This is a genomic window from Staphylococcus sp. HMSC055A09, from assembly GCF_001809655.1.
Lineage (GTDB): Bacteria > Bacillota > Bacilli > Staphylococcales > Staphylococcaceae > Staphylococcus > Staphylococcus capitis.
This window is the reverse complement of sequence record NZ_KV798369.1, coordinates 1,082,056-1,139,726: the sequence shown is the minus strand read 5'-3', so window position 1 is coordinate 1,139,726 and position 57,671 is coordinate 1,082,056. Positions and strand designations below refer to the sequence as shown.

Genomic DNA, 57,671 nt, shown 5'->3' with positions numbered 1-57,671 from the left:
TGAGTGAGTAAGTGTGATTTAATACGATACTTTTTCGCTTTAATGTATTGTTTTTTTGAAATTTTGCCCTCCACAAGCATACGCTTTAAAACATAACGCTGACGGTGAATACTATAATGTAATATCCGATTACTTTTTAAATTACCTTGGTTATCATACGGAGTATAACCATAAGGACTTTGTAAGAGTCCTACTAAATAAGCGGACTGAGCAATGTTTAAATCTTTGGCAGCTACACCAAATAAGCTATATGAAGCTGATGCTATACCAGTAATATTGGCCCCATTATAATCATGACCAAACGGAACAATATTCAGATAAGTATATATGATTTCGTTTTTAGATAGAAGTTTCTCAAGTCTCATAGCCAAAATAATTTCATTTGCTTTTCTTCTATATGTCTTTTTATCTGTTAAAACTTGGTTTTTAATTAGTTGTTGTGTAATCGTACTACCACCTGATGTTTCATTTGCATCAATAATATCTTGAAACATTGCTCTCATTAATGCTTTAGGTAAGATACCATTATGTTTATAGAAGAGAGTATCTTCAGATGAGGTAAGTGCTTTTATCACATTCGGATTTACAGATTTAGGTCCCACAATCAGAGTATTAAGAGAATGATCATATTCTTCTAAAATATGTTTGTTACTATGATTTATTAGTTCATCGCCTGGAAGGTGTAACACTTTCTGCTTTAACTCTTTATCACTAATAGAGGACGCTTCCTTAGTTAAATGATGGAAGTATATCACTAATGCTAAAATCAATGCGATTCCAATTATGGAGAATACAACAAAAATGCCTACACAAATATGTTTGATTTTCTTATAAATACGTTCGAATTGCACATATCTATCCGTAGATTGTGAAATATTCTTATTGTTGTGCATCGTATACCTCCTAAATTTAGGTATAGTATACCATATTCATGAAGTTGACTTTTAAAATAATGTTATCTATAATTAAATTCAATTCAATATGTTTTGGATACGAGGAGAAGTAGCATTTAAGGAAGATTACAGAGAGTTAGTGGTCGCTGCGAACTAGCATTTGCTTATATGTGAATACACCTCTATAAAGTTATTCAACGTTTCATTAATGAACGTCTCATTAATAAAGTTTTTCAAGAGTACATAAACTCTTGTTAAAGTATGGTGGTACCGTGCATAAGCGCCCTTACATGTTAAGATGTAAGGGCTTTTTTATTTGATTTATATTAAAAATTTATTTTTGAAAAATAAATTAAATGCAATATCAAATACTTTTTATTAAATTACACACTCACGAGTAACCATTTTCAAAACAAAATAATAACTATAAAAATATTAAGGGAGGATGTTAGCAATGGCTAATGCATTAATTGAAGATTTAAAATGGAGAGGTTTAATATATCAACAAACTGACGAACAAGGTATTGAAGATTTATTAAATAAAGAACAAGTTACTTTATATTGTGGTGCTGACCCTACTGCAGATAGTTTACACATTGGACATTTACTACCATTCCTAACATTAAGACGTTTCCAAGAACATGGTCATCGTCCAATCATGCTTATCGGTGGCGGTACAGGTATGATTGGTGATCCATCTGGTAAATCTGAAGAACGTGTTTTACAAACTGAAGAACAAGTGGAAGCTAACGTACAAGGGTTATCAAAGCAAATGCATCGCTTATTTGAATTTGGTACTGATAAAGGTGCGGTTTTAGTCAACAATAAAGATTGGCTTGGACAAATATCTTTAATTAGCTTTTTACGTGATTATGGTAAACATGTAGGCGTCAACTACATGTTAGGTAAAGATTCCATTCAAACACGTTTAGAACACGGTATTTCTTATACTGAATTCACTTATACTATTTTACAAGCTATCGATTTCGGTCATTTAAATCGTGAATTAAATTGTAAAATTCAAGTTGGTGGCTCAGATCAATGGGGTAACATTACAAGTGGTATCGAATTAATGCGCCGTATGTACGGTCAAACTGAAGCGTTTGGTCTTACAATCCCATTAGTAACTAAATCTGACGGTAAGAAATTTGGTAAATCAGAGTCAGGCGCGGTGTGGCTAGACCCTGAAAAGACAAGTCCATATGAATTCTATCAATTCTGGATTAACCAATCTGATGAAGATGTGATTAAATTCTTAAAATACTTTACTTTCTTAGATAAAGAAGAGATTGATCGTTTAGAACAATCTAAAGAAGAGGCGCCACATCTTCGTGAAGCTCAAAAAGCATTAGCAGAAAACGTAACTAAATTTATTCATGGTGAGGAAGCGCTAAATGATGCAATTAGAATTTCTAAAGCTTTATTTAGCGGTGACTTGAAATCATTAACTGGTAAAGAATTAAAAGAAGGTTTCAAAGATGTACCTCAAGTTTCATTATCTTCTGAAACAACAAATATTATTGAAGCGTTAATTGAAACAGGTATTGCTACATCTAAACGACAAGCACGTGAAGATGTTAATAATGGTGCTATCTATATTAATGGCGAACGTCAACAGTCAGTTGATTATGAATTAAGCAATGACGATAAAATTGATAATGAGTTTACAATTATTCGTCGTGGTAAGAAAAAATATTTCATGGTTAATTATCAATAAGTGATGTGTAAAAAATGACCTCCTAATCATCTCATTGGTTGGGAGGTTTATTTTCAATAATAGGAGGTGCGTAGTGTGAATAAAGAACAATTGATGATGAAAAATTTTCGGGATATCTTTAATAAAATTGCTTGGCTAAACAAAGGAAAAATGGAAGAAGCGCTTAAAGGAAATAAACCAAGTGAAGTGCATTGTATTGAAGCAATTGAAGAGCTTAACGAACCTAATGTAAGGCGATTAACAGAAGCATTATTTATGACACGAGGCGCGATAAGTAAACTTACGAAACGTCTTGAGCAAAGAGGCTTAATAGAGAGTTATAAAAATCCTAATAATAAAAAGGAAGTTTATTTTCGGTTGACCGAAGCGGGTCAGCAAATTTACCAAACCCATGAAGAACTTCATAAAGAATTTCAACGTAGGGATCAAGAGGTGTTTGATAATATCACCGAAGACGAATTTAAATCAATGATGCGTTTTGCCGAAAAATATAATGCGCACCTTGATCATGAAATAAAAAAGCAAGGATTATTACATTAAATATGGGGATATTGTAATTTCTTAAATACAATGAAATTGCAGTATCCTAAATTTTTACCGAATTATTGTTGACAAAGAAACAAAACGAGTGTATATTTTGTTGACGAAGAAACAATTTGAACGAAGGAGAATTCAAATGGCAACATCTCATTCTCAATCCAATGGTGTCACTAAAGAGGTAATGACTGCAGCTTGGGCAATTGCTTTAGGCGCCATCGCTCCAATGTTAGATTCAACAATGATAAATATTGCTATTAAACAACTTAATCATACATTTAATAGTTCTCTAGATATTGTTCAGTGGGGAATTACAGGTTACGTATTAGCGCTCGCCATTGCTGTACCATTGTCCGGTTGGTTTATGAATCAATTTAATGGAAAGAAGGTTTTTATTTTAGCAATGGCCGCTTTTGGCTTAACTTCAATATTAGCTGGAGTGAGTTGGAATATTATCGTATTTAATATCTTTAGAATTTTACAAGGATTTAGTGCGGGAGTTATCACAACTTTAATGTTTACATTACTTGTGAAAACAGCAGGGCAAGACCATATTGGTAAGGTTATGGCAGTGGTTAGTACGCCCATGATCTTCGGTCCTATATTGGGCCCTGTTCTTGGAGGATTTATTATCCATTTTGCGAGCTGGCGTTGGATATTTTTTATTAATATCTTTATCGTTATCATTGCAATACCATTGATGAATAAATATGTACCTCAATTTGAACCATTTAATAAAGACAGTAAATTAGATGTAATTGGAATATTATTATTATCATTTATGAGTATCAGCATAATCTATGGTGTGACGAAAGCTTCTGATGATGGTACATTCTTTACTTTGAAACCAATGATATATATTATCATGGGAATACTTTTAACGATTACTTATTGTATTTATAATCGTCTAAGACATTATCATACAGTTCTGCCAATCAATTTATTTACACAAAAGAACTATGCTGCGTCATCTATTGGATTGTTACTTGCCAATATAGGAATTATGGGACCAATGTTAATTATTCCATTATTCTTCCAGAACTTTAAACATTATACTGCTATTGAAGCTTCTTTAGCTTTAATACCACAAGGTCTAGGTATGTTAATTACAAGACCTTATATTGGGAAAATGATTGACCAAATCGGTGCGAAATATGTTGTCATAGTGAGCATTATTATAGCCATGTTTGGTACAATGCCATTGATGTTCGTTTCAAATCACACGCATATTGTATGGTTGTCTTTGATACTTTTTATAAGAGGATGTAGCGTAGGCGGGATAAATCTTGGTCTTACAAGCGATGCTTATCAAGGCATTGACGATAAACAAATTGCCGAAGCGGGTGTAGGGATTAATATGATTGAAAATATTGGTTCTAGTCTAGGTACAGCCATTATCGCAACTGTAGTAGCATCTATGTTAGCACTAAATCATCCATCAATTTTTCAAAGTTTAAGAGCTTATCATGCAGGTTTCTTAGTCTCAACTATAGCATTGTTACTTATCGTTTTACCTGCGTTATTTCTTACGCATAAATCCAATGAAATTGAATTATAAATACAGAAAAGCCAAGAGACACTATTATTAATGTCTCTTGGCTTATTTGATTATTAAGGTCAAACAATTATTGCGCAAATTGACTTTGAGATTGTGATGATGAAGTTCGTGTCTGTTCTTTCAATTTCACTTCAATATCTTTAGTCTTGCCATCTCTAATGACTGTTAAGGTAATCGTTTCACCAGGTTTTTTATGTTCGTAAAGATATGATCTTAAATCAGTATCTTCCTTGACTTTCTTACCATCTACTTGAGTAATAATGTCTCCTTTTTTAACATTATTACTATTATCCGCTTTAGCAACATAAACCCCAGAATCCTTTGTTGTATGCAACTCTTTACGATAAGATTCAGGTATTTCACTAAGGTTGATTAATCCTATTCCTATAGAAGGGCGTTCAATTTTACCATGTTTAACGAGTTGTTCAATCGTGACTTTAACCTCATTACTTGGTATAGCAAACCCTATACCTTCTACTTGCTCGGAAGCAATTTTCATAGAATTAATACCCACTAAATTACCGTTGATATCAACTAACGCACCACCAGAGTTACCAGGGTTAATAGCCGCATCAGTTTGTAAAACATTAACTTTAGTATTACCTGCAGATGTATTGGCACCAATAGTTCGTTCACTCGCTGAAATAATTCCCGAAGTAACTGAATTGGCGAACTCTAAACCAAGTGGGTTACCCATTGCGAAGACGCTATCTCCAGTCTGTACTTTAGATGAGTTAGCGAATTTGATAGACTTAATACCTTTAGTGTCCTCAATCTTAAGAACTGCAATATCAGTAAGAGCGTCTTTACCAATTAACTTCGCTTTTACCTGCTTGGAGTTATGTAACTGTACTTTAATTTCGGATGCACCATCGACGACATGATTATTTGTAACGATGTAAGCTGAACCATTGCTGATTTGATAGATAACACCAGAACCAATACCTGCTTCTTCAGGTTTTGATGATTTGCCTTTTAGTAAATCATCTAAGCTTGAAGATTTTTGCATATTAATAACTCCAACTATGGCCGGTGACACATCCTTAATCATATCGTGAACCGACTTGTATTTATCACTTTTACCATCAAGTTGGTTACCGCCCTTACTATTTGATACCTCTTGAACAGATGCACCATCATGATTGAGAACAGTATGATTAAGAACCTTTCCTATACCTAATACAAGTAGTGCACCAATAATTCCCGCAATAAGCGCAACTATAATTGTCTTAAACCAAGGAAATTTGGGCTTTTTATTGTATGAAGGACGTTGGTAATTGTCGTGTGACTGATGTTGTTGTGTTTGATCTGACATATGTAACCTCCAAATAATATTCTCTTCTATCTAATTATGTAATTTTTTTAAGAATTTGGCTAGTAAACGGCTATCAGACTTTAGACGTATTTTGAAAGGTAGTTCAATTTTAAAAATGATAACTTTAATCACGTAAGAGGGACGTCTATTGTTCTCGATTAAGGGAAATGATAAAATTTATATGTTAAAAAACAAAATCAAGAAGCGGGTGACATAATGTACAGCATTATAAGTAAAATTTTAGACGTCATTTTAGTCAAAATGGCTAAATCGTTATATGTAATTGGAAAAGAAAATATTCCTAAAGATAGTAAATATGTAGTGACTTGTACACATGAAAGCTATAATGAAGTGATTATGTTAGGTATGGCATTACTACCAAATCAAATTCATTATATGGCTAAAAAAGAATTATTTAGTAATAAATGGGGCGGTAAATTCTTAAGCTCTTTAAATGCCTTCCCTGTAGATAGAGAGAATCCAGGTCCAAGCACATTAAAAAGACCTATCAATCTACTTAAAGAACATAAAACAGTTGGTATCTTCCCAACAGGTCACCGTACATCTATGGAAGGTGCACCATTAAAACGTGGTGCTGCAACTATAGCAATGTTAGGTAAAGCACCAATTTTACCGGCTGCATATGTAGGTCCTAAAAAAATTCATGGCTTAATTACAGGACAAGCGATGATAAAAATTGGTGAACCAATTGATACAACTGATATTCCAAAAGATTTAAAACGAAATGAAAAAGTAGAATATCTTACTAAAGAAATAGAAAAACGCACAAATCAATTACAAAAAGAACTCAATGAGATTGCTAAACGTTTAGAGGACTAATTTAAGTAAGTTATAAACGCTTTGTATATGAGAACGTCAATTAACCTAGATTTGAAAATTGACGTTCTTAAATTTTTGATGATAAATAAAACGTTTACATGTAAAAGGCATAAACTCACGAAATAGTTATAATTAATTAAAAATAGTGCATCTCTAAAGTCTTATTTTATGGTAAATTAATTAAGTAAAATTAATTATTAATATATGAAAAGCATTTCAATGTTTAATGTAATTTGAAATTTTATTAGAGGGATGATGTTCATGTACAAATTTTTTCAAAACTTAGGTAGGTCGTTAATGCTACCTGTTGCAGTATTACCTGCTGCAGCAATTATTGTAGGGATAGGTCACGTGCTAGACGCGCTATCAATTTTGCCACAAGTTGCAATGTTCTTTACAAGTGTAGGGGAAACGATACTCGAACAACTAGGAATATTATTTGCGATTGGTGTTGCGATAGGTATGGCTAAGAAAAATGATGGTGCAGTTGCATTAGCTGCGACTTTAGGATTTTTCATAGTCACAGTCGTGCTATCGCCTAAAAAACTAGCACCTCTATTACAAGTAAAAACGACAGATGTTAATAGTGCTTTTGAGCAAATGACAAATGGGAATGTCTTTGTAGGAATTTTAATTGGTTTAATTGCAGCATTTTGCTATAACAAATTTAGTGAAACTGAATTGCCTGTGGCACTGTCATTCTTTAGTGGTAAACGTTTAGTACCTATCATGACCGCTTTTTTCTGTACATTTTTAGCTATTGTTTTACTTTTTGTATGGCCACCAGTATTTAACGCAATTGTTACTTTTGGTAAATGGATAGTAGGTATGGGACCATTTGGTGCATTGTTATATGGTTTCTTTAACCGTTTGCTTATACCAACTGGATTACATCATGCATTAAATAATGTATTCTGGTTTGATACTGCCGGAATCAATGACATAGGTAAATTCCAAAGTGGTAAAGATGCAGTTAAAGGTATTACTGGTCGTTATCAAGCAGGGTTCTTTCCTGTAATGATGTTTGGTATACCAGCGGCCGCGCTTGCGATGTATCATACAGCGAAATCTAGTCAGAAAAAACAAGTCTACGCTTGGTTCTTAGCAAGTTCTATTTCTGCTTTCTTTGTTGGAGTAACTGAACCAATTGAATTTGCTTTTATGTTTGTTGCACCAGTTTTATTTGTCATTCATGCTGCGTTAACAGGGTTATCGCTATTTATAGCGGCTATCTTTCACTGGACAGCTGGTTTCTCATTTAGCGCTGGGTTGATTGACTTTGTCTTGTCACTCGTTAACCCAGTGTCAAATAAGCCATGGATGTTACTAGTTCAAGGTATCATATTCTTTATTTTATATTACGCTATTTTTAGATTTGTCATCCAAGTGTTTAACTTGAATACAATTGGTCGAGGGGATAATGAACTTGCGGATCCAACGGCTAACGCTACGTCTGAAAATAATTCTGCTACATATTCAGAATCTAAAGGCAAATACTATCATACAGCCTCACAAATTTTAGATGGACTAGGCGGCAGTGATAATATTTCAAGTTTAACAAACTGTGCTACGCGTTTAAGAATGGAATTAAATGATAATTCTATTATAGATGAACAGAAAATTAAAAATGCAGGTGCAGTAGGGGTTACTAAAAGTGGTAAACACTCAACACAAGTGATTATTGGTACACATGTTCAACAAGTTGCAGATGAAATAGAGAAACAAATGTAATAGTTATCAGAATATCTGATGGAAGGGCAAATCTATTGAAGGTTTGCCCTTTTAACATTAAACATGTAATATAAGTTGTATCAGAATTTTCTGAAAGGCCAGGTGTAAGTAGTGAAGTCCATATTATTTGATGTTGATGGTGTATTTTTGAGTGAAGAACGCTGTTTTGATGTTTCAGCAATTACTGTAGAAGAACTTATGACGAGTGAAGGTATTTTTTTAGGTTGTGGAACATACATAGATTTTGAAAATGATTTAAATGATAAAAAGATTCAGGAAATACGAGAACGTGTATTTCAACATGATAAAATATTGAATCAATTAAAATCATTAGGATTAAATTCTAATTGGGATATGCTTTTTATCGTATTTAGTATTCATTTAATTGATCTTGCTAAGCAACTTGATCAATCACATAGATATGAGTTTTTAAATTCTAGTACTTTTAATGAAAAAACTTTATTCGAAATGAATAAACATTTATTACATAAAGAGATAGATTACGAGAAACCTTTAGAAGTTATTGATTCCTTCAGAAATGGGAAAGATGCTATATATGAAGATTTAGAATCATATGCTAAAGATCAATTAGAAATTGATGATACAGAATTATTTAAATTAAAAAGTAATCTATGGCAACTCGCTAAAGATACATATCAAGAATGGTATTTAGGTAAGGATTTATTCAATAAAGTAGAAGAGGGTATCGCATTATTAGATTTCAAAAAGGGGTTCATCTATGAAGAAGTGATACTTAAACCTCAAGAAGAAATTCAATTATTATTGCAACATTTAAAGGAAGCGGGTTATCATCTAGCGATTGCTACAGGTCGTCCTAGAACAGAAACAATCATTCCTTTCGAATCATTAGGACTTAAATCATATTTTGATGATGAACACATTGTTACTGCCAGTGAGGTGTTAGATGCTGAGAGTGATTACCCAGAGTATCAACCTTTAGGTAAACCTAACCCATTTAGTTATATAGCTACCTTGAATGGTAATGACAGAAATAGATACAAGGAGTATGCTACTCATCAGGAAAATATAGTGAATAAAGACGAGGTTTATATAGTTGGTGATTCACTTGCTGACTTATTAAGTGCGAAAAAAATTGGCGCTACATTTATAGGGACGTTAACAGGTCTAAAAGGTGATAAAGCGCAGCCAGAACTCGAAGTATATGGGGCTGATTACATCGTTGAGGATGTTACTAAAATAAGGAATATTCTACTATAAAAAATAGGCTACAGAACGAGATTAAAATGTTCTGTAGCCTTAAAAATTATATTGTAAGTTTTGTACTAATAATTCTATTAAATCCGCCAGTTTCACGTAAAATATTGATAACATCTAAAGAGGCTTGTTGATCAATTGATAGAATCATAAGTGCGTCGCCACCTTCATTATTTCTACCTAATGTCATAGAGGCGATATTAATACCATGACTACCTAAAAGGTTACCAGTTTGGCCAACAATGCCAGGTTTATCTTTATGACAAGTTACTATTTGATACTCATTTGGCTTGAAATCAAGTGAGAAGTCATTAATTCGAACGATTCTTGGACCAAACCCTGCTAGAACTGTAGCTCCGATTTTAATTTGGTCTTTATCATTAGTTAACTCAAGCTCAACATAACTACTAAAATCAGAATGTTTTTTCTGCTTTTCAATATTATATGTTACACCTTGCTGGTTCAATAGAGCTAAAGCATTAATAATATTAACTTCCTCACCTAAATCCTCTTTAAGTATATTGGTCACAATTGTTCTAGTTATTAAACTTGTATCATTCGTGGCTAAGTCTCCAGCAAAGGTAATTTTAATTTTACTTGGCGCTCCCTGTAATAATTGAATTGCAAATTCACCTATAGTTGTACCTAAATCAACAAATGATTTGACTGCTTCATCAACATTACTTAAATCCATTTTTGGAGCATTTACTGCATGTTCAACCGTTCCATTTGTTAATATATCTATAATTTCCTCTGAAACTGAAACAGCTACTTTTTCTTGGGCTTCAACTGTAGAAGCGCCTAAATGTGGAGTAACTATTATTTTATCATGAGAAATTAATGGAGAGTCTGTAGGTGGCTCATGTTCAAAGACATCAATGGCAGCACGATCTATCAAATTATTGTCTAGAGCATGAATAAGTGCTTCTTCATCAATAATTCCACCTCTTGCAACATTAATAATTTGGAGATTTGGTTTAGCTTTGTTGAAAAATGACTCCCCAACAATGCCACGTGTTTTAGGTGTTAAAGGCGTATGAACTGTAACGAAGTCAGCTTGTTCAGCAATTTCATCAACATTTGCATTTTGAATATCTAGAGATTTCGCTTTGTCTTCAGTTAAATAAGGATCGAATGCTAAAATTTTCATGCCAAAACTTTGAGCACGTTTTGCAACACCTAGACCAATACGTCCAGCTCCGATGATACCTAATGTTTTACCATATAGTTCTACTCCGCGAAACGCTTTGCGATTCCATTCTTTATTACGTAATGATTGATGCGCTTGAGGGATATTGCGAGCCATTGCTAAAATCATTGCAATTGAATGTTCTGTTGCAGAAATTGTATTACCATCAGGGGCATTAATCACTAAGATACCCTTTAACGTTGCAGCTTCAATATCAATATTATCAACCCCAACACCCGCTCGAGCGATAACTTTGAGACGTGAAGCTGAGTTGATAATTTTATCAGTGACTTGAGTCTGACTACGTACAATTAATCCTTCATAATTGCCGATGATATTGATTAACTCTTCTTCTGATAAATCAGTTTGAATATCCACTTCAAATTCATTGTTATCTAATAAACTTTTTAAACCTTCTTCAGAAATAGGGTCTGATACTAAAATTTTATGACTCATGTTTGATAACCTCCATAAATTGAGCAATACCTTTGCCGATATAATTTTTATTTCTAGATTCAGTTAAAAGAATTTCTATTGCTGAAACAACAGAGAGGATATCAAATGGAGACACTTTCCCCATATGACCAATGCGTAATATATGACCTTTCAAATGTCCTTGACCACCAGCAATTGTAATATTGAAACGTGATTTAAGTTGATCTTTTAAATAAGTTAATTCTTCTTTGTCTTTAGGTACGAAAGACGTTACAGTAGGAGAGGCATATGAATCATCTTTAACTAATAACTCTAAATCAAGAGATTTTAAAGCAGTACGTAAAGCGTTACGTATGCTATAATGGCGCTTTATAACATGATTTAATCCCTCATGTTTAACCAATTCTACATATGCATTAACTCCTCTAAATAAAGCAACATTAGGAGTGAAAGGTGTAGAATTCTGTTCTTGAGAGCTAAGATATTTATTTAAATCTAAATAAAATCGAGGTGTAGTTACTTCAGCAAAACGATCTATAGCTCTGTCACTATAAGCAACAAAAGCAACACCAGGAGGTAACATGATGGCTTTTTGGCTACCTGAAACAAGAACGTCAATTTTATCTTTAATTAAATCAACTTCAACTGCACCAATACAACTTACACCATCTACGACAAAGTACAGTGAATCGTCATAATTTTTAAGAGCGTGACCTAATTCATGTACAGGATGTAATACGCCAGTAGAAGTTTCACAAAACTGAGAGAATACCGCTGTAACACGATGATTTAATTGTTTTAAAAATTTAATGAAATCATTAACGTCAACAGCTTCTCCCCATGTTACATCGTAAACGTGCACATTTTTATAGTATGTCTCAGCGATTTGTTTAAATCTATTTCCAAATGCACCTGAGACAATAATAACGATGTGATCATCTGGATTTGCGATATTCAGCATACTTGCTTCAAGAACACTTGTACCACTAGAAGTTAATATAAGTACTTCATTCTTTGTACCGAAAATAGGTTTCAAACCTTTAAATGCTTCATCAGCTATGTCTTCAAAATCTTTTGATCTATGTCCGACCATAGGTAATTGAATCGCACTCATAATTGAATTTGGAACTGGCGTTGGACCTGGAGTTAATAATAAAGGTTGGTAATACTGCATAAACATTCCTCCCACTGTAAGATTTTTCTATTTTAGCAAATATTCTGAATATTTAAAACCCTAAATATTGAGCTATCACATTTATAAAACGTTTACATGTTTCCAATTTGTGATAGCTTTTGCAATTTAAACTAAAGTTGGTTCAATACGCACTTCAACATTATTTTTTATAGCATTTGAAATCATACAATTATTATCCGCAATTTTTAAGAGTTTTAGTAGTCTCTTCTTTAGATTATCTTTATGATTGTTGTCGACATTAATTTTAGGATAGTGTGTAATACACTCCATTTTGAATTTTCCATTTTCAAAGGAGGCAGTGCCAACAGATTGTTGATTAATGCGTATATCTTTATATCCAGCTCTTTCTAAAGTTGCAGCGAGTGAAATAATATAGCATGAGGAAGCTGCTGATACTAACATTTCATCAGGATTTGTCCCTATGCCTTGACCGCCTAAAGAATAGGGGATTGAAATCTGTTCGTTAATCAAATCTCCTTGAACAGTGCCTATCTCATTCCGTCCACCTTTCCATTGAGTAACTACTTTGAAATCATGCTTTACCATTTAGATTGACCTCCTGTGTCATTGTGGTAATTTAAGTTTAGAGTAATTTAAAAAAGATTAAAAGAAAGGTGACTTTCATGAAAATTGCACGTCCAAATCAAACTTTTCAAATCGTAGCACATAGAGGTTTGCCTGATGATTATCCTGAAAATACACTTATTGCATATAAACATGCACTTATGCTTCATATAGATATGTTAGAAATTGATGTACATTATACTAAGGATAAACAACTTGTTATTATTCATGATGATACTATTGATCGTACATCTAATGGGAAAGGTAAAGTTAAAGACTATACTTTAGAAGAGTTAAGAGAATTTGATTTTGGTGTAAAAAGAGGTGATGCGTTCAAAGGTGAACGTATACCTACATTTGATGAGGTGCTTGATTTAGTTAATAATTTTTCAAAAAAGCTACTTATAGAAATCAAGACACCATCTCAATATCCAGGTATTGAAGAGATGATTGTAGATAAGTTAAAAGAAAAAGATATGCCTTCTCACAAAGTGATATTACAATCATTTGATTTTGATTGTGTGAAGAAGTTAGCAAATATGAATTTAGAATACGAATTAGGCGTATTATTGAGTAAAAAGAAATATTGGTATAAATTACCAGACTTTAAAGAAATTGCGAAGATTGCAGATTATGCGAATCCAAATTATAAGTTAGTTACTAAAAGATTTATGAAACATGCCCATGAAGAAATGTTAAAAGTATTACCTTACACAGTTAATAAACCTAAGGCGGCTAAGAAACTTTTACATTATGGAGCAGATGGAATTATTTCAGACATACCTGAAGAAATGTTTAAGTTGTAGGGGAAACAAGGAACCGCCTAAGCTAAAGCATATGCAAAAATGCCACTAACCTCAAAATTATAAAGGAATACATGAGCTAAAGCTCATGCACTAAGAACCAGTAATTTCATAACTGGTTAAAGAAAGGAACGCTTAAGCTAAAGCTTATGCATAAATGCCACTAACCTTCATTGATGAGGAAGTGGCATTAAAAAAACCCCAATTCCGGAAAGGAATTGGGGTAAAATTTGAAGAAATCGATTATCTTGAGTAGTACTCAACGATTAATTGTTCATTGATTTCAGCTGGTAACTCGCTACGTTCTGGGAAGCGAACGAAAGTACCTTTTAAGCTGTCAGCATCGAAGTCTAAATATTCTGGTACGAAGTTGTTGATTTCAACAGACTCTTTAATGATGTTTAAGTTTTGTGATTTCTCACGTACTGTAATCACTTGACCAGGTTTTAGTGAATAAGATGGGATGTCTACGCGTCCACCATCTACTTCAATGTGACCATGGTTAACTAATTGACGTGCTTGACGACGTGTACGAGCTAAACCTAATGAGTAAACTACTGCGTCTAAACGACTAGCAAGTAAAATCATGAAGTTTTCACCGTGTACACCATATTGCTTACCAGCAATTTCGAATGTGTTACGGAATTGTCTTTCAGTCATTCCATATAAGTAACGTAATTTTTGTTTTTCACGTAATTGTAAACCATATTCTGATAATTTTTTACGTTGGTTAGGACCATGTTGTCCTGGTGCGTAAGGGCGTTTTTCTAATTCTTTACCAGTACCGCTTAAAGAGATACCTAAACGACGAGATTTTTTCCAGTTTGAACCTCTGAATCGAGCCATGTGAGACTCCTCCTTTTTCTTTTTTGTTGTTATGAAAAAACAAAAAAGAGTGTTATATGCTTATCGAGATATATTGTTTTATGTGTCTTCACCTTATAGCGTCAGTTACGTGACACGTCCGCGTCGGGAACAACATAGAGCTTGATAATATACAACTGCTATTTTCGTTAATTCACACAAAATTCATTGTACCAGTTTATTGAGAACTGTCAACACTTATTTATGATTGATTTAATTGTTTTTCTAGAATTTGAACGACTTGCTCTAAGCCTTCTTGATCATCCCAAGTAAATCTATCTTTTATCGGTGCATCAATGTCTAGGACACCAATAATTTTATCATTAACATGAATAGGTATTACTATTTCTGATTTACTATTCGCATCACATGCGATATGCCCAGGGAATTGGTGAACATCACTTACACGTTGTGTAGCATCTTCAGAAACAGCAGTACCACAAACACCTTTACCTATTTCGATATGCACACAAGCCGGATGACCTTGAAATGGACCTAAGATAAGTTCATTATCTTCTATTAAATAGAATCCGACCCAATTAACTTGATCTAAATGATCATTGATTAGGGCAGAAGTGTTGCTTAAAATTGCAATTAAATGATGTTCATCCTCGATTAAACTCTTTAATTGCTTGGTAAGCATCAAGTAATTTGTTTCTTTTACGTTAGTCATAACTATACCCCTTCATACGAAAGTTTTTAATAAGTATAAAGTTTTGAAAATAATCTAGCAATTAATACATTTTCTATTTTAATGAAAAGAGAATTTACGTTATAATGAAAGATGATAAAATAGGAGGAGAAGTATATGGTGTTATTTATCATATTAGCAATACTCGTAATTATATTAATTGCGATAGGCGTAATGTTCTACATGCGCTCGAATAAGAGAAATTCAATTGAAAAAGCTGAAGAGCGTAAAAATGAAATTGAAAAACTACCTTTTGATGACAACTTGAAAAAATTACAAAATTTAAACTTAAAAGGTGAAACTAAGACTAAGTATGATGCAATGAAAAAAGACAACACAGAAAGTACAAATAAATACTTAGCTCCCGTTGAAGAAAAAATTCATAATGCTGAGGAATACCTTGATAAATTTAAGTTTTCTGCAGCGCAAACTGAAATTGATGATGCGCATGAACTTATGGATCAATATGAAAACAATTATAATCAACAAGTATCTCAAGTAGATGAAGTTTTAGCTTTACATAAAGACAATGAAGCATTATACGATAAATGTAAGGTCGATCATCGTGAAATGAAACGTGATGTATTGGCTAATCGTCATCAATTTGGAGAAGCTGCTCAGCCTTTAGAGAAAGAAATTGAGAAATTTGAACCGAAATTAAATGAGTATGAAACACTTAAATCAGAAGGGAATTATGTTCAAGCTCATAATCATATAGCCGCTCTACACGAAGAGATGAATAGTCTTAAAGCTTATATGGAAGAGATACCTGATTTAATTCGAGAAACTCAAAAAGAATTACCAGGTCAATTCCAAGATTTAAAATATGGTTGTAGAGACTTGAAAGTTGAAGGATACGATTTAGATCATGTTAAAGTTGATGGAAACTTACAAAGTTTAAAAACCGAATTAAGTTTTGTAGAACCTATGATAAGTCGGCTAGAATTAGATCAAGCTAATGATAAGCTTGAAAGTATTAATGATAAGTTAGATGAGATGTATGATCTAATAGAGCATGAAGTAAAAGCTAAAAATGAAGTCGAAGAAACGAAAGATGTCATTACAGACGATTTATTCAAAGCTAAAGACATGAACTATACACTTCAAACTGAAATCGAATATGTGCGTGAAAATTATTATATTAATGAATCTGATGCACAAAGTGTCCGTCAATTTGAAAATGAAATTCAAAATCTCATTGCGGTTTATGATGACATCTTAAAAGAAATGTCTAAGTCGGCAGTTAGATATAGTGAAGTTCAAGATAATTTACAATATCTTGAAGATCACGTTTCAGTTATCAATGAGAAACAAGATAAACTTCAAAACCATCTTATTAAATTGCGTGAAGATGAAGCAGAAGCAGAAGACAATTTATTAAGAGTTCAATCTAAGAAAGAAGAAGTATATAGACGTTTATTAGCTTCAAACTTAACAAGCGTTCCGGAACGTTTCATCATTATGAAAAATGAAATTGATAATGAAGTGCGTGAAGTTAATAATCAATTTAGCGAACGCCCAATACATGTTAAACAGCTAAAAGATAAAGTTGCTAAAATCGTTATTCAAATGAATACGTTTGAAGATGAAGCGAATGATGTATTAGTCAATGCAGTATACGCTGAAAAATTAATTCAATATGGTAATAGATATCGTAAAGATCATAATAATGTTGATAAGAGTCTTAACGAAGCGGAGCGTTTATTCAAAAATAATCGCTACAAACGTTCTATCGAAATTTCAGAACAAGCACTTGAAAGTGTAGAACCTGGAATTACTAAACATGTTGAAGAACAAGTTATTAAAGAATAGGTCATATTTTATAAGAGCAAGACAGAATTTTTATTCTTAGTGAATCATTTCTGTCTTGCTCTCTTTTAATTTTGCTAGAAAATAGTATAATGCTTGAGTATCCAAATTTATAAAATGATTAGCGTTCGGGGTAATCATTTTCCGATTAAAGAATTTATTAAAGTGAAAGAGAAGTGTTATCAGTGATTTATTTAGACAATGCAGCCACTACAAAAGCTGATCAAGATGTTATTGATTCCTTCGTTAAAGTGAATCAATCATTGTACTTCAATCCTAATAGCCCTCATCAAGCTGGCTTACAAGCTGAACAAGTACTGAAGCAAGCTAAAGAAGAAATAGACATTGCTTTAAATTTAAATCACCTGTATCATATCGTATTTACAAGTGGTGCTACAGAATCTAACAATATGGCTCTTAAAGGAATCGCTTATAGGAAAAGGGAAACAGCTAATGAAATTATAACCTCTGTTCTAGAACATCCCTCTGTTTTAGAAGTGATGAGATATTTAGAGGAGAAACAAGGTTTTAAACTTAAATATGTTGATGTTAAGAGTGATGGTAAAATTGATACTGAACATTTAAAATCTTTAATGTCAGATAAAGTTGGGTTGGTCACATGTATGTACGTGAATAATATTATGGGCCAAATTCAACCAATTCAAGATATTGTTAATATCTTAAAAGACTATCCACGAGCACATTTACATGTGGATGCTGTACAAGCACTTGGGAAAGTGTCTATGGATTTAAATGGTGTTGATAGCTTGAGTTTAAGCGGACATAAATTTAATGGTTTAAAAGGACAAGGACTTTTAATTATTAAAAATATACAAAATATTGAGCCAGTTGTGCATGGTGGCGGTCAAGAGTATGGTTTGAGAAGTGGCACTGTTAATTTGCCAATGGCTGTTTCAATGGTGAAATCAATCAAACTTACCATGGGTCGTTTAGATGAAGCCCGTCGTAAATTAAATAAAATGAATCAGTCAGTTAGAACATTTTTAGAAGAATTTAGAGGCGTTTACATTAATTCCCCTAAGGATAGTGCACCCCAAATTATTAATGTTAGCTTTCCAGGTGTTAAAGGTGAAGTGCTTGTTAATGCTTTTTCAAAACATGGTGTAATGATATCAACAACAAGTGCTTGCTCATCTAAACGTGGGAAACTTAACGAAGTGCTATTAGCAATGGGAGTTCCTGATGCAAGAATAGAAGGTAGTATAAGAATATCTATGGGAGTTCATACAACTGAAGAGGATATTCAAAGATTTAAAGAAGTATTTGAACAAGTATATGAAGAAGTTAAGGAGTTGTTAAAATAATGCACTACGATCATTTGCTCGTAAGATATGGTGAATTGACGTTAAAAGGTACAAATCGTAAAATGTTCGTTAATCAATTAAAGGATAACGTAAAACGCGCGTTAATTCCCTTACAAGGGTACCATGTAAAAGGTAAACGCGATCGCATGTACGTCGATATGGATCAAGATGCGGATATGAATGAAATTATTCATCGTTTAACTAAAGTTTATGGAATTAAATCCATAAGTCCTGTGATTAAGACCGATAAAACAGAAGAAGCAATATATGAGGCAGCAATTCAGCTAGCTCGTGATTTTGATGAAGGCTCTACTTTTAAAATAGATGTAAAACGTGTAGATAAATCCTTTCATTTAGATACCTATGCTTTACAACGTGAAGTTGGTGGCGCAATACTCAAGAATGTTGAAGGTGTTTCGGTTAATGTTAAACAACCTGACCATGAAGTGAGAGTTGAAATACGTTTGGATGCGGTGTATATCTTCGAAAAAATTATTCAAGGTTCAGGAGGCTTACCTGTAGGAACTGGTGGCAAGACGTTACTTATGTTAAGTGGCGGTATCGATTCACCGGTGGCAGGTATGGAAGTAATGAAACGTGGGGTTACAATTGAGGCAATTCACTTTCATAGTCCACCATTTACTAGTGAAAAAGCTAAAGATAAAGTGATTGAACTCACACGTATTTTATCAGAGCGTGTAGGACCTATTAAATTACACATTGTTCCTTTTACTGAACTACAGAAGCAAATTAATAAGGTTGTTCACCCTCGATATACAATGACTTCAACACGACGCATGATGATGCGTGTTTCCGATGCGTTAGTTCATAAAATTGGTGCAAATGCCATCGTTAATGGGGAAAATTTAGGTCAAGTTGCAAGTCAAACACTAAAAAGTATGTATGCCATTAATCATGTAACTTCCACACCAGTTTTAAGGCCATTATTAACACTCGATAAAGAAGACATTATTAAAAAGGCTCGAGATATTGGTACTTATGAAACATCTATCCAGCCATTTGAAGATTGCTGTACAATCTTTACACCTAAAAATCCTGTAACCGAACCTGACTTTGATAAAGTTGAGAAATATGAAGGGGTATTCAATTTTGATGATATGGTTCAAACAGCAGTGGATAATATTGAAACGATGACTATCGATCAAAATTATAAAAGTGAGAAAGAACAATCAACTGATGCTTTAATTGAAGATTTATTTTAAAAATTAAGTATTGGCGAGCGAACCATCAAATAATAAAGGGGAGAATGAAGTAAGTGGATTGGCATCTATCTGTAATCGTTACTATTATGTTTTTTGGGTTTATCGCCTCGTTTATTGATTCAGTAGTTGGTGGTGGTGGATTAATTTCTACTCCTGCACTTTTAGCAGTAGGTTTACCACCCTCAATGGCATTAGGAACCAATAAATTTGCAAGTTCATTTAGTACATTAACAAGTGCTTTTAAATTTATACGTTCTGGAAAAGTAGATTTAAAAGTAGTCGGGAAGCTTTTCCCATTTGTATTTATTGCATCAGGAGCTGGAGCAATCTTAGCAACTTATTTACCCGCGAATATATTAAAGCCACTCATTATTGTCGTTTTAACGATAGTTATTGTATACACTATTGTAAAAAAAGATTGGGGTAGTGTCAGAAGCTTCACTTCATTTACATTTATTAAGGCATTCATTTTTTCAATCATGTTTATCATTTTAGGATTTTATGATGGCTTTTTAGGTGGAGGTACGGGCTCATTCATGTTATTTACTTTACTCATGTTTGGGTTTGACTTTTTAAGTGCAGCTGGTAATGCAAAAGTTCTGAACTTTGCATCAAATATTGGTGGGTTATTACTTTTTATCATGCTAGGTCAGGTCAATTTTACTTATGGATTCATTATGGCATTAAGTATGATTGTAGGTTCTTATTTTGGTGCTCATTTTGCTTTGAAAAAGGGCGTTGGATACGTTAAAAATTTATTTATTTTAGTAACTGCAGTCCTTATATTAAAAAATATATATGATTATGTAATGCAGTTGATGCACTAATCTTTAGTAACTGACGTTAAGATTATTCGTTTAATCTAGATGTCAGTTTTTTTGGATGTATATGTAATTAATGATACGTATAAGAGTTTAATGCTCATTTGAAAATTAAATTGTTTACATTAAAAAATTGAATTACTACTAAAATTTGTCGTATGATAATATTAAATACTTAAAATATAGGAGGTCATCATAATGACTGAAATTACTTTTAAAAATGATCCTATTACATTGTCAGGTCAACAGGTAAAAGAAGGTGACATTGCACCCGACTTTACTGTATTAGACAATAGTTTAAATCAAATAACATTAGAAGATTATAAAGGGAAAAAGAAATTAATTAGTGTAGTTCCTTCTATTGATACAGGAGTATGTGACCAACAAACACGTAAATTTAATGAAGAAGCATCTCAAGAAGATGGTGTAGTATTAACAATTTCTGTTGATTTACCATTCGCTCAGAAAAGATGGTGTGCGTCTAATGGTTTAGAAAATGTTGTTACATTAAGTGATCACAGAGACCTATCTTTCGGTGAAAACTTTGGGGTAGTTATGGAAGAATTAAGATTATTAGCACGCTCAGTTTTTGTATTAGATGAAAGTAACAAAATTGTTTATAAAGAAATTGTTAGTGAAGGTACTAACTTCCCAGATTTTGATGCTGCTTTAGAAGCGTATCGCAACATTTAAGTTGAATTCGTATCATTGACAGTGATTAACTAAGTGTCCATACTTGTTTAAGAAATTGAAAGTTAGATAAAGTGTTTAATTTCTATAAATTATGAATGGGCACTTTTGGTTAGAGAGGGTTTTTTATGACTGAAGAAAATACAATTATGGAACGCTTATTCCATGCATTAGATGAAAAAGCTAAATCCTTAAATGAAGAGAATGGACAAAGCTTCATTGAAAATTTAGGGTTAGCTATGGAGGAAATTTACACCAATAAAAGAGATTTACTCGAACAAGCTACACTTCAAGATAGAAGAAAAGCATTTCAATTTGCATATTTAAGTTTAATGCAAGAAGAGAATATTCAAGCAAACCACCAAATTACTCCTGATTCAATAGGTTTAATACTTGGTTTCTTAGTTGAACGATTCATGCAAGATAAAGAGGAGATGCATGTTGTTGATATCGCTAGTGGTGCTGGACACCTAAGTGCTTCTGTTAAGGAGGTACTTTCGGATAAAACAACGATGCATCATCTCATTGAAGTAGATCCAGTGTTATCTAGAGTAAGTGTACATTTAGCTAACTTCTTAGAAATTCCATTTGATGTATACCCTCAAGATGCTATTATGCCACTGCCTTTAGAAGAAGCAGATGTGGTAATTGGAGACTTCCCAATTGGCTATTATCCAGTAGATGAGCGTAGTAAAGAAATGAAACTTGGCTTTGATGAGGGGCACAGTTACTCTCATTATTTATTAATTGAACAAGCTATAAATGCATTAAAAGGGGCAGGTTATGCGTTTTTAGTCGTTCCAAGTAACATTTTTACTGGAGATAAAGTGAAACAGTTAGAAAAATTTATTGCTACAGATACTGAAATGCAAGCATTTTTAAATCTACCAACAACGTTATTTAAAAATGAAAAAGCACGAAAATCTATACTTATTTTACAGAAAAAACAACCTCAAGAGACTAAACCTGTTGAAGTTTTATTAGCTAATATTCCTGATTTTAAAAATCCACAGCAATTTCAAGGATTTATTAGTGAATTAAATCAATGGATGGACACAAATCATACAAAAAAATAATCTGTAACAATATAGTATTCAAACTGTAATAATGATAAAATGAACTGTGTGAAAAATATAACTAAACAAATGATGGAGGACAATGACCTATGTCAAAATTAATTTTGGCGGTAAATGCTGGTAGTTCATCTTTGAAATTCCAGTTAATCAGAATGCCGGAAGAAAAGTTAGTAACCAAAGGCGTCATCGAGCGTATTGGTTTAAGCGATTCTATTTTCACGATTGTAGTTGAAGGGGAAAAGCTTACTGACGTTAGAGATATAAATGATCATGAAGAAGCAGTTAATATTATGTTAGAAAGCTTTAAAGAACATCACATGATTGAAGATATCAATGAAATTGAAGGAACAGGTCACCGTGTAGTGCATGGGGGAGAGAAATTTCCAAAATCAGTAGTTGTAACGGATGAGGTAGAGACTCAAATTGAGGAGTTAAGTGAGTTAGCTCCACTGCATAACCCAGCTAATTTAATGGGAATAAGAGCTTTTAAAAAGTTATTACCAAATATTCCTCATGTAGCTGTATTTGATACATCTTTCCACCAAACAATGCCTGAACAAGCTTATTTATACAGTTTACCTTATCATTATTATGAAGATTATGGCATTCGTAAATATGGCTTCCATGGTACAAGTCATAAGTATGTATCAAGAAGAGCGGCAGACATTTTAGGAAGACCGATCGAAGATTTAAGAATTATTTCTTGTCACATTGGTAATGGTGCGTCAATAGCTGCGATTGATGGCGGAGAATCAATTGATACATCTATGGGTTTCACTCCATTAGCAGGTGTTACAATGGGTACACGTTCAGGTAATCTAGACCCAGCGTTGATTCCGTTTATTATGGAAAAGACTGGTAAAAATGCAGACGAAGTATTAAATATTTTGAATAAAGAATCCGGTTTACTAGGTTTAACTGGTACGTCAAGTGATTTACGAGACTTAACTGAAGAAGCTAAACACGGACGTCATCGTGCACGTGTAGCACTTGATTTATTTGCATCGAAGATTCATAAATACATTGGCTCTTATGCGGCTAGAATGCATGGCGTTGATGTAATTGTATTCACAGCTGGTATAGGAGAAAATTCTCATATTATTCGAGGTAAAGTTCTAGAGGGACTTGAATTTATGGGTGTATATTGGGATCCGAAGAAAAATGAGAGTCTTCACGGAGATGAAGGGTATATTAACTATCCTCATTCCCCAGTAAAAGTATTGGTTGTACCAACTGACGAGGAAGTTATGATTTCTCGTGACGTTATCAAATATGGTGGACTAAAAGAGGAATCATCCGAAGAACAAAGTGTTAACACTGAAACTAATAATTGATTAATAGGTAAAAGTATAACTTGTGATCGCATAACCATATGAATGGTTATGCGATTTTTAATTTTTAACTAGAGAGAGAAATAAAATTAAGAAAGCCTATCAACGACTTTTATAATGACGTTGATAGGCTATTAAATGAATATATTCTTACTTTTAAATATTAAATTTAATCTTGATATCTTTCACGTAATCTAGGCGTAGCTACTTGTGGTTGGAAATCTTCAGGAATTTCTTCTGTACGTACAACTAAAACATCACATGGCGCGTGGCGTACGATTGCTTCTGATACTGAACCTACAATAAAACGTTCTACAGCATTTAAACCTGAAGTACCACTCATGATTAAATCAGCACCTACTTCATGTGCTAATTTTTTAGGGATAATCGCTTTAGGTGAGCCAAATTCTAAACGTGTTTCTACATTTTTTACTCCTGCATTTGAAGCTACTTCTTTATAACCTTTAAGTAACTCCTCAGAAAAATGTTTAGATTTCTCAGTGAACTGAGCATCATAGACTTCATAAGAAGAGTATGTTCTTGAATCGATTACATTTACAATTGTTAATTTTGCATCGTTACGTTTAGCAACTCCTACAGCTTTATTAAAAGCCCATTCTGCTTCGTGTGAACCGTCGACTGCGATTAAAATATTTTTATACGTAATCATCGCTCGTGCCCCCTTCATGTTTCTTAACTCTATTTTAACATAATTGACAGAATATTTAATTATCAATAATTACAAATTTGTGTATTTTTTATGATTGCGCTTTCAATACTTTCGCGTTAGGATGTAAGAGGAGGTGGATGGAATGAAAATTGGTATTCCAAAGGAGATAAAAAATAACGAGAACAGAGTGAGTTTATCACCAAGTGGCGTACATGCACTTGTAGAGCAAGGACATACAGTCTTTGTTGAAACAAACGCAGGACTAGGTTCATATTTTGAAGACGTTGACTACAAAGAAGCTGGAGCAGAGATCGTATCTGAACAGGCGAAAATATGGGATGTAGATATGGTAGTCAAAGTTAAAGAACCATTAGAATCTGAATATCAATTCTTTAAAGAGGGGTTAATTCTCTTCACTTATTTACATTTAGCTAATGAAGAAAAATTAACTCAAGCTTTAGTAGATAATAAAGTTATTGGTATTGCATACGAAACAGTGCAATTACCTGATAAATCATTACCATTATTATCACCTATGAGCGAAGTTGCCGGAAGAATGTCAACTCAAATCGGAGCTGAGTTCTTACAAAAAGTTAACGGCGGCATGGGAATATTACTCGGTGGCGTACCAGGTGTACCTAAAGGGAAAGTAACAATTATAGGTGGAGGTCAAGCCGGTACTAACGCAGCTAAGATTGCTTTAGGCTTAGGCGCTGATGTCACTGTGCTTGATGTTAATCCAAAACGTTTACAAGAACTTGATGACTTATTTAATGGAAGGGTACATACAATTATGTCCAATCCACTAAATATTGAAATGTTCGTTAAAGATAGTGACTTAGTTATTGGTGCTGTACTTATTCCAGGTGCTAAAGCTCCAAACTTAGTCACTGAAGATATGATTAAGCAAATGAAAGCAGGATCAGTGATAGTAGATATCGCTATTGACCAAGGTGGTATTTTCGAGACAACTGATAAAATTACTACACATGACGATCCTACTTATACAAAACATGGTGTTGTTCACTATGCTGTGGCTAATATGCCTGGCGCTGTACCACGTACATCAACATTAGCTTTAAATAATGCTACATTACCATTTGCGCAAACTTTAGCTAATAAAGGTTATCGTGAAGCGTTTAAATCAAATCATGCGTTATCCTTAGGATTAAATACTTACAAAGGTCATGTTACGAATAAGGGTGTAGCTGAAGCGTTTAACTTAGAATATACTTCTGTTGAAGATGCGCTTAATCAATAATTAAAAAGAAACTCGGCTAGGTACTAACTTAGCCGAGTTTTATTATGCTTAAATTATTATTTTTGATATTTTGTAAGGATTTCATATCCATTTTCAGTCACTAGAATATCGTCTTCGATTCTAACACCTGCAACATCAGGGACATAAATGCCTGGTTCTATAGTTATCACCATTCCCGCTTCTAAAGGGTTCTCATTGGCACTGGAAACGTCTTGATATTCGTGTTCTTCTAATCCTAAGCCGTGGCCTAATCGATGAGGGAAATAGTCGCCGTATCCCGCTTCGCTAATAATATCTCGAGCAATTTTATCAATGTCTTTAATCATTACTCCAGGTTTGATAGCCTCAATCGCAGATTGCTCAGCTTTCAATACGGTTTTATAAATATTTTGAGCATCTTCGCTAGGGTTACCAAATTTTACCGTCCTCGTCATATCACTACAATAATGCTCGTAAACAACACCTAAATCAAATAAAACATACTCATTTTGTTGTAACTTTCTATTACCAGGTGTTCCGTGAGGAGAAGCAGCATGATCCCCGAATAGTACCATAGTGTCAAAACTCATTTCGTTAACACCATATTTTTTTATTTCATTTTCAATATGATTCACGACATCTCGTTCTTCAACACCTTCTTTTAAATAAGCGACGCCGATTTCTATACACTTATCAGCTAATTCAGCGGCTTTCTTAATTTTAGTTACTTCTTCATAGGATTTTATGTTTCTTAAATCTTTAATAGATTGATCTATATCACTATAAACTTGTACATTGAAAGCTTGAGATAATTCACGTTGGCGTTTAACAGTCAAATGTTCACTTTCAATCAGTAATGTAGTAAACGTTTGAGGATATAAATCAAAGGGGTTTTGAGTATCTAGGTAACCAATAATTTTTCCCTCATATGGAGAAGCTTTTACTTCTTCTACTTCCATTTTTGGACAAAATAGTACTGGCTCCCCATCAGCTTGAATAAGTAGGGCAAATAAACGTTCATGAGGTTCACTACGGTATCCAGTAAAGTAGTAAATATTAAGTGGCGTCGTAATCCAGGCTGCATCTGCATTTTGTTGTTGTAAGACTTTAATGATTTCATCTATTTTAGTCATTTTAATTTGCCTCCATAGTATTGATGTAATTTAATTTTATTCTAAATAGTCTTAGTTTTCAAAAATCGAATCATGAAAAACATGTTTGTAGTCATTTTGATATACAGTGTTATAAGAGGGAGTAGCTAGGGTATAATGATTACAGATAAAATTTGAGGAGGGCTATATAAATGAAACTTTCATTTCATGGTCAATCAACAATCTATTTTGAAGGAAATGGTAAAAAAGTAATTGTCGATCCTTTTATTTCTGGAAATGACAAATGCGATTTAGATGAACAAACTTTAGATGTAGACTACATTATTTTAACTCATGGACATGAAGATCATTTTGGTGATGTAGTTGAACTAGCGAACAGAAACCACGCTGTAGTTATTGGTTCTGCGGAATTACAAGGTTACTTATCAACTTATCACGGTGTTGAAAATGTACATGGTATGAATATCGGTGGTAAAGCTAAATTCGATTTTGGTACTGTAAAATTTGTTCAAGCTTTCCACAGCTCTAGTTTTACACATGAAGATGGTATTCCAGTATATTTAGGTATGCCAATGGGAGTTGTTATCGAAGCTGAAGGTAAAACGATTTATCACACAGGAGATACTGGCTTATTTAGTGATATGAAATTAATTGCAGATAGACATCCTGTTGATGTATGCTTCGTACCTATTGGAGATAACTTTACAATGGGCATTGATGACGCAAGTTATGCGATAAATGAATTAATTAAACCGCAAATCAGTGTACCAATTCACTACAATACTTTCCCATTAATCGAACAGGACCCAAATCAGTTTAAGGATGCTGTTAATGTAGGTGAAGTTCAAATTCTAGAGCCAGGTCAATCAGTTGAATTTTAATTTGATGTTTTGAATAATTTAATGTTTATAAAAAATTCCCGATTCTTAAACTTTTTAAGAAGAATCGGGAATTTCTATTAATTATTTAACGATTAATACAGGGATTGTAGCTCGTTTAGCTACTTTATGACTTACGCTACCGAGTACAAATTTCTTTTTATCTTCAGCTTTACGGTTACTTAAAACAACAATTTCATATTTACCACTATTAGCATGTTTCAATAACTCTTCTTTAGGATTTCCTCTAACAATGATTTGATCATAATCAATACCGTAGTCCTCTAATGCTTTTCTTGTTTTCTCTAAACGTTCGCTTCTTTCTTCAGTTAGTTCATCCAAGTGAACTCCTGCTTTGATAGAAGCTTGAGCATCTTGTTCATTAATAGCATTTAGAATAGTTACAACTGTATCTTTACCAGCTAAATGAGACACTTCTTTTAATGCTTTTTCATTTTTTAATTGAGTGTCTACACCAAGTAAAATATGTTTATACATAAGTACATCCCTCCTCAACTTTATTTTAATAGAGTTTTAATGGAATTTCCATTTAAATTCATTTTTCTATTCAAAATTAAATAAAAAAGTAATTATGTATATCGTTTTGAATTTCAATTTACTTTAAGTGAAGTTGTGCCATGATTTTTTTGAGGTTAAAAGTTATAATAATGCTATCACTGTTCAATAGAAATAAAGAGGTAACTTGATGACTAAACACGAGCAAATTTTAAATTACATTGAATCACTATCTGTAGGTTCTAAAATTTCTGTTAGAAAGATTGCAAAAGTTTTAGATGTTTCTGAAGGTACAGCATATAGAGCAATTAAAGATGCAGGTCAACTTGGCATTGTTGCTACAATTGATCGTGTAGGTACAGTAAGAATTGAGAAACGTAATAGGGATAATATAGACAATTTAACATTTAATGAAATTGCTAACATTGTTGAAGGTCAAATTTTAGGTGGTAAGAAGGGATTAGGAAAAACTGTATCCAAATTTGCGATAGGAGCAATGGAACTTCAAGATATTTTAAAATATATTGGAAGTCACACATTGCTTATAGTCGGAAACCGTGCAGATGTTCAAATGGAAGCCTTAAAACGAGACACTGCAATATTAATAACTGGTGGATTTCAGCCTTCTAAAGAAGTCGTTGAATATGCAAATGAGCACGAACTGCCCATTATTTCATCAAGTTATGATACATTTCTAGTCGCTAATATTATTAATAGAGCAATGTATAATCAAAAAATTCGTAAAGAAATTCTTGTCGTAGAGGATATTGTCAAACCTATTAATGAGTTATCAGTATTATTTGATGACATGAAAATTAATGACTATAAAAAGTTAGCAAATGATACAGGGCACACTAGATTTCCTATAGTGAATGAAGATTTTAAATTAGTAGGAATAGTTACAAGTAGAGAAATTATTAATATGAATGAAGAGGATGAGTTAGGGAAAATAATGACACGTAATCCTCTTAGTGTAAAGCTTACCAATACAGTGGCTAGTTGTGCGCATATGATGATATGGGAAGGCATTGAATTACTGCCTGTAACTAATAATAATAAAAAAGCTATTGGTGTAATTAATAGACAGGATGTATTGAAGTCAATGCAACTTTTAGGAAGACAGCCGCAAATTGGTGATACAATTAATGATCAAATTGCTAAGCATATTACGATTAATTCAAATGGAATTACTGTTGATGTTTCTCCTTTAGTAACAAATCATTATGGCACATTAAGTAAAGCAGTATTTGTGGGCATTATCGAAGAAACGATTAGACATGAGATGAGAAAGTACAAAAAAGGTAATGTAATGATTGAAAACTTAAATATAGTTTATATCAAAACTGTACCTATTGAATCATCCATCGATGTTCATTATGAAATGCTAGATGTTGGTAGAAATTTTGCTAAGTTAGAAGTAACAATGATTAATAATAAAGAAAAGGTTGCAAACGCATTAGTAATTTGTCAAATGTTTGAAGGCTTTTGAGCAATAAATGAGTATTTTAAGGGAGTAATTTAAAATGAAGAATATTATGAATGATATGATGCAAGAAATTGAACAAAACGATACGATCATCATCCATCGTCATGTTAGACCAGACCCTGACGCTTATGGATCACAATTAGGACTTAAATATTATTTAGAGGCTAAATATCCAAATAAGCATATTTATGCAGTCGGAGAAAATGAACCATCTTTAGAATTTATAGGTACTTTTGATGAAATTTCAGATGAAGTTTATAAAGAAGCATTGGTGATCGTTTGTGACACTGCAAATTCTCCGCGTATTGACGACCAACGTTATCAGAATGGTTTAAAAGTATTGAAGATAGACCATCATCCAGCGATAGACCAATATGGCGACATTAATTATGTGAGTACAGAGGCGTCTTCGACAAGTGAAATTATCTATGATTTTATTACACATTTTAACGATGAGCGTATTATAGACGAAAAAACTGCACGTGTATTATATTTGGGCATTGTGGGAGATACAGGAAGATTCTTATTTAACAATACCACTCCGCACACAATGGAAGTGGCTAGTAAATTAATTGCCTTTCCTTTTGACCCTAATGCAGAACTAAATAAAATGTCAGAGAAAGATCCTAAACTTTTACCTTTCCAAGGTTACATTTTACAGAATTTCGAATTAGACAATGTGGGTTATTGTCAGGTTAAAATAACTCGCGATATTTTAGAGGAATATAATATTCAACCTAATGAAGCATCTCAATTTGTAAATACTATAGCTGATATTCAAGGTTTGAAAATTTGGATGTTTGGTGTAGATGAAGGAGACCAAATTAGATGTCGAATTCGTTCAAAGGGTAAAATCACTATTAATGATGTAGCAAATGATTTTGGTGGTGGTGGACATCCGAATGCTTCAGGTGTCTCTGTATATAGTTGGGCTGAATTTGATAATCTAGCTAATGCATTAAAACAAAAGATTAAATAACTGGAAGGAGTATACAAACATGGTTGCGCATTTAAATATTCATACTGCATACGATTTATTGAACGCAAGTTTGAAAATTGAAGATGTGGTCAATAAAGCTAAAAATGAAGGTTATCGTGCGCTTGCAATTACAGATACCCATGTTTTATATGGCTTTCCTAAGTTTTATGATGCGTGTATAGCAAAAGATATTCATCCGATTTTTGGCATGACGATAACATTAACTGATGGTTTATATACAGTTGAAACAGTCGTATTAGCTCAAAATAATGAAGGGTTAAAAGCGCTATATCAACTTTCTTCTGCAATTAAGATGAAAGAAAAAGAGGAAGTACCTTTAGAATGGCTAAAACGTTACGATAAAAATCTAATTATTATCTTCAAAGATATTGATAATACTCACAAACAAATTATTGAAGCATTTAATGATAAAATACATGTTTATATCAATCATACGAGTAATGATATTGTTAATAGAAAAAAAGTATGGCTTAAGTCAGCAAGATATTTGAATAGAGAAGACGCTGATACCATTTCTGCTTTACAAGCCATCAAAGATAATTCTAAATTAGATATTATTAACGATAGTAAAGATTTTGGTGAGCATTTTCCTGATCAGAAGGAATTTGAAGAGTTAGAAATCGATGAGAAAATAAAACAAAATACTGAAGACATCGTAGACTTATGTAAAGCTGAATTGGTATATCATCAATCGTTACTGCCTCAATATGTCACACCTGATGGAGAAGTTTCAAAAGATTATCTATGGTCAGTATTAATTCGTAAATTAAATGATTGGAATTTAAATAACGATCAGTATTTAAATCGACTTAAGCATGAATATGAAATTATAACTAAAATGGGATTTGAAGATTATTTCCTTATAGTTAGTGACCTTATACATTACGCTAAAACACATGACGTAATGGTTGGACCTGGTCGTGGTTCTTCAGCTGGTTCATTAGTCAGTTATTTATTAGAAATAACAACTACCGATCCAATTAAATTTAACCTACTCTTTGAAAGATTTTTAAATCCAGAGAGGGTAACTATGCCTGATATAGATATTGACTTTGAAGATACAAGACGTGAAAAAGTGATTCAATATGTTCAAGAAAAATATGGTGAACTCCATGTTTCTGGTATTGTTACATTTGGTCATTTACTTGCTAGAGCAGTTGGGCGTGATGTCGGAAGAATTATGGGCTTTGATGAAACGACTTTAAATGAGATATCTAAATTAATTCCTCACAAGTTGGGGATTACTCTAGATAAAGCATATCAAGAAGAGGACTTTAAGTCTTTTGTTCACCGAAACCACCGAAATGAACTATGGTTTGAAATGAGTAAAAAATTAGAAGGCTTACCTAGACATACATCAACACATGCAGCAGGAATTATTATTAACGATCAACCTTTATATAAATACGCGCCACTTACATTGGGTGATACAGGTTTATTAACACAATGGACTATGACAGAAGCGGAACGTATTGGTTTATTAAAAATCGATTTTTTAGGTTTACGTAACTTATCTATTATTCATCAAATAGTTAATCAAGTTAAGAAAGATTTAGATGTTGATATAGATGTCGAAGCGATTCCATTTGATGATAAAAATGTTTTTAAACTTTTATCTCAAGGTGATACTACAGGTATTTTCCAACTAGAATCAGAAGGCGTTAGAAGTGTGCTAAAAAGACTTCAACCAGAGCATTTTGAGGATATTGTTGCCGTAACATCTCTATATCGTCCAGGACCTATGGAAGAGATACCAACATATATTACTCGTAGACATGACCCTTCAAAAGTAGAATATTTGCATAATGATTTAGAATCCATTTTAAAAAGTACGTATGGTGTCATTATTTATCAAGAGCAAATAATGCAAATTGCAAGTAAATTCGCTAACTTTAGTTATGGTGAAGCGGATATCTTACGAAGAGCTATGAGTAAGAAGAATCGTGCAGTATTAGAAAATGAACGTCAACACTTTGTTAATGGCGCCAAACAAAATGGATACAACGAACAAATAAGTAAACAAATTTTTGACTTAATACTTAAATTTGCTGATTACGGTTTCCCTAGAGCGCACGCAGTGAGCTATTCTAAAATAGCCTACATTATGAGTTATTTAAAAGTGTATTATCCAAACTATTTCTATGCCAATATTCTAAGTAATGTTATAGGTAGTGAAAAGAAAACTTCTGCCATTATAGATGAAGCGAAGCATCAAAAATTAAATATTTTACCACCTAATATCAATGAAAGTCATTGGTATTATAAAGCAACTTCAAAAGGTATTTATTTATCTCTAGGAGCTATAAAAGGTGTAGGATACCAGAGTGTTAAAACGATTGTTGATGAAAGATATAATAATGGCAAGTTTAAAGATTTTTTTGATTTTACACGAAGAATTCCTAAAAGGGTTAAAAGTAGAAAATTATTAGAAGCTTTAATTTTAGTTAGTGCGTTTGATCATTTTGGTAAAAATAGAGCTACTCTATTACAAACTATTGATCAAGTTTTAGATACAGCCTCCGATGTCGAGCAGGATGATATGCTTTTCGACATATTAACTCCGAAACAAGCTTATGAAGATAAAGAAGAGTTACCTGATAAAATGCTTAGTGATTATGAAAAAGAGTATTTAGGCTTCTACATATCTAAACATCCGGTTGAGAAAGAATTTGATAAAAAGCAATACTTAGGAATTTATAAATTAGGTAATGCTCAAAATCACCAACCTATATTAGTACAATTTGATGCAATTAAACAAATAAGAACTAAGAATGGACAGAACATGGCCTTCGTAACCCTTAATGATGGAATGTTGTTAATGTACGGTGTGATATTTCCTGATAAATTCAAGAAATATGAAACTTCAATATCTAATGAAGAAATGTATATAGTCATCGGTAAATTTGAAAAAAGAAATCAACAACTACAACTTATTATAAATCAGATCATTGAAGTGAATGAATTTAAAAATCAAAAGATTAAAGCATCTAAAAAAGTGATTCTACGTGATACGCAATTGATTTCAGATAAGTTGCAAGAAATGATAGTAGACACACCAATTGAGAAAAATAACATTTTAGAGATTAGTTCGTTTAATGAACAAAATAATGATATAAAACACTTAGGATATATAAATAAAGATGATGAGACAATTTATCAACTTATCGAGTCTGTAAAACCTAGTGATATTAGGTTTATATAACTTTTATCAATTTTTAAACTATGGTATAGTTAACTGATGGTTAAGATAATAACCATCAGTTTTTCTTTGTAATTATTTTTTGTTTTGGTTATACACTGTTTAACTTATAATCGAAAGAAAAAATAATTTTAATAAATAAGAATAGTATCACGAAGAATTATTTAAATTAACGTATTCATTTACATATGAGATGCGTTTCTAACTATTCTTAAAATGAAGTATATTGGGTTTTTAAATATTAGAAATACTAGATTCAACATTCACGATTTTTATCTAATAAGTACAGTTATTTTTTAACTTTAAAATTATTTAAAATAGGGGTTGATTTCATGTCTTTAAGAGACGATGCATTAGAGATGCACAAAGAGAATCAAGGTAAATTAGAAATTACACCAAATATAAAAGTAACTAATAAAGAAGAGCTTAGTTTAGCTTATTCACCTGGTGTTGCTGAAGCTTGTAAGGAGATTCATGAAGATTCAAGAAAAGTTTATGATTATACAATAAAGGCAAACACTGTAGCAGTGGTAACTGATGGGACTGCTGTTCTTGGTTTAGGTAATATTGGAGCAGAAGCTAGCATTCCTGTTATGGAAGGTAAAGCGGTATTGTTTAAAAGCTTTGCTGGTATCAACGGCGTACCTATTGCATTAGATACGACAGACACTGATGAAATTGTTAATACTGTGAAATTACTACAGCCTAATTATGGTGGTATTAATCTTGAAGATATTTCAGCACCGAGATGTTTTGAAATAGAGGAAACATTGAAAAAAGAAACTAATATCCCAGTATTCCATGACGATCAACATGGTACAGCAATTGTTACTATGGCTGGTTTAATCAATGCTTTAAGAATTGTTGATAAAGATTTATCAGATATTAAAGTTGTACTAAATGGAGCTGGAGCTGCTGGAATTGCTATTGTAAAACTTTTATATTCTTATGGTGTTAGAGACATGATTATGTGCGACTCTAAAGGAGCTATTTATGAAGGGCGACAACATGGTATGAATGATACTAAAGCTTATGTTGCTAACTGGACAAACAAAGATAAAATCGATGGTTCTTTAGAAGAAGTTATTAAAGATGCAGATGTATTTATTGGTGTATCTGTAGCAGACTTATTAACTAAAGATATGGTTAAGAGCATGGCAGATGATCCAATTATCTTTGCTATGGCAAATCCTAACCCTGAAATCAAACCTGATGATGCTAAAGAAGCAGGTGCTAAAGTCATTGGTACAGGACGTTCAGATTTTCCTAACCAAATTAATAATGTCTTAGCTTTCCCTGGCATTTTTAGAGGTGCATTAGATGTTGAAGCAACTCACATCAATGAAGATATGAAAAAAGCGGCTGTAGAAGCAATTGCAGACTTAATTGAAGAGGATGAACTTAATCCTGATTATTGTATTCCTGGACCTTTTGATAAAAGAGTTGCGCCATCTGTTGCTAGAAGCGTAGCCAAAGCTGCTATGGAATCAGGGGTTGCAAGAATCGAAGTTAACCCTCAAGATATTTATGATAAAACAATGAAAGTGACAGATTTAAAATAATTTTGAAGTTGATTTATATGCTAGTTACAATATAGTTTTTTCATGAGCATATTGAATCAGGAAATTTAAAAAATGGTAGTAACAGAGGTTATTTGGAGGTTTACCAATGTTTAAAGATTTTTTTAATCGAAGTAAGAAAAAGAAATATTTAACAGTTCAAGATTCTAAACAAAATGATGTGCCAGCTGGGATTATGACTAAATGCCCAAAGTGTAAAAAAATTATGTACACTAAAGAATTAGCTGAAAATCTAAATGTGTGCTTCAATTGTGATCACCACATCGCACTCACTGCACATAAGAGAATTGAAGCTATTTCAGATGAAGGGACATTTGTAGAATTCGACAAGGGCATGACCTCTGCGAATCCATTAGATTTCCCTGGCTACATTGAAAAGGTAGAGAAAGATCAACAAAAGACAGGATTAAATGAAGCTGTAGTTACTGGTACTTCTGAACTTGATGGTATTAAATATGGAGTGGCCGTAATGGATGCCCGTTTTAGAATGGGAAGCATGGGATCAGTAGTAGGTGAAAAAATCTGCAGAATTATAGATTACTGTACTGAACACCGTCTACCATTTATTCTCTTTTCAGCAAGTGGTGGTGCCAGAATGCAAGAAGGCATTATTTCACTTATGCAAATGGGAAAAACAAGTGTATCACTTAAACGTCATTCTGATGCAGGCTTATTATATATCTCATATATAACTAACCCGACAACTGGAGGGGTTTCTGCAAGTTTTGCTTCAGTAGGAGATATTAATTTAAGTGAACCTAAAGCGCTTATAGGTTTTGCTGGTAGACGTGTCATTGAACAAACTATTAATGAAAAGTTACCTGATGACTTCCAAACGGCTGAATTTTTATTAGAGCATGGTCAATTAGATAAAGTTATTCATCGTAAAGATATGAAAGAAACGCTTTCTAATATCTTAAATATCCATCAAGAGGTGAGTAAATAATGTTAGATTTTGAAAAGCCACTTTTTGAAATAAGAAATAAAATTGAATCGTTAAAAGAATCTCAAGAGAAAAATGAAGTTGATCTACAAGAAGAAATAGATATGCTTGAAGCGTCGCTTGAGAGAGAAACTAAAAAAGTTTATACCAATTTGAAGCCTTGGGATCGTGTACAGATTGCTCGCTTACAAGAACGTCCAACTACTTTGGATTATATACCTTATATTTTCGACTCATTTATTGAGCTTCATGGAGATAGAAATTATAGAGATGACCCTGCCATGATTGGTGGAATTGGTTATCTAAACGGACAAGCTGTCACTGTAGTCGGCCAGCAACGTGGTAAAGATACAAAAGATAACATTTATCGTAATTTTGGAATGGCTCATCCAGAGGGATATCGTAAAGCTCTTCGTTTAATGAAACAAGCTGAAAAGTTTAACCGTCCGATCTTTACTTTTATTGATACAAAAGGTGCTTATCCAGGTAAAGCAGCTGAAGAACGTGGTCAGAGTGAATCAATAGCTAAAAATCTAATTGAAATGGCATCACTGACAGTCCCTGTTATCGCAATCGTTATTGGTGAAGGCGGTAGTGGTGGTGCGCTTGGTATAGGTATATCTAATAAAGTACTTATGCTTGAGAATAGTACTTATTCAGTTATTTCACCTGAAGGCGCTGCTGCTTTACTTTGGAAAGATAGTAATTTAGCTAAAATTGCTGCTGAAACTATGAAAATTACAGCTAATGATCTTAAAGGTTTAAATATTGTTGATGAAGTGATTAATGAACCTTTAGGTGGTGCTCATAAAGATATAGAATCACAAGCTTCAACAATTAAAGAAGTTTTTGTGAAACACCTAAATGAATTGAACCAAAAATCTGGTGAAGATTTAGCTAATGATCGTTTCGAGAAATTTAGACATATAGGATCAGTTGTAGAATAAATTATTAAGAGTTAATTGTCTTGATTAAAGGCTATTAGCTCTTTTTTATGATTTTAGAAAAAATTCATTATTTAAAACGTTTACATCCGTTGAAAGGCTTTCTTTTGATGGAACAGTAAAATAAATTGTGGTAATTTAGAGTTAAAGATAAATCTAGTTAAAGAAAGGTATGTCGTCATGAAAAAAATTGCAGTTTTAACTAGCGGTGGAGATTCACCAGGTATGAATGCTGCAGTTCGAGCAGTCGTTCGTACAGCAATTTACAATAATATTGAAGTTTATGGGATTTATCATGGTTACCAAGGTTTACTTGACGATGATATTCACAAGCTTGAATTAGGCTCTGTAGGGGATACAATTCAACGTGGAGGTACGTTCCTATTTTCAGCTAGGTGCCCTCAATTTAAAGAAGAAGATGTGCGTAAGAAAGGTATTGAAAACCTTCGTAAACGTGGTATTGAAGGCTTAGTTGTCATTGGGGGCGATGGTAGTTATCGCGGTGCTCAACGTATTAGTGAAGAATGTAAGGAAATTCAAACTATTGGAATACCTGGTACTATTGATAATGATATTAATGGTACAGATTTCACTATAGGTTTTGACACCGCTTTGAATACAATTATTGAATCGGTCGATAAAATTAGAGATACTGCATCAAGTCATGCTCGTACTTTTATAGTAGAAGTAATGGGTCGAGACTGTGGTGATTTAGCGTTATGGGCAGGATTGTCTGTTGGCGCAGAGACGATTGTAGTACCTGAAGTTCATACAGACATTAAAGATGTTGCAGAAAAAATTGAACAGGGTATAAAAAGAGGTAAGAAACATTCTATCGTTATGGTCGCTGAAGGATGTATGAGTGGCCAAGAATGTGCTGATGAATTAATGAAATACATCAATATTGATACTCGAGTATCAGTTTTAGGTCATATTCAGCGTGGAGGAAGCCCTTCTGGAGCTGACCGTGTGTTGGCTTCAAGGTTAGGTGGACACGCTGTAGAATTACTTAAACAAGGTGAAACTGCTAAAGGTGTGGGTATTAAAAATAATCAATTAACTGCTACACCATTTGATGATATCTTTGGAGAAAGTAATCATAAATTTGATAAAGATATGTATCAATTAGCTAAAGAATTATCAATATAAATTATGGGAGGATTATATAATGAGAAAGACTAAAATTGTATGTACTATAGGACCAGCTTCTGAATCGGAAGAAATGCTTGAAAAATTAATTAACGCGGGTATGAACGTTGCGCGTTTAAACTTCTCTCATGGTAGTCATGAAGAACATAAAGCAAGAATTGATACAATACGTAAAGTTGCTAAACGTTTAGATAAAACTGTTGCACTATTATTAGATACTAAAGGGCCTGAAATTCGTACGCATAATATGAAAGATGGCGTTATTGAATTAGAAAAAGGTAAAGAAGTTATTGTAAGTATGAATGAAGTTGAAGGTACTCCTGAGAAATTCTCAGTTACTTATGAAGACTTAATTAACGATGTAAATGAAGGTTCTTATATCTTATTAGATGACGGTTTAGTTGAACTACAAGTTAAAGAAATTAATAAAGATAAAGGCGAAGTTAAATGTGATATCTTAAATACAGGAGAATTAAAAAATAAAAAAGGTGTTAACTTACCAGGAGTAAAAGTTAATTTACCAGGTATCACTGATAAAGATGCTGATGATATCCGCTTTGGTATCAAAGAAAATGTTGATTTTATCGCAGCAAGTTTCGTAAGACGTCCTAGTGATGTTTTAGATATTCGCCAAATTCTTGAAGAAGAAAAAGCTCATATCACAATTTTCCCTAAAATTGAAAACCAAGAAGGTATCGATAATATTGACGAAATATTAGAAGTTTCTGATGGTTTAATGGTTGCTCGTGGTGACATGGGTGTTGAAATACCACCAGAAAAAGTACCTATGGTTCAAAAAGATTTAATTAGAAAATGTAATAAATTAGGTAAACCAGTTATTACTGCAACTCAAATGTTAGATTCAATGCAACGTAATCCTCGTGCAACTCGTGCGGAAGCAAGTGACGTTGCTAATGCCATTTATGATGGTACTGATGCAGTTATGTTATCAGGTGAAACTGCAGCGGGATTATACCCAGAAGAAGCAGTTAAAACGATGAGAAATATCGCAGTTTCAGCTGAAGCAGCGCAAGATTATAAAAAATTATTATCTGACCGTACTAAGTTAGTTGAAACATCTCTTGTTAATGCCATTGGTGTTTCTGTAGCACATACAGCACTTAATTTAAATGTTAAAGCAATTGTTGCTGCAACAGAGAGTGGATCAACTGCACGTACGATTTCAAAATATCGTCCACACTCTGATATTATCGCTGTTACTCCTAGTGAAGAAACTGCACGTCAATGTGCGATTGTTTGGGGCGTTAATCCTGTAGTTAAAGAAGGACGTAAAAACACTGATGCATTACTCAATAATGCAGTAGCAACTGCAGTTGAGACTGGTAGAGTTTCTAATGGAGACTTAATCATTATTACTGCAGGTGTACCTACTGGTGAAAAAGGTACAACAAACATGATGAAAATTCACTTAGTAGGTGATGAAATTGCTCGTGGCCAAGGCGTAGGTCGTGGATCAGTAGTAGGCCATGCTATTGTTGCTGATAGTGCAAGTGGCTTAGAGGGTAAAGATTTATCTGATAAAGTCATTGTTACTAACTCTGTTGATGAAACATTAGTACCTTATGTCGAAAATGCTATTGGTTTAATTACTGAAGAGAACGGTATCACTTCACCAAGTGCAATCGTTGGTTTAGAAAAAGGTATTCCAACAGTAGTTGGTGTTGAAAAAGCTACTAAAGAAATTAAGAACGATATGTTAGTTACTGTTGATGCAGCTCAAGGAAAAATCTTTGAAGGCTACGCTAACGTACTATAATTTAATTTAAATATAATTTTACATGACTGAGGCATTATTTATAATGTCTCAGTTTTTGTGTTTTAAAACTTGAATGGTGATAAAAAAATACCAGCGTTAGACATTTCAATTCTAACGCTGGTATTAATTATTATTATTACGCGTGTTTGCTTACCTTTTTGTATCGTAAATACATGAGACCTAAAATAATAAACCAAATAGGTGTTAAATAGATAGCTCTTCTAGTATCGACATTTACAAATAATAAGCCGAAGACAAAAATGAAGAAAATTAATATTGCATATCCCATATATAGACCACCAGGTAATTTATAAGTTGCCTTTTTATGTAACTCTGGATTATTTCTACTGTAATTGATATAAGCAATAATAATCAATGCCCATACAACTAAAAATAGTACAGTTGAAATAGTTGTAACATAAGTAAATACCTTAGTAGCGTCAGGGAAAATATAATTTAACAACGCTGCAATTAGCAATAATGCTGATGAAGCTATAATAGCTGTGTGTGGTACACCGTTTTTGTTCGTTTTAGAGAAGGCTGGTGGAGCTTGTTCTTGATTAGATAGTCCGTACAGCATTCTACTATTTGAAAAGATACCACTATTACATGATGATGCAGCAGCAGTTAAAACCACAAAGTTAATTATTCCAGCTGCAAATGGTACTCCAATTAAAGCGAATAATTTAACGAAAGGGCTGTTATCTGGATCAACTTTGTACCAAGGAATGATTGACATAATTACTGCTAATGCCCCAACATAGAAAATTAATATTCTAATAGGTACACTATTGATTGCCTTTGGTATAGTTTGTTCAGGATCTTTCGTCTCTCCAGCAGTAACACCAATCATTTCGATTCCTACGAATGAAAATAGTGCCATCTGGAATGACATGAAGAACCCTGAAGCCCCTTTAGGGAATATTCCATGGTTGTATAAATTAGTTAAACTTGTATGTCCGAATTGTGTTTTGAAAGCAAAAAGAATCATGACAATACCTACAACGATTAAAGCAATAATTGTGGCAATTTTAATGATTGCAAACCAAAATTCTAATTCACCAAATAATTTGGCGCTTAGTAGGTTAAATGACATTAAGATTAATACACAAAATAAAGCACTAATCCAATTAGGTATTTCAGGGAACCAAAAACTAACATATTTAGCTACCGCTGTAACTTCAGCCATACCAGTAATAATCCAACATAACCAATATGTCCACCCTGTAATAAATCCAGCAAATGGTCCTATGTATTTATTAGTAACATCCGCAAATGATTTAAAATTAGTGTTTTGAATTATAATTTCTCCCAATCCACGCATAAACATGAATAACATAAATCCTATAATGATATAGGTAAGCAATATTGAGGGACCCGTCATTGCAATTGTTTGACCGGCACCAAGGAATAACCCCGTTCCTATAGCGCCTCCAATGGCGATTAATTGAACATGACGATTGCTCAATTCTCTTTGTAAATTTTCAGCCATAAGACATCTCCCTTACTATAAGATATTTATATTATGCACTTATAAGGCTATTTATACAATTCTTTTCGCAAAAAAGTGTGAAAATTCACTAAAATGTATATTTATATTTTGTAATCATTCTTGATAACTAAACGAAAACATCACAATATTTTTGAAATTTGATGAGTTATATACTATGTAAAGTTTAATTTCACGCTCTTTTAAAGATGTTAACATACATTAAGGTCAAGCTAATATACCATTTTTACATGTTTAAAGTTATTTATAATGTTTCACAAATTGTTTGAATTTAGCTATAATACTAGGTGAAAGCCATTTCATAAAGAAATAGTAAAGGGGAAATTTATCATGGCAGAATTACAAAGAGGTTTAGAAGGGGTTATTGCAGCTGAAACTAAGATCAGCTCAATAATTGACAGTCAATTGACATATGCGGGCTATGATATTGATGATCTCGCAGAAAATGCCCAATTCGAAGAAATTATTTTCTTACTTTGGAATTATAGACTTCCAAATAAAGAAGAATTAAAAGAATTGAAAGAAAAATTATTTGAGTTTATGACTCTAAACGAAAGAGTTTATAAACACTTTGAAGAGTATGTAACTGATGATGTTCATCCTATGACAGCGTTACGTACATCTGTATCTTATATTGCTCATTTCGATCCAGATGCTGAAGATGAATCTGAAGATAAAAAGTATGAAAGAGCAATTCGTATTCAAGCAAAAATTGCTTCATTAGTTACGGCTTTCGCAAGAGTAAGAGAAGGGAAAGAACCTGTTAAACCTAATTCAGAATTAAGTTATGCAGCGAACTTCTTATACATGTTAAGAGGCGAACTTCCAACTGACATTGAAGTTGAAGCATTCAATAAAGCTTTAATTTTACATGCCGATCATGAATTAAACGCATCTGCATTCACTGCTCGTTGTGCTGTTTCATCACTATCTGATATGTATTCAGGTATTGTTGCTGCTGTAGGTTCATTAAAAGGGCCTCTACACGGTGGTGCAAATGAACGTGTAATGGCAATGTTAAAAGAAGTAGGTAGTACTGATAATGTTGATAGTTACCTTGATGAGAGATTCGCTAATAAAGATAAAGTAATGGGCTTTGGTCACCGTGTATATAAAGATGGTGATCCACGTGCTAAATATTTACGTGAAATGAGCCGTAAAATTACTGAAGAAACTGGTCAAAGCGAATTATTTGATATTTCATTAGCTATTGAAAAGCGTATGAAAGATGAAAAAGGCTTAATTCCAAATGTTGATTTCTTCAGTGCAACTGTTTATCACAGTATGAACATTCCTCATGATTTATTTACACCAATCTTTGCAGTAAGTCGTACTTCTGGTTGGATTGCTCATATATTAGAACAATATCGAGACAACAGAATTATGAGACCAAGAGCTCAATATATTGGTGAGAAAGATCGTAAATATGTTCCTATTGAAGAAAGATAATAAAATAACATATAGTATTTAGTGAAAGTTTAAATATACTTGGAGGTTAGATTTATGTCAGCAGAAAAAATTACTCAAACTAATGAAGGTTTAAATGTACCAAACGAACCAATTATTCCATTTATTATTGGTGATGGAATTGGACCAGATATTTGGAAAGCTGCAAGTCGCGTTATTGATGCAGCAGTAGAAAAAGCTTACAACGGCGAAAAACGTATTGAATGGAAAGAAGTTTTAGCTGGACAAAAAGCTTATGATGAAACAGGAGAATGGTTACCTCAAGAAACTTTAGACACGATTAAAGAATATTTAATCGCTGTTAAAGGACCTTTAACTACGCCAATTGGTGGCGGGATCCGTTCACTAAATGTTGCTTTAAGACAAGAATTAGATTTATTTACTTGCTTACGTCCTGTTCGTTGGTTCCAAGGTGTACCATCTCCAGTTAAACGTCCTGAAGATGTAGACATGGTTATTTTCCGTGAAAACACTGAAGATATCTACGCAGGTATTGAATTTAAAGAAGGAACTTCAGAAGTTAAAAAAGTAATTGATTTCTTACAAAATGAGATGGGAGCTACTAACATCCGCTTCCCAGAAACTTCAGGTATTGGTATTAAACCTGTATCTAAAGAAGGTACAGAACGTCTTGTTAGAGCAGCTATTCAATATGCTTTAGATAACAATCGTAAATCTGTGACTTTAGTGCATAAAGGTAACATTATGAAATTCACTGAAGGTTCATTCAAACAATGGGGTTATGACTTAGCTCATAATGAATTTGGTGATAAAGTATTTACTTGGCAACAATATGATGAAATTGTTGAAAAAGAAGGTAAAGATGCAGCAAATGAAGCTCAAGATAAAGCTGAAAAAGAAGGCAAAATTATTATCAAAGATTCAATTGCTGATATCTTCTTACAACAAATCTTAACTCGTCCAGCTGAACATGATGTAGTAGCAACTATGAACTTAAATGGTGACTACATTTCAGATGCTTTAGCTGCACAAGTTGGCGGTATTGGTATCGCTCCAGGTGCTAATATTAACTACGAAACAGGCCACGCTATCTTTGAAGCAACTCATGGTACAGCTCCAAAATACGCTGGATTAAATAAAGTTAATCCATCATCAGAAATTTTAAGTTCAGTTCTAATGTTAGAACACTTAGGTTGGCAAGAAGCTGCTGATAAAATCACTGATTCAATTGAAGCAACTATCGCTTCTAAAATTGTAACTTACGATTTTGCTCGTTTAATGGATGGCGCTGAAGAAGTTTCAACTTCAGAGTTCGCTGACGAGTTAATTAAAAACTTAAAGTAAACTAAATTAGATTTAAAAATAAATAAGATACTAATCTTTGTTGGGTTGGCGAAAGCCAACCCTTTTTTTAAAGATTATGTAAAAATGTAAGTTATCATTATCTTTTTACTTCAAAAGATGATAGGTTAATTAATGTTAAGACAATATTAAACAAATATTTTCTTAATATATGTGCAAATATATTTGTTTTGTTAAGTTTATGTAAAATTGATGTGTAGCTATGTTATTTTTATTTGAACTTCAGTTATAATGAAATTGTAATAACAAAATAGGGAGGCACACCATGTCACAAAAAGTATTAGTGGTTGATGATGAACAATCAATCGTGACCTTACTAAAGTATAATTTAGAAACAGCAGGATACATAGTTGAAGTCGCGTATGACGGCGAGGAAGCATTAAAAAAGGTTGAAGAAGAGCAACCTGAACTTATTGTATTGGACGTCATGTTACCTAAGAAGGATGGTATTGAGGTGTGTAAATCAATTCGATCTGACAAAAATTTAGTACCTATTTTAATGTTAACCGCAAAAGATGATGAGTTTGATCGTGTTTTAGGACTTGAACTAGGTGCTGACGATTACATGACAAAGCCATTTTCACCTAGAGAAGTGGTTGCAAGAGTTAAGGCTATTTTAAGACGTTCTAAGTTTGTTAATGAAATTGAGAAAGAGGACACAGATGAGGAAGACATCATCATCGACTCTATTCGTATACGTCCTGAATTCTTTGAAGTATATAAAGATGAAGAATTATTAGAGTTAACTCCTAAAGAATTCGAATTATTATTATACTTAATTGAAAGACAAGGCCGTGTCATTACACGAGAGCATATGCTCAATTCAGTTTGGAATTATGAATTTGCTGGCGACTCTCGAATCGTCGATGTACATATTAGTCATTTAAGAGATAAATTGGAAGAGAATCCAAAACAACCTAAATTAATTAAAACAGTGCGAGGATTAGGTTATAAATTGGAGAGACCTAAAGCTTAATGCTAAAGTTTCATCATCGTCTATTATTATTAATTAGTACTATAACAATAATTAGTTTTATTGGTTTAGGTGCAATTATTCACAACACAATTTATCAAACTTTAACTAGCAATCAAATCAATGAATTAAGAAATGAAGCACATAATTATGTCAATTTACTAAATCATAAAAAAGGTGAAGAGATTGACAACCTTGCTGATAATCAACAAAATATCGTTGTTATAAAAAACGAAGCTGATGGACACATCATTTTTTCATCAGGTGATAGTAAAAAGATAGATAGTAGAATTGATAATGCAGCCAATCCTTCTAACTTAATTACTAAAAAAACTAATATCGGTACACGCTATACTTTTAAAGATAATATAGGTAACAAAACCGTATACATAAGTGGAATTAATGATGAAATCATAGATTTACAAAGAGAAATGTGGAAATACCTTTCTATAATAGGCGTCATAGTGTTATTCACAGTTTACTTAGCTAGTAGAAGTATCAATCGAACATATATAAGACCTATTAATGAAGTGACGTATGCAACATCATTATTGGCAGATGGTTATTATCATGTTCGTGTTCCTGAAAGTAATGTTAAGGAAACACGAGCACTTTTTGTAACAACGAATGAGCTAGCCAGAAGATTGCAGAAATTGAACAATAGTCAAAAAATACAATCAAATCGTTTGAAAACAACACTTGAGAATATTCCAAGTTCTGTTTTAATGATTGATAAACATGGCGAAATAGTTGTTGCGAACCATGCTTACTATGAAGTATTTAGTCCGGATCAACAGGTTGAAAATAAGAATTATATTGGTTTTATAGATGATAGTATTGAGAAGCTAATAATAGAAAGCTTTAGAACTGAGAAGGTAATCTATGATCAAATTGAAGTAGACATAAATAATGTACATACTAAATACTTTGATGTATCATGTGTCCCAATTTTGTCCAAATCTAAGAAGAAATTACAAGGTATGGTTGTCGTACTTCATGATATTACTAACCTTCAAAAATTAGAAAATCTTAGAAGAGAGTTTGTGGCTAATGTGTCACATGAATTGAAAACACCAATTACTTCTATTAAAGGTTTTGCGGAGACGCTTATTGAAGGTGCTAAAAATGATGAGCAATCTCTTGATATGTTCTTGAACATCATTTTGAAAGAATCTAATAGAATAGAATCGTTAGTTATGGATTTATTGGATTTATCGCATATCGAACAACAAACCGAGATTGAAACGAACTATATGAATTTATCTGAATTAGCTTATAATACGATTGATAACTTGCAGACTCAAGCTATAAATAAAAATATTGAAATTCAACCTGAAATTGAAAAAGATGTCATAATAGAAGCTCATGAAAATAAAATTGCTCAAGTTATTACTAACTTACTTTCAAATGCGATTAATTATTCTCTTGAGGACAATAAGGTTATTGTACGAGTATTTAGAGAGGGTAAAAAGGTTAATTTAGAAATTCAAGATTTCGGAATTGGTATTAGCGCCAAGGATCAAAAACATATCTTTGAACGTTTCTACAGAGTAGATAAAGCGAGAAGTAGAGATTCTGGCGGTACAGGTTTAGGTTTATCAATAACTAAACATATTGTCGAAGCCCATAACGGACGAATCAACATAAATAGTAGACTTGGAGAAGGTTCGACCTTCAAAGTTACTTTTATAGATGAATAATTTTGAGGAACTGCAATGTCATTTTTGACATTGCAGTTTCTTCTTTTGAAAAGCTTTTTGTTGTATACATTTAACTTTATGTTAGAAGTCTTAAATTCGTTAAGAGTAAAAAAGAGGAACACATTAGCTAAAGACTAATGCGTAAGTGGTACTAAGTATTTCAATGTTCAATTGTGCTGGTAAAGGATTACATTTGCTGATGCAAATGCACTAAGGACCGCTAAACTCTATATTCGTTAAGCGTTCCTATGTATGCTAAAATGTATGTAAATCAGTTCTGGAGGTTACGTATTTTGGATAAATTAGTGTTAATAGATGGTAACAGTTTAAGCTTTAGAGCGTTTTATGCTTTACCATTACTTTCTAATAAAGCTGGTATTCATACAAATGCTATATATGGCTTTGCGATGTTGCTTGAGAAAATTATTAAAGAAGAACAACCCAATCACTTTTTAGTTGCATTTGATGCTGGTAAAACTACTTTCAGACATTCTAAGTACAGTGAATATAAAGGTGGACGTCAAAAAACACCACCAGAATTAAGTGAACAATTTCCTTATATTCGTCAATTATTAGATGCTTATCACATTAAACACTATGAATTAGAAAATTATGAAGCGGATGACATTATTGGCACGCTAAGTAGAGTGGCTGATAAGGCTGGTTTCGAAACGATTATTATTACAGGGGATCGAGATTTAACACAATTAGCTACTGATAATGTCACAATTTATTACACTAAAAAAGGTGTGACAGATGTAGATCACTACACGCCAAGTTTTATAGCTGAAAAATATGATGGGCTACAACCGAAACAAATCATTGATATGAAAGGTCTCATGGGAGATACTTCAGATAATATTCCAGGGGTTGCTGGCGTTGGTGAAAAAACTGCAATCAAACTTCTTAAACAATTTACTTCTGTAGAAGGTGTTTATGAACATATTGATGATGTCACAGCTAAAAAATTAAAAGAAAAACTCGTGAATAGTAAAGATGATGCCTTGATGAGTAAAGACTTAGCTACAATTAATGTTGAAAGTCCCATTGAGGTTAATCTAAATGATACAAAATTAGAAAATCAAGATGATAATACTAACAAAATAGAATTGTTTAAAAAGCTTGAATTTAAACAATTATTGGCAGATATTGATGAAGAAGCTAATAACGATGTAGTTAACGAAAAGACCTTTGAAATTGAATCGGATTTTCAACATATCAACTTTGATAGTTTAGAGCATGCAATTATTCATTTTGAATTAGAGGGCACAAATTATCTTAAAGATAATATCCTAAAATTCGGTTTTTATGCTGATGATTCACATGTGGTCATTAATGCTGAAGATATTAAGCAATATCAAGATTTAGTCCAATGGTTAGAAGATAAAAATACGACTAAAACTGTATACGATGCCAAAAAAACTTATGTGGCTGCGCATCGTTTAAATATCGATATTCAAAATGTGCAGTTTGATGTAATGTTGTCTAGTTATATTATTGATCCTTCTCGTTCAATAGATGATGTAAAATCAGTAGTTTCACTTTATGGACAGAATTATGTTAAAGATAATGTGTCAGTTTACGGTAAGGGGAAAAAACATCAAGTTCCTGAAGAAGAAGTATTAAATAAACATGTAGCTTCAATCACAGAGGCAATTGCTAACTCTAAACCTGAAATGGAGGCTCAATTAGAAGAGTATAATCAAGTTGAGTTACTCAAAGATTTAGAATTACCACTTGCTAAAATTTTAAGTGAAATGGAAGAAATTGGTATTTATACTGATGTTGAAGACTTAAAACAAATGGAGAACGAAATCCAAGAAAAATTAGATGTTTTAATTAAAAACATTCATGAAGCTGCAGGAGAAGAATTTAATATTAATTCTCCTAAACAATTAGGAGTAGTTTTATTTGAAACGCTAAAACTACCTGTTATCAAGAAAACTAAGACAGGCTATTCAACAGCAGTAGACGTATTAGAACAATTGCAGGGAGAGCATCCAATTATTGAACATATATTGGAGTATAGACAATTGTCAAAATTACAATCAACTTATGTTGAAGGATTACAAAAAGTGATTAGTAAAGATCAGAGAATTCACACACGTTTTAATCAAACGTTAGCACAAACAGGTAGACTTTCAAGTGTAGATCCAAACTTACAGAATATACCTATTCGTTTAGAAGAAGGAAGAAAAATTAGAAAAGCCTTTAAACCTACAGATAAGGATAGCGTAATCTTATCGGCTGACTATTCACAAATAGAGTTACGTGTGCTTGCACATATTACTCAAGATGAAAGTTTGAAAGAGGCATTTATTAATGGTAACGATATTCATACTGCGACAGCTATGAAAGTATTTAACGTAGAAGCTAATGAAGTAGATAGTTTAATGCGTAGACAAGCCAAAGCAGTAAACTTTGGTATTGTGTATGGAATTAGCGATTATGGCTTAAGTCAAAGTTTAGGAATTACACGTAAAAAAGCGAAAGCTTTTATAGATGATTACTTAGCTAGTTTTCCTGGTGTAAAACAATACATGTCTGACATTGTTAAAGATGCAAAAGCAGATGGATATGTTGAAACACTTCTACATCGACGTCGTTATATTCCAGATATTACAAGTCGTAATTTCAACTTAAGAAGTTTTGCAGAAAGAACAGCAATGAATACCCCGATACAAGGTAGCGCAGCAGATATTATTAAATTAGCTATGGTTAAGTTTTATGAAAAAGTTAAAGATACTAATTATCACGCGACATTATTATTGCAAGTTCATGATGAATTGATTTTCGAGTTGCCTAAATCTGAAGTCGAAGATTTTAGTAAGTTTGTTGAAGAAATTATGGAACAAGCTTTAGATTTAGATGTACCTCTAAAAGTAGATTCAAGTTATGGACCAACATGGTATGACGCTAAATAAGGAAAGGATTAAAATATGCCAGAATTACCAGAAGTTGAACATGTTAAAAGAGGTATAGAACCTTTTGTAATAAATGAAAAAATTGATAAAGTTATTTTTTCAGAGAAGGTAATCGAAGGTAAAAATAATCAAAGAGAAACAATTATAAAAGGTATAGAGTTAGATAGTTTTAAAAAATTAACTGAAGGTTATGTTATATCTGAAGTTCTTAGGCGTAGTAAGTACATCGTTTTTCATATTGAAAAAGACAATGATCATAGAATTTTGATAAGTCATTTAGGTATGGCAGGAGGATTTTTTGTAGTAGATGATTTAGAAGAAATTGGAACGCCAAATTACCGTAAACATTGGCAAGTGATTTTCGAACTTAACAATGGTAAAAAATTAGTTTACTCAGATATTAGACGTTTTGGAGAAATTAGAAATATTGCCAATTATGAAAGTTATCCTCCTTTTCTAGAAATAGCTCCAGAACCATTTGATAAAGAAGCAATGATACATTATCTAAGTTGTTTTGATATTAATAAATACGCTAATAAACCTATTAAACAAATGATTTTAGATCATAAAGTGATTGCCGGTGCTGGTAATATTTATGCTTGTGAAGCACTTTATAGAACTGGTATTCGACCTGATAAAATTGCTAACTCATTGAGTCATCAACAAAAAGAGATGTTATTTTATTATGTTCGAGAAGTTCTTGAAGAGGGTATTAAATACGGTGGAACAAGTATTTCTGATTATCGCCATGCTGACGGTAAAACCGGAGAAATGCAATTGCATTTAAATGTTTATAAACAGAAATATTGTAAAACATGTGGGCATGAAATAGAAACAAAAGTGATTGCCACTAGAAATAGTCATTTTTGCCCAAATTGTCAGAAATAAAGGAAGCGTGAAAATATGCCAAAGATTATTGGACTAACAGGTGGAATCGCAACTGGTAAATCAACAGTCTCAGAATTATTAACTGCTTATGGATTTAAGGTTGTTGATGCGGATGTTGCATCTCGAAAAGCTGTTAAGAAGGGTTCAAAAGGATTAGATCAAATAAGAGAGAAATTTGGTCAAGAAGCAATTGACGACAATGGTGAGATGAATCGTAAATATGTTGGAGAACTTGTCTTTAATAATCCAGAACAACGAATAGAACTTAATAAGATAGTTCATCCTATTGTTAGAGAAATAATGGAAGAAGAGAAGAATCACTACCTAAATGAGGGATACAATGTCATTATGGATATTCCTTTGTTATTTGAAAATGATTTACAAGATACTGTTGATGAAGTTTGGGTAGTTTACACTTCTGAAAGTATTCAAATTGAACGTTTAATGGAAAGAAATGATTTATCACAAGAAGATGCTAAGGCACGTGTGTATAGTCAAATATCTATTGATAAGAAAAGTAGAATGGCTGATCATGTCATAGACAATCTAGGTGATAAACTTGAATTAAAACAAAATTTACAACAACTTCTTGAAAAAGAAGGTTATATCGATTAATAAAGTTAGCGTACACAAAGCATTGTTTTGTGTACGTTTTTTATTTTTTGTATGTTAAATAATAAGTATAACTTATTTAAAATGATAGATAAAAGTTCGAACATGATTATAGGGAAACGCTTTCAAAAGACAGATAATATGTTATTCTAATTTCATAAAGTATAACATATAAATAAATGTTCAAGGGGTGCTTTTTAATGTCAACGAATATCGCGATTAATGGAATGGGTAGAATTGGAAGAATGGTGCTACGTATAGCTTTAAAAAACAAAAACTTAAATGTCGTAGCGATTAATGCAAGTTATCCTTCTGAAACTATTGCACATTTAATTAATTATGATACAACTCATGGTACATATGATAAAAAAGTTGAAGCAACAGAAAATGGTATTAAAGTAGATAATCATGAAATTAAACTTGTTTCTGATAGAAATCCAGAAAACTTACCATGGAATGAATTAGATATCGACATTGTTATTGAAGCTACTGGTAAATTTAATCATGGAGATAAAGCCATTGCTCATATTAATGCAGGTGCAAAGAAAGTATTACTCACAGGCCCTTCAAAAGGTGGAGAGGTACAAATGATTGTTAAAGGTGTTAATGATGACAAACTTGATATTAATCAATACGACATCTTTAGTAATGCTTCATGTACTACCAATTGTATCGGTCCAGTTGCAAAGGTCTTGAATGATAAGTTTGGCATTGTAAATGGTTTAATGACAACTGTTCATGCCATTACTAACGATCAAAAAAATATTGATAATCCTCATAAGGATTTACGTAGAGCACGTTCTTGCAATGAAAGTATTATTCCAACTTCAACTGGTGCCGCTAAAGCGCTTAAAGAAGTGTTACCAGAAGTTGAAGGGAAACTTCATGGAATGGCTTTACGTGTTCCAACTAAGAATGTCTCACTTGTTGATTTAGTCGTTGATTTAGAAAAAAATGTCACTGCTGAAGAAGTAAATGAAGCATTTAGACAATCGGGCTTAGATGGCATTTTAGATGTTGAAGATGCACCTTTAGTATCAGTAGACTTTAATACGAATCCTAATTCTGCAGTTTTAGATTCTCAATCTACTATGGTTATGGGTGAGAATAAAGTAAAAGTAATTGCTTGGTATGATAATGAATGGGGTTACTCTAATCGTGTTGTAGAAGTAGCTGAACAAATTGGAGAACTGATTGAGAAAGAGGCCACTGTTAAAGCAGTATAATTAAAAAACAGTATAAGACATGTAATTATAAGCTGTCGACAAAGTATGAACAATCATAAAGTTAGTATTCATATAACTCATATTGGTTGATCTTTATCCTTTGTTGACAGCTTTCCTATTGGAAATTTGTATTAAGACTTATATCTTTATAATAAAAACATTAGAAAGCGTAATTAACTTAATTTAAATTTCTGTTTTAAACATTTATCCAAAGATTCAATTTTATAGTAAAATATCATTTAAAAATCTATATTTATAGTATTAAAATCTAAATTCTAGCGTAAATAACCTTTCTTTTTTACAATACAATTATGTAGTATAATGTACGTTAATCAAACTTAAGAGGGTGACATAAATGAAATGCCCAAAATGTAATTCAACACATTCTAGAGTAGTTGATTCTAGACACGCAGATGATGCAAATGCAATAAGACGAAGAAGAGAATGTGAAAATTGTGGAACTCGGTTTACTACTTTTGAACACATTGAAGTAAGTCCGCTTATCGTTGTTAAAAAAGATGGTACTCGAGAACAATTTTTAAGAGAAAAAATATTAAATGGGTTAGTAAGATCTTGTGAAAAGAGACCAGTAAGATACCAACAATTGGAAGATATTACCAATAAAGTCGAATGGCAATTACGTGACGAAGGTCAAACTGAAATATCCTCAAGAGATATAGGAGAGCATGTAATGAAATTATTAATGCATGTTGATCAAGTCTCATATGTTAGATTTGCATCTGTCTATAAAGAGTTTAAGGACGTTGACCAATTACTTGCTTCAATGCAAGGAATCTTGAGTGATAATAAACGGAGTGATTATTAAATGGGATTACAGTCGTATGAGTATGGGTTAAGACCTCAAGATAGCTTCGAGGTCATCAAAGAATTTCAATTAACGACAGAACATTTAGAAATATTGAACCGTCTCTTTACGCCGTTAATCGGTCCGCAATCTATAGGGCTTTATCACTTTATCAATCAATTTGTAGACGACCATCATCATTATCCACTCACTCACTACATATTTATGAATGAGTTAAAAATCAATCTTTTAGACTTTAGAAAGCAGATGGATTATTTAGAAGCTATCGGGTTAATTAAAACCTTTGTTAAGCATGAAGAGCAGCAAACACGATTTGTATATCAATTAATACAACCTCCTACAGCTTATCAATTTTTTAATGATCCTATGTTATCTGTTTTTTTATATAGTGAAGTAGATAAAAATCGTTATCAGTCTTTAAAGTATCATTTTGAAAAAGACAAAAAGGATTTAAGTCGTTATAAACAAACGACTAGGAAGTTTACTGAAGTTTTTAATGTACCCAAAAAGGTTTTAAATCAAGATTTATCTAATCTTAAACAAGCTAATCACTATTGTGGTATTGATTTATCCAATGAGACATTTGATTTCGAAATGTTGAGGCATATGTTAAATCAACACTTTATCAGTAATGAAATCGTAACTAAAGATGCTAAAGAATTAATTATTCAATTGGCTACGTTATATGGTTTGACTGCCGATGGAATGAAAAAAGTTATATTAAATTCAATTACTAGTGCACAACAATTATCATTTGAAGAAATGCGCAAGCAAGCACGATCATATTATTTGATTGAACACGAAAATCATTTGCCAAAATTACAATTGAAAGGTGAGTCTTTTGATAAATCACCTCAAGAAAAAGATACACCCCTAGATAATACTGATGAATGGTTACAACTACTGGACGAAACTAGTCCTATAGATATGTTAGCGAGTTGGTCAGGTTCTGAACCTACGCAATCACAAAAAAGTATGATTGAAGAATTAATTGATAGAGAAAAAATGAGTTTCGGTGTGATTAATATACTGTTGCAATTTGTTATGCTAAAAGAAGATATGAAGTTACCCAAATCTTACATATTCGAAATTGCATCAAATTGGAAGAAAAAAGATATTAAAACAGCTAAGCAAGCTTACAACTATGCACTTCAAGTTAATCAACCTAAAAGTTATGACCAAAATTTCAAAGGGAATAGAAACTATTCCAAACAAAACAAGCAACTTATTTCAAAAGAGAAAACTCCAAAATGGCTTGAAAATAGAGAGGCTCAATCAAATTCATCAGCTACAAAAGATTCAACCACAAAAGATGAAAAATTAGAAAAAGATCGAAAAGCATTCTTAGAACGTTTGAATAAAAAATGGGAGGAGGGCAATGAGTAATGAAAAGTTTCAAGAACATAATGGGTGCGTCAGACGACTTAAATAAACGTATTGAGAAAATCAAGCAAAATGTTATAAAAGACCCAGATGTTAAAGAGTTTTTAGAGCAACATCAATCTCAACTTACGAATGCAATGATTGATGAAGATTTAAATGTTTTACAAGAGTATAAAGATCAACAGAAGCATTATGATGGTCATCGTTTTGAAGAATGTCCTAATTTTGTTAAAGGGCACGTACCTGAGTTGTATATAGAAAATGAAAGAATTAAGATTAGATATTTGAAATGTCCATGTAAAATTAAACATGATGAAGAACGCTTTAACTCTCAACTCATCACCTCACATCATATGCAACGTGATACATTAGATGCAAAATTAAAAGATATTTACATGACTGAACGTGATCGTTTGGACGTAGCGATGGCTGCAGATGAAATATGCACAAATATAGCTAATAATGAAAAAGTAAAAGGATTATATTTGTATGGCCCATTTGGAACAGGTAAGTCATTTATATTAGGTGCAGTTGCTAATCAACTCAAATCGAAGAAGATTTCATCCACTATTGTTTACTTACCTGAATTTATTCGTACTTTAAAAGGTGGCTTCAAAGACGGTAGTTTTGAAAAGAAACTAGAACGTGTGCGTGAAGCTAATATACTTATGCTTGATGATATAGGTGCTGAAGAGGTTACACCATGGGTAAGAGATGAAATTATCGGACCATTTTTACATTATAGAATGGTTCATGAGTTACCTACGTTTTTCAGTTCGAACTTCGACTATAGTGAATTAGAGCATCATTTATCTATGACGAGAGATGGAGCTGAGAAAACTAAAGCAGCTAGAATTATCGAACGTGTTAAAACACTATCTACGCCATATTATTTAGAAGGTAAAAATTATAGAAACAATTGAATTTTATCTTATGAGGTGTATAATGGACTTAAATCTTAATCGTTGAAACTATTGAAGATAAGATAATTTAATCACTATTACACAGAAAGTCATTAGTTGATGAGAATATGGCTAATATATTAAATTATTACTACTTCATAATGATATTTGTAATGAATATCCGGCTCGAGACCGTTATCTCATGTAGAGTAGCTTAGTTATTATTTTTATAAAGCTGAGCAACTAGGGTGGTACCACGACAAACTCGTCCCTTGTTATAGGGGGCGAGTTTTTTGTTTTGTGGATATTTATCTTAATCATTCAATAAGTCAACGATCAGATCTTTTTAATATTTAGGAGGGTTTAATATGGATCAAATTAATATTCAATTTCCAGATGGTAATTCAAAAGAATTTGATAAAGGTACTACTACTGAAGACATCGCTCAATCTATTAGCCCAGGTTTAAGAAAGAAAGCTGTAGCAGGTAAATTTAATGGTCAAATGGTAGATTTAACTAGACCACTTGAGGAAGATGGATCAATTGAGATTGTTACACCAGGTAGTGAAGAGGCTTTAGAGGTTTTACGACATTCAACTGCGCATTTAATGGCACAAGCTTTGAAGCGTTTATATGGTGATGTGAAATTTGGTGTAGGTCCGGTGGTTGAAGGCGGATTTTACTATGACTTTGATATGGATGAAAAAGTATCATCAGATGATTTTGAAAAAATAGAAAAAACGATGAAGCAAATCGTTAATGAGAATTATAAAATAGAACGAAAAGTTGTAAGTAGAGATGAAGCTAAAGAATTCTTCAAAGATGATCCATATAAATTAGAACTTATTGATGCAATTCCAGAAGATGAGAGCGTTACTTTATACTCACAAGGTGAATTCACAGATTTATGTCGTGGTGTACATGTACCTTCGACTTCTAAGATAAAAGAGTTTAAATTACTATCAACTGCAGGTGCTTATTGGCGTGGTGACAGTAACAATAAAATGTTACAACGTATATACGGTACTGCGTTTTTTGATAAAAAGGATTTAAAAGCGCATTTACAAATGCTTGAAGAACGTCGTGAAAGAGATCACCGTAAAATCGGTAAAGATTTAGAATTATTTACTAATAGCCAACTTGTTGGTGCTGGATTACCTTTATGGTTACCAAATGGCGCTACAATCAGACGTGAAATTGAACGCTATATTGTAGATAAAGAAGTGAGCATGGGATATGACCATGTATATACTCCAGTATTAGCAAATGTTGATTTATATAAAACTTCTGGTCACTGGGATCATTACCAAGACGACATGTTTCCACCTATGAAATTAGATGAAACTGAAGAAATGGTATTAAGACCAATGAACTGTCCACACCATATGATGATTTATAATAATAAACCACACTCTTACCGAGAATTACCAATCCGTATTGCGGAATTAGGTACTATGCATAGATATGAAGCAAGTGGTGCAGTTTCAGGTTTACAACGTGTTCGTGGAATGACTCTTAACGATTCTCATATATTCGTGAGACCAGATCAAATTAAAGAAGAGTTCAAAAGAGTAGTCAATATGATTCAAGAAGTTTATGA

At 32.7% G+C, this 57,671-nt stretch carries 47 protein-coding genes (2 of these 47 only partly in view); 36 read left to right on the top strand and 11 right to left on the bottom strand.

Annotated elements, in window-relative coordinates:
- Window positions 1-893, bottom strand: the 5' portion of a protein-coding gene (locus HMPREF2642_RS10850) for a transglycosylase domain-containing protein (RefSeq protein ID WP_070597863.1). It extends 22 nt beyond the left edge of the window; 893 of the gene's 915 nt are visible here — the first part of the coding sequence; the start codon lies at window positions 891-893; the stop codon falls past the left edge of the window.
- 454 nt (window positions 894-1,347) lie between these two features.
- Between HMPREF2642_RS10850 and tyrS the strand changes: the two genes are divergently transcribed.
- From tyrS to HMPREF2642_RS10835, 3 genes are all read left to right on the top strand, one after another.
- Window positions 1,348-2,610 carry a tyrosine--tRNA ligase gene (tyrS, locus tag HMPREF2642_RS10845; protein ID WP_070597862.1) on the top strand — a complete coding sequence of 421 codons (1,263 nt, stop codon included), beginning with the start codon at window positions 1,348-1,350 and terminating at the stop codon, window positions 2,608-2,610.
- 75 nt (window positions 2,611-2,685) lie between these two features.
- A complete protein-coding gene (locus HMPREF2642_RS10840; protein ID WP_023350100.1) occupies window positions 2,686-3,150 on the top strand; it encodes a MarR family transcriptional regulator in 465 nt (154 codons plus the stop codon).
- 136 nt (window positions 3,151-3,286) lie between these two features.
- Window positions 3,287-4,705 (top strand): DHA2 family efflux MFS transporter permease subunit, encoded by a 1,419-nt coding sequence (locus HMPREF2642_RS10835; RefSeq protein WP_070597861.1) that lies wholly within the window; start codon window positions 3,287-3,289, stop codon window positions 4,703-4,705.
- Window positions 4,706-4,772: 67 nt separating this feature from the next.
- Here HMPREF2642_RS10835 and HMPREF2642_RS10830 read toward each other — a convergent pair whose 3' ends face one another.
- A complete protein-coding gene (locus tag HMPREF2642_RS10830) occupies window positions 4,773-6,020 on the bottom strand; it encodes a S1C family serine protease (protein WP_070597860.1) in 1,248 nt (415 codons plus the stop codon).
- A 216-nt stretch (window positions 6,021-6,236) separates the two neighbouring features.
- Between HMPREF2642_RS10830 and HMPREF2642_RS10825 the strand changes: the two genes are divergently transcribed.
- The 3 genes from HMPREF2642_RS10825 (at window position 6,237) to HMPREF2642_RS10815 (ending at window position 9,830) form a co-directional block, all read left to right on the top strand.
- Complete coding sequence (locus HMPREF2642_RS10825; protein WP_023350103.1) at window positions 6,237-6,860, top strand: lysophospholipid acyltransferase family protein; 624 nt, start codon at window positions 6,237-6,239, stop codon at window positions 6,858-6,860.
- 261 nt (window positions 6,861-7,121) lie between these two features.
- Window positions 7,122-8,591 carry an N-acetylglucosamine-specific PTS transporter subunit IIBC gene (gene nagE / locus HMPREF2642_RS10820; protein WP_037549463.1) on the top strand — a complete coding sequence of 490 codons (1,470 nt, stop codon included), beginning with the start codon at window positions 7,122-7,124 and terminating at the stop codon, window positions 8,589-8,591.
- A gap of 111 nt (window positions 8,592-8,702) precedes the next feature.
- Window positions 8,703-9,830 carry an HAD family hydrolase gene (locus tag HMPREF2642_RS10815; RefSeq protein WP_049427426.1) on the top strand — a complete coding sequence of 376 codons (1,128 nt, stop codon included), beginning with the start codon at window positions 8,703-8,705 and terminating at the stop codon, window positions 9,828-9,830.
- A gap of 46 nt (window positions 9,831-9,876) precedes the next feature.
- Here the strand turns inward: HMPREF2642_RS10815 and serA are convergent, their stop codons facing one another.
- The 3 genes from serA to HMPREF2642_RS10800 all read right to left on the bottom strand — a co-directional run bounded on the left by serA (window position 9,877) and on the right by HMPREF2642_RS10800 (window position 13,192).
- Window positions 9,877-11,472: a phosphoglycerate dehydrogenase gene (gene serA, locus HMPREF2642_RS10810; protein WP_070597859.1), complete on the bottom strand. Its 1,596-nt coding sequence runs from the start codon at window positions 11,470-11,472 to the stop codon at window positions 9,877-9,879.
- On the bottom strand, window positions 11,462-12,625 hold the full coding sequence (locus HMPREF2642_RS10805) for a pyridoxal-phosphate-dependent aminotransferase family protein (protein WP_049427431.1): 1,164 nt from the start codon (window positions 12,623-12,625) through the stop codon (window positions 11,462-11,464). Before HMPREF2642_RS10805 ends, serA begins: the two co-directional genes overlap by 11 nt.
- A gap of 126 nt (window positions 12,626-12,751) precedes the next feature.
- A complete protein-coding gene (locus HMPREF2642_RS10800; protein ID WP_023350109.1) occupies window positions 12,752-13,192 on the bottom strand; it encodes an SACOL1771 family peroxiredoxin in 441 nt (146 codons plus the stop codon).
- A gap of 77 nt (window positions 13,193-13,269) precedes the next feature.
- Between HMPREF2642_RS10800 and HMPREF2642_RS10795 the strand changes: the two genes are divergently transcribed.
- Complete coding sequence (locus HMPREF2642_RS10795; RefSeq protein WP_064212350.1) at window positions 13,270-14,016, top strand: glycerophosphodiester phosphodiesterase; 747 nt, start codon at window positions 13,270-13,272, stop codon at window positions 14,014-14,016.
- Window positions 14,017-14,256: 240 nt separating this feature from the next.
- Here the strand turns inward: HMPREF2642_RS10795 and rpsD are convergent, their stop codons facing one another.
- A complete protein-coding gene (rpsD, locus tag HMPREF2642_RS10790) occupies window positions 14,257-14,859 on the bottom strand; it encodes a 30S ribosomal protein S4 (RefSeq protein ID WP_002434877.1) in 603 nt (200 codons plus the stop codon).
- Between the two features lie 220 nt (window positions 14,860-15,079).
- Window positions 15,080-15,550 carry a GAF domain-containing protein gene (locus HMPREF2642_RS10785; RefSeq protein ID WP_002434826.1) on the bottom strand — a complete coding sequence of 157 codons (471 nt, stop codon included), beginning with the start codon at window positions 15,548-15,550 and terminating at the stop codon, window positions 15,080-15,082.
- Between the two features lie 135 nt (window positions 15,551-15,685).
- Here HMPREF2642_RS10785 and ezrA point away from each other — a divergent pair, with 135 nt between their 5' ends.
- From ezrA to HMPREF2642_RS10750, 7 genes are all read left to right on the top strand, one after another.
- On the top strand, window positions 15,686-17,380 hold the full coding sequence (gene ezrA, locus HMPREF2642_RS10780) for a septation ring formation regulator EzrA (RefSeq protein ID WP_070597858.1): 1,695 nt from the start codon (window positions 15,686-15,688) through the stop codon (window positions 17,378-17,380).
- A gap of 182 nt (window positions 17,381-17,562) precedes the next feature.
- On the top strand, window positions 17,563-18,702 hold the full coding sequence (locus HMPREF2642_RS10775) for a cysteine desulfurase family protein (protein ID WP_049427440.1): 1,140 nt from the start codon (window positions 17,563-17,565) through the stop codon (window positions 18,700-18,702).
- The gene (gene thiI, locus HMPREF2642_RS10770) at window positions 18,702-19,925 is read left to right on the top strand and encodes a tRNA uracil 4-sulfurtransferase ThiI (protein WP_002453446.1); all 1,224 of its coding nucleotides are present in this window, start codon (window positions 18,702-18,704) and stop codon (window positions 19,923-19,925) included. Before HMPREF2642_RS10775 ends, thiI begins: the two co-directional genes overlap by 1 nt.
- Before the next feature lie 53 nt (window positions 19,926-19,978).
- On the top strand, window positions 19,979-20,752 hold the full coding sequence (locus HMPREF2642_RS10765) for a sulfite exporter TauE/SafE family protein (protein WP_037549441.1): 774 nt from the start codon (window positions 19,979-19,981) through the stop codon (window positions 20,750-20,752).
- A 192-nt stretch (window positions 20,753-20,944) separates the two neighbouring features.
- Window positions 20,945-21,439 carry a thiol peroxidase gene (gene tpx, locus HMPREF2642_RS10760; protein WP_002434812.1) on the top strand — a complete coding sequence of 165 codons (495 nt, stop codon included), beginning with the start codon at window positions 20,945-20,947 and terminating at the stop codon, window positions 21,437-21,439.
- Between the two features lie 125 nt (window positions 21,440-21,564).
- On the top strand, window positions 21,565-22,512 hold the full coding sequence (locus tag HMPREF2642_RS10755; RefSeq protein WP_002453444.1) for a class I SAM-dependent methyltransferase: 948 nt from the start codon (window positions 21,565-21,567) through the stop codon (window positions 22,510-22,512).
- A gap of 89 nt (window positions 22,513-22,601) precedes the next feature.
- Complete coding sequence (locus HMPREF2642_RS10750) at window positions 22,602-23,846, top strand: acetate kinase (protein WP_002434682.1); 1,245 nt, start codon at window positions 22,602-22,604, stop codon at window positions 23,844-23,846.
- A gap of 166 nt (window positions 23,847-24,012) precedes the next feature.
- On the opposite strand, the gene HMPREF2642_RS10745 is transcribed toward HMPREF2642_RS10750, so the two are convergent.
- Window positions 24,013-24,513 carry a universal stress protein gene (locus HMPREF2642_RS10745; protein WP_002434800.1) on the bottom strand — a complete coding sequence of 167 codons (501 nt, stop codon included), beginning with the start codon at window positions 24,511-24,513 and terminating at the stop codon, window positions 24,013-24,015.
- Window positions 24,514-24,655: 142 nt separating this feature from the next.
- Between HMPREF2642_RS10745 and ald the strand changes: the two genes are divergently transcribed.
- Window positions 24,656-25,774, top strand: coding sequence for an alanine dehydrogenase (ald, locus tag HMPREF2642_RS10740; protein ID WP_002469674.1), 1,119 nt, complete (start codon window positions 24,656-24,658; stop codon window positions 25,772-25,774).
- A 56-nt stretch (window positions 25,775-25,830) separates the two neighbouring features.
- Here ald and HMPREF2642_RS10735 read toward each other — a convergent pair whose 3' ends face one another.
- Window positions 25,831-26,886, bottom strand: a complete 1,056-nt coding sequence (locus HMPREF2642_RS10735; RefSeq protein WP_049427449.1) for a M24 family metallopeptidase — start codon at window positions 26,884-26,886, stop codon at window positions 25,831-25,833.
- Between the two features lie 170 nt (window positions 26,887-27,056).
- Between HMPREF2642_RS10735 and HMPREF2642_RS10730 the strand changes: the two genes are divergently transcribed.
- Window positions 27,057-27,746 (top strand): metal-dependent hydrolase, encoded by a 690-nt coding sequence (locus HMPREF2642_RS10730; RefSeq protein ID WP_023350114.1) that lies wholly within the window; start codon window positions 27,057-27,059, stop codon window positions 27,744-27,746.
- A gap of 81 nt (window positions 27,747-27,827) precedes the next feature.
- On the opposite strand, the gene HMPREF2642_RS10725 is transcribed toward HMPREF2642_RS10730, so the two are convergent.
- On the bottom strand, window positions 27,828-28,241 hold the full coding sequence (locus HMPREF2642_RS10725; protein ID WP_002434753.1) for a universal stress protein: 414 nt from the start codon (window positions 28,239-28,241) through the stop codon (window positions 27,828-27,830).
- Between the two features lie 208 nt (window positions 28,242-28,449).
- Between HMPREF2642_RS10725 and HMPREF2642_RS10720 the strand changes: the two genes are divergently transcribed.
- The 8 genes from HMPREF2642_RS10720 (at window position 28,450) to pyk (ending at window position 40,337) form a co-directional block, all read left to right on the top strand.
- Window positions 28,450-29,748 (top strand): DRTGG domain-containing protein, encoded by a 1,299-nt coding sequence (locus HMPREF2642_RS10720; RefSeq protein WP_049427451.1) that lies wholly within the window; start codon window positions 28,450-28,452, stop codon window positions 29,746-29,748.
- Between the two features lie 34 nt (window positions 29,749-29,782).
- Complete coding sequence (locus HMPREF2642_RS10715; RefSeq protein ID WP_049427452.1) at window positions 29,783-30,724, top strand: DHH family phosphoesterase; 942 nt, start codon at window positions 29,783-29,785, stop codon at window positions 30,722-30,724.
- Between the two features lie 19 nt (window positions 30,725-30,743).
- Window positions 30,744-33,947 carry a DNA polymerase III subunit alpha gene (locus HMPREF2642_RS10710; RefSeq protein ID WP_070597857.1) on the top strand — a complete coding sequence of 1,068 codons (3,204 nt, stop codon included), beginning with the start codon at window positions 30,744-30,746 and terminating at the stop codon, window positions 33,945-33,947.
- 329 nt (window positions 33,948-34,276) lie between these two features.
- Entirely contained in the window at window positions 34,277-35,506 is a 1,230-nt protein-coding gene (locus HMPREF2642_RS10705; RefSeq protein ID WP_070597856.1) for an NADP-dependent malic enzyme, read from the top strand.
- Window positions 35,507-35,612: 106 nt separating this feature from the next.
- Window positions 35,613-36,470: an acetyl-CoA carboxylase, carboxyltransferase subunit beta gene (gene accD, locus HMPREF2642_RS10700; protein WP_002434776.1), complete on the top strand. Its 858-nt coding sequence runs from the start codon at window positions 35,613-35,615 to the stop codon at window positions 36,468-36,470.
- Complete coding sequence (locus tag HMPREF2642_RS10695) at window positions 36,470-37,414, top strand: acetyl-CoA carboxylase carboxyltransferase subunit alpha (RefSeq protein WP_002434660.1); 945 nt, start codon at window positions 36,470-36,472, stop codon at window positions 37,412-37,414. The genes accD and HMPREF2642_RS10695 overlap by 1 nt, the downstream gene beginning before the upstream one ends.
- A gap of 177 nt (window positions 37,415-37,591) precedes the next feature.
- Window positions 37,592-38,560, top strand: coding sequence for a 6-phosphofructokinase (gene pfkA / locus HMPREF2642_RS10690; RefSeq protein ID WP_002434701.1), 969 nt, complete (start codon window positions 37,592-37,594; stop codon window positions 38,558-38,560).
- Window positions 38,561-38,579: 19 nt separating this feature from the next.
- A complete protein-coding gene (gene pyk / locus HMPREF2642_RS10685) occupies window positions 38,580-40,337 on the top strand; it encodes a pyruvate kinase (protein ID WP_070597855.1) in 1,758 nt (585 codons plus the stop codon).
- Between the two features lie 136 nt (window positions 40,338-40,473).
- Here the strand turns inward: pyk and HMPREF2642_RS10680 are convergent, their stop codons facing one another.
- A complete protein-coding gene (locus HMPREF2642_RS10680; RefSeq protein ID WP_023350119.1) occupies window positions 40,474-41,829 on the bottom strand; it encodes an amino acid permease in 1,356 nt (451 codons plus the stop codon).
- A 348-nt stretch (window positions 41,830-42,177) separates the two neighbouring features.
- Between HMPREF2642_RS10680 and HMPREF2642_RS10675 the strand changes: the two genes are divergently transcribed.
- The 12 genes from HMPREF2642_RS10675 to thrS form a co-directional block, all read left to right on the top strand.
- Window positions 42,178-43,296, top strand: coding sequence for a citrate synthase (locus HMPREF2642_RS10675; RefSeq protein WP_002434679.1), 1,119 nt, complete (start codon window positions 42,178-42,180; stop codon window positions 43,294-43,296).
- 54 nt (window positions 43,297-43,350) lie between these two features.
- Window positions 43,351-44,619: an NADP-dependent isocitrate dehydrogenase gene (gene icd, locus HMPREF2642_RS10670; RefSeq protein WP_023350121.1), complete on the top strand. Its 1,269-nt coding sequence runs from the start codon at window positions 43,351-43,353 to the stop codon at window positions 44,617-44,619.
- A 283-nt stretch (window positions 44,620-44,902) separates the two neighbouring features.
- Window positions 44,903-45,613 (top strand): response regulator transcription factor, encoded by a 711-nt coding sequence (locus tag HMPREF2642_RS10665; protein WP_002434702.1) that lies wholly within the window; start codon window positions 44,903-44,905, stop codon window positions 45,611-45,613.
- Window positions 45,613-47,310 carry a two-component system histidine kinase PnpS gene (pnpS, locus tag HMPREF2642_RS10660; RefSeq protein ID WP_023350122.1) on the top strand — a complete coding sequence of 566 codons (1,698 nt, stop codon included), beginning with the start codon at window positions 45,613-45,615 and terminating at the stop codon, window positions 47,308-47,310. The genes HMPREF2642_RS10665 and pnpS overlap by 1 nt, the downstream gene beginning before the upstream one ends.
- 293 nt (window positions 47,311-47,603) lie before the next feature.
- Window positions 47,604-50,234, top strand: a complete 2,631-nt coding sequence (polA, locus tag HMPREF2642_RS10655) for a DNA polymerase I (protein WP_070597854.1) — start codon at window positions 47,604-47,606, stop codon at window positions 50,232-50,234.
- 15 nt (window positions 50,235-50,249) lie between these two features.
- Window positions 50,250-51,122: a bifunctional DNA-formamidopyrimidine glycosylase/DNA-(apurinic or apyrimidinic site) lyase gene (mutM, locus tag HMPREF2642_RS10650; protein WP_002436128.1), complete on the top strand. Its 873-nt coding sequence runs from the start codon at window positions 50,250-50,252 to the stop codon at window positions 51,120-51,122.
- Between the two features lie 15 nt (window positions 51,123-51,137).
- Complete coding sequence (gene coaE / locus HMPREF2642_RS10645; RefSeq protein ID WP_002436006.1) at window positions 51,138-51,737, top strand: dephospho-CoA kinase; 600 nt, start codon at window positions 51,138-51,140, stop codon at window positions 51,735-51,737.
- Between the two features lie 197 nt (window positions 51,738-51,934).
- Window positions 51,935-52,960, top strand: coding sequence for a type I glyceraldehyde-3-phosphate dehydrogenase (gap, locus tag HMPREF2642_RS10640; protein WP_049427466.1), 1,026 nt, complete (start codon window positions 51,935-51,937; stop codon window positions 52,958-52,960).
- 355 nt (window positions 52,961-53,315) lie between these two features.
- Window positions 53,316-53,786 carry a transcriptional regulator NrdR gene (gene nrdR, locus HMPREF2642_RS10635; RefSeq protein ID WP_002436018.1) on the top strand — a complete coding sequence of 157 codons (471 nt, stop codon included), beginning with the start codon at window positions 53,316-53,318 and terminating at the stop codon, window positions 53,784-53,786.
- On the top strand, window positions 53,787-55,172 hold the full coding sequence (locus tag HMPREF2642_RS10630; protein ID WP_070597853.1) for a replication initiation and membrane attachment family protein: 1,386 nt from the start codon (window positions 53,787-53,789) through the stop codon (window positions 55,170-55,172).
- Entirely contained in the window at window positions 55,172-56,092 is a 921-nt protein-coding gene (gene dnaI / locus HMPREF2642_RS10625; RefSeq protein WP_070597852.1) for a primosomal protein DnaI, read from the top strand. The genes HMPREF2642_RS10630 and dnaI overlap by 1 nt, the downstream gene beginning before the upstream one ends.
- Window positions 56,093-56,439: 347 nt before the next feature.
- On the top strand, window positions 56,440-57,671 hold the 5' portion of the coding sequence (gene thrS / locus HMPREF2642_RS10620; RefSeq protein ID WP_002453420.1) for a threonine--tRNA ligase. The gene runs 706 nt beyond the window's last position; the window shows 1,232 of its 1,938 coding nt (coding positions 1-1,232); the start codon lies at window positions 56,440-56,442; the stop codon falls past the right edge of the window.

Coding starts and splice junctions, on each gene's coding strand:
- nagE (WP_037549463.1), top strand. CDS start 7,122: ATGTACAAATTTTTTCAAAACTTAGGTAGGTCGTTAATGCTACCTGTT.
- pfkA (WP_002434701.1), top strand. CDS start 37,592: ATGAAAAAAATTGCAGTTTTAACTAGCGGTGGAGATTCACCAGGTATG.
- ezrA (WP_070597858.1), top strand. CDS start 15,686: ATGGTGTTATTTATCATATTAGCAATACTCGTAATTATATTAATTGCG.
- coaE (WP_002436006.1), top strand. CDS start 51,138: ATGCCAAAGATTATTGGACTAACAGGTGGAATCGCAACTGGTAAATCA.
- HMPREF2642_RS10715 (WP_049427452.1), top strand. CDS start 29,783: ATGAAGAATATTATGAATGATATGATGCAAGAAATTGAACAAAACGAT.
- pyk (WP_070597855.1), top strand. CDS start 38,580: ATGAGAAAGACTAAAATTGTATGTACTATAGGACCAGCTTCTGAATCG.
- HMPREF2642_RS10800 (WP_023350109.1), bottom strand. CDS start 13,192: ATGGTAAAGCATGATTTCAAAGTAGTTACTCAATGGAAAGGTGGACGG.
- HMPREF2642_RS10720 (WP_049427451.1), top strand. CDS start 28,450: ATGACTAAACACGAGCAAATTTTAAATTACATTGAATCACTATCTGTA.
- HMPREF2642_RS10825 (WP_023350103.1), top strand. CDS start 6,237: ATGTACAGCATTATAAGTAAAATTTTAGACGTCATTTTAGTCAAAATG.
- HMPREF2642_RS10705 (WP_070597856.1), top strand. CDS start 34,277: ATGTCTTTAAGAGACGATGCATTAGAGATGCACAAAGAGAATCAAGGT.
- HMPREF2642_RS10835 (WP_070597861.1), top strand. CDS start 3,287: ATGGCAACATCTCATTCTCAATCCAATGGTGTCACTAAAGAGGTAATG.
- HMPREF2642_RS10750 (WP_002434682.1), top strand. CDS start 22,602: ATGTCAAAATTAATTTTGGCGGTAAATGCTGGTAGTTCATCTTTGAAA.
- pnpS (WP_023350122.1), top strand. CDS start 45,613: ATGCTAAAGTTTCATCATCGTCTATTATTATTAATTAGTACTATAACA.
- HMPREF2642_RS10735 (WP_049427449.1), bottom strand. CDS start 26,886: ATGACTAAAATAGATGAAATCATTAAAGTCTTACAACAACAAAATGCA.
- HMPREF2642_RS10805 (WP_049427431.1), bottom strand. CDS start 12,625: ATGCAGTATTACCAACCTTTATTATTAACTCCAGGTCCAACGCCAGTT.
- tpx (WP_002434812.1), top strand. CDS start 20,945: ATGACTGAAATTACTTTTAAAAATGATCCTATTACATTGTCAGGTCAA.
- nrdR (WP_002436018.1), top strand. CDS start 53,316: ATGAAATGCCCAAAATGTAATTCAACACATTCTAGAGTAGTTGATTCT.
- HMPREF2642_RS10745 (WP_002434800.1), bottom strand. CDS start 24,513: ATGATTACGTATAAAAATATTTTAATCGCAGTCGACGGTTCACACGAA.
- HMPREF2642_RS10665 (WP_002434702.1), top strand. CDS start 44,903: ATGTCACAAAAAGTATTAGTGGTTGATGATGAACAATCAATCGTGACC.
- HMPREF2642_RS10795 (WP_064212350.1), top strand. CDS start 13,270: ATGAAAATTGCACGTCCAAATCAAACTTTTCAAATCGTAGCACATAGA.
- HMPREF2642_RS10830 (WP_070597860.1), bottom strand. CDS start 6,020: ATGTCAGATCAAACACAACAACATCAGTCACACGACAATTACCAACGT.
- accD (WP_002434776.1), top strand. CDS start 35,613: ATGTTTAAAGATTTTTTTAATCGAAGTAAGAAAAAGAAATATTTAACA.
- HMPREF2642_RS10725 (WP_002434753.1), bottom strand. CDS start 28,241: ATGTATAAACATATTTTACTTGGTGTAGACACTCAATTAAAAAATGAA.
- gap (WP_049427466.1), top strand. CDS start 51,935: ATGTCAACGAATATCGCGATTAATGGAATGGGTAGAATTGGAAGAATG.
- HMPREF2642_RS10680 (WP_023350119.1), bottom strand. CDS start 41,829: ATGGCTGAAAATTTACAAAGAGAATTGAGCAATCGTCATGTTCAATTA.
- thiI (WP_002453446.1), top strand. CDS start 18,702: ATGCACTACGATCATTTGCTCGTAAGATATGGTGAATTGACGTTAAAA.
- HMPREF2642_RS10630 (WP_070597853.1), top strand. CDS start 53,787: ATGGGATTACAGTCGTATGAGTATGGGTTAAGACCTCAAGATAGCTTC.
- dnaI (WP_070597852.1), top strand. CDS start 55,172: ATGAAAAGTTTCAAGAACATAATGGGTGCGTCAGACGACTTAAATAAA.
- HMPREF2642_RS10675 (WP_002434679.1), top strand. CDS start 42,178: ATGGCAGAATTACAAAGAGGTTTAGAAGGGGTTATTGCAGCTGAAACT.
- mutM (WP_002436128.1), top strand. CDS start 50,250: ATGCCAGAATTACCAGAAGTTGAACATGTTAAAAGAGGTATAGAACCT.
- ald (WP_002469674.1), top strand. CDS start 24,656: ATGAAAATTGGTATTCCAAAGGAGATAAAAAATAACGAGAACAGAGTG.
- HMPREF2642_RS10755 (WP_002453444.1), top strand. CDS start 21,565: ATGACTGAAGAAAATACAATTATGGAACGCTTATTCCATGCATTAGAT.
- HMPREF2642_RS10695 (WP_002434660.1), top strand. CDS start 36,470: ATGTTAGATTTTGAAAAGCCACTTTTTGAAATAAGAAATAAAATTGAA.
- tyrS (WP_070597862.1), top strand. CDS start 1,348: ATGGCTAATGCATTAATTGAAGATTTAAAATGGAGAGGTTTAATATAT.
- serA (WP_070597859.1), bottom strand. CDS start 11,472: ATGAGTCATAAAATTTTAGTATCAGACCCTATTTCTGAAGAAGGTTTA.
- rpsD (WP_002434877.1), bottom strand. CDS start 14,859: ATGGCTCGATTCAGAGGTTCAAACTGGAAAAAATCTCGTCGTTTAGGT.
- icd (WP_023350121.1), top strand. CDS start 43,351: ATGTCAGCAGAAAAAATTACTCAAACTAATGAAGGTTTAAATGTACCA.
- HMPREF2642_RS10730 (WP_023350114.1), top strand. CDS start 27,057: ATGAAACTTTCATTTCATGGTCAATCAACAATCTATTTTGAAGGAAAT.
- HMPREF2642_RS10785 (WP_002434826.1), bottom strand. CDS start 15,550: ATGACTAACGTAAAAGAAACAAATTACTTGATGCTTACCAAGCAATTA.
- HMPREF2642_RS10710 (WP_070597857.1), top strand. CDS start 30,744: ATGGTTGCGCATTTAAATATTCATACTGCATACGATTTATTGAACGCA.